Consider the following 57,671-nt stretch of genomic DNA (forward strand, 5'->3'; position numbering starts at 1 on the left):
TCGACTTCTTCAGCCGTTGTGAGTTCCGTAAACCCAACAGTTGTTAGTTCTTCGCGCATCGGTGTAACAATCCCGCGCATGTACTCATCATAAGCGTTCATTTGTATATCTCCGCCTTTCATTTAGTTGCGTATTTTATGCCGTACTGTTTTTAATAGTAAAGGATAGAGTGAATTATTTCACGTGATTGAATTGGTGAATGACGGAATCGTCTATTTACCACTCCATCACAAAGCTACTACTTCCCTATATGAATCATCATTCATTTATGATAAAATTATCTAACTATTCCATAAGAGTGATGAGGAGTGTGAGTGATGGGAAAATTAGTGGATAAAATTGCTGTCGTAACGGGCGCAGCACAAGGAATCGGAGAGAAGATAGCGGAGCGTTTACTTCGCGATGGTGCTTCGGTGATAATCTTAGACGTAAACTTTGAACAGTTGAAAACAACAGCTTCTGCATTAGATGCTTCAGGTGAAAAGGTTTTCGCAATGAAGTGCGACGTGGCCGATCCGGAAGATGTGACGAAAACGTTCTCTACTATTTACGGGAAGTTCGGCAAGATTGATATATTGATTAACAACGCAGGTATAACGAGAGATTCATTCTTCCACAAAATGGCGCCCGAGCAGTGGCATTCGGTCATGGACGTCAATCTCAACAGTATGTTCTATACGTGCCAAGCAGTCATTCCACAAATGCGAAAGCAACAATACGGCAAGATTGTTAATGTCTCTTCTTCTTCCAGCTGGGGCAATATGGGTCAGGCAAATTACAGCGCGTCGAAAGCCGGTGTGCTTGGATTGACGAGAACATTAGCTAAAGAAAATGGCGGGAAGCAGATTACGGTGAATGCGGTTGCGCCAGGTCAGATTAATACGGATATGACGAAGGATTTGCCACAAGACGTGAAGAAAATGGCGACGATGTTAACGCCTGCTGGTCGTATGGGTGACCCCGCGGAAGTAGCTTCGGTTGTAGCGTTCTTGTCTTCAGATGACTCGAGTTTTGTGAATGGTGAGTGCATTAGTGTAAGCGGTGGATTTTTGATGGTGTAATGTACAAATATACCTGCGTGAGAACTGTTCAATCGTTCTTACACAGGTATATTTTTTTATGCTAAACGCTTGCCTAGGGGCTGGTATTTGATAGCTTTCTGAAGTCTTGGAATCAATATGATAGACAGAATTGTCACCCCGATATCCAGTGGTAAATATGCAACCATCCAAGACCATGCTAGTACATAACTGAAGCCTGCAGGCGCTTCTACCCAGTATACATAGGCAAAATACATATAATTTGTGCCGATTATGTAATTACCCGCTATCGCAAGAAAACCTGCCCCCGCGTAACTGATCCACGACGGTTTACGCTTGAAGAATTTGCCTACGATATACGCTACAAAGATGAAAGAAATAATGTAGCCGAACGTCGGGCTGAGGAAACTGCCGAGGCCTCCCTTAAATTGGGCAAATATCGGCGCGCCTGCCAACCCAATAAATAAATAAGCAAACATAGACCAGGCGCCCAATCGGCTGCCTAGTAATCCACCTGCCAATATAGCGAATAGTAATTGAAGTGTGACTGGCACCCCTCCGATCGTCAACAGTGGTGCAATGTTCGCTCCCACCCCCATCAATGCTGCAAATAATGCGCAAAACACAATTTCCTTTGGTTTCATTTTCTGATCCTCCTACTTTCTATTGTTGTCTCTACAAATATATGTTAACATAATTCAGAACTTAGTTAACACATATTTTTAAAAGGAGAATACAATGTGTCGATATTATTCATTACCGGAACAGATACCGATGTAGGAAAAACCGTAGCCACTGTGTTACTCAGTGACTTTTTATCTAAAAACGGTCGGCATTTCGTACCGTTTAAACCTATCCAAACGGGAGCAGTTATTCACAATGAACGCATTGCGGCACCAGATAGTATGACGTATGGACTAGCGTCTGACAGAGAACAACTAAATCCCGACTATTTATTCACTACACCTTGCTCGCCTCATTTAGCAGCTAGGTTGGAAAATGTACAAATTGATACAGACAAATTGACTCAATCCGTGAAGAAACTTTGCAGTAGTAATGACGGAATTGTAATAGAAGGAGCTGGAGGGCTATATGTTCCGCTCACTTCTGAAGGCTATTGCATGATCGACTGGATGGAGGAACTGCAGGCCCCTGTTGTAGTAGTGGCACGAGCAGGAGTTGGGACGATAAACCATACACTCCTTTCAATTGAAGCAATGAAAGCAAGAGGCATTCGCATCGCAGGGCTTTTATTCAATGATTTGGCGCAAGACTTCCCCAACATCATCAAAGATAATGTGGAAATGATCTATAAGCTGAGCGGTGTCCCAGTGATTGGGATCATTCCTTATCAGAAAGACATTCAAGAAACATTAAGTGATTCGGAAAAGATACAGACATGCTACGAAGAATGGGATTATTCAATTTTAGAGGAGGCGTTACCAAGTGGAAGCAAATCAGTTGCTCGAGAAAAGTAAGCAATATATGTGGCTGCCGTTTACACAAATGTCGGATTACGAAAAAGATCCGTTGATCATCGCAAGTGGCGAAGGTGTGACCGTTACGGATATACATGGCAAAACGTATTTGGACGGCTATTCTTCTTTGTGGCTAAATGTACACGGCCACCGAAAAAAAGAGCTAGACGACGCGATTCAAACACAACTACAGTCCATTGCGCATTCGACGTTACTCGGTGCTGCAAATATACCTTCGATTCTGCTAGCGGAGAAATTAGTGGAATTAGTACCTGAAAAATTGACGCGTGTATTTTACTCCGACAGCGGCGCGACGGCTGTTGAAATAGCGGTGAAGATGGCGTATCAATATTGGCAGAATAAAGGCCTCGAGAAAAAAACGCGTTTTGTAACTGTCAGCAATGGATATCATGGCGATACGGTCGGTACGATGAGTGTTGGGTCTATTGAACTGTATCACAAAGTCTATACTTCCCTATTATTTGATGCGCTCGTCATCCCGTTCCCGTCAGTTTACCGCCATCCTTCAGTTGATGCGAATACCGTGCGAGATGAAAGCCTACGTCAACTGCGTTTGCTATTTGAAGAACGTCATGAAGAAATCGCAGGAATGGTGCTTGAGCCGATGATTCAAGGAGCCGGCGGAATGAATACGATGCCAGCAGGTTATTTAAAGGGCGTTGAAAAATTATGCAAAGAATTTAACGTATTACTAATTGTCGACGAAGTAGCCACCGGTTTCGGACGGACTGGGAAAATGTTCGCTGTCGAGCATGAAGACATAGAGCCTGATCTAATGACTGTAGCAAAAGGACTTACAGGAGGCTATTTGCCAGTCGCTGCTACATTCGCGACCGAAGAAATTTACAATGCGTTTTACGGAGAATATGAAGAAATGAAAACATTCTTCCACGGACACTCCTACACGGGGAACCAGCTGGGTTGTGCAGTGGCATTAGCGAACTTGGAGATTTTCGAAAAAGAGCAACTAGTGAAGCAAGCAGAGGAAAAAGCTGCGTTACTTAAAGAATTGCTAGTGGATATTCAGCAACTTCCGCATGTAGGAGATGTTAGACAATGTGGCTTGATGTGCGGAATTGAAATCGTCAAAGACAAGCATACTAAAGAATCTTTCTCAGTGGAAAGCCGTGTTGCTTACCGCGCTACGCTTATAATGAGAGAGCTCGGTTTACTGACTAGGCCGCTCGGCGACGTCATTGTCCTGATGCCACCTCTCGCTACTTCAAATGAACAGTTAGCGGAGATGGTGAAACTGATGAAAGCAGGAATACAGGCGGCGACGGAAGAATTAGTGGGCATGGGTAATATCCAGCAATAACTACAAGCTTTATAAAACAAGACTGCACTAGAAACAATGATTGTTTCTAGTGCAGTCTTGTTTGAATTTTCATTTGGTGTTCATCATGCTATTATCCAATCGGTAGTAATGGGCATCTTTGCATCCATAAACGGATCGTAGTGAACCATCACTGCGCATAGCGCTCCACCATTTCCCGTGTCACATTAAAACGCGGTTCTATTGTATCGCCGTCTACTTCCTCTACTCCAATTAATACGGAAATTACGCGTTCTCCATTGAATACCCCGCTTCCTGTAAAACAAGAACCAGCGGCATCCGTATATCCCGTCTTTAACCCATCCATTCCATTCATTTGCATACGCATACCAGGCAACAGAAGATTCGTATTCCACATCTTTACTCCTTGTGTAGACATGAAGTGTGTCATACTAGTAAATTCCAATACTTCGGGATGCGTTTGAATGAGTCGATCCGCAATAATTGCCAGGTCTTTAGCGGAAGCCAAATTGTTTTTCCCTTCGCCTCTACCTAAATAATCGCCATCCAAGCCATGTGGATTAAAGAAAACAGTTTTCTTTAGTTTAAACGCACGCGCTTGTTCATTCATCATGGCAACGAACTCCTCTTCCGTTCCACCCACCATTTCAGCCAAAGCAAGGGCCGCATCATTCGCTGAAATGATCGTCATCGCAGTAAATAATTCACGTACTGTGTAGCTTTCATTGGCCTGCATGCCTAGTTTCGCAGCACTCGCAAACTGTGCCATATTTAGAACGGTGGGACTTGGCTGGTAGATAGTTTCCCAGGAAATCGTGCCATTTTTGATCGTATTCAACACGATATATTGCGTCATTAATTTGGTCATGCTAGCAATCGGTAAGGACTTTTTGCTGTTTTTCTCATATAACACCTCACCTGTATCTGCATTCAAAAGAATCATAGCCTCAGAAGATGCACTCCAATTGTCATCTATCGGTTGCACATCGGTCCATTGAGTAACGACTGCATAGATCCCCAAACAGATGAGTAATACTAGTAGTAATTTCTTCATTTATACACCTGCCTATACTATTCATTATGAAGGAAAAGTCCCCTGAATGGTAGCGGGTGTTTCTGAAGATTATATGAAGGATAGAAAATATGCAAAAGTGGAAAATAATTTCACCCTTGGTGAGAAGATCTACTTGTAATTTTTATTTTACCAGTGGCTATTAAGTCTTGTGCTTTTTTGCAATGCTTGGAATACTGTTCATGACCTTCGGTGTAGTATCGGAAGAAAGAACAAACGGGACAACGACTACAAACCGTATCCAGCGTTTCATTTGGACATCCTCAATAGTTTTATATTTAGTACACCATTACCTGAACAGTTAACCTGTTTACAGATGACGGTATACCAGTATTATTATTCAACCTTATTCATCATTTTATATAGTTTCAACTATGTAACGTTTCATGGTCGCCATCATGGATATGCAGCATATTTTCTATTTTTTTTTAGTTCAATCGTGTCTCTTCCGACTATTTATTTTAATGTCAAAATGTCTCTAACCTCACAAAAAAGACGACAATCCATTCACATTCGAATGAATCATCGTCTTTTTGTTTTTGAGAAATCAAAGCGTATAGTGACATTGATTTTTCACATGCTAATCTGGGGAATAGAACCGATTACTTCGTATAACCGTTCATTTGAGATTGAGCCTGACGCACTAATCGCTTTGTAATTTCTCCGCCGACGGATCCGTTGGCACGCGATGTGGAGTCTGGTCCAAGGTTTACACCGAATTCGTTTGCGATCTCTTCCTTCATCTGGTTGATCGCCTGTTGTACACCTGGCACTAATAGTTGGTTTGAGTTACTGTTGTTTGGCATGTTGTCCACCTCCTTCTGACAATAGAATGAGCAGATTTTAAAAAAACATACTGTTAATTTTTAAAAATGATGTTTTTTTATTTCCTTCATATTATAGGCAATCGAACAAAAAAATAAACAACCTCTACCGTTCCACTTTGGCAGAGGTTGCAAACTTATGATTGTATTTTTTCTTCGATTAGTTTTCCCTTACACAATTGTTTAGTACGCTCTAACTCTTCGGTCATTTTTTTCTTCACGGCACTTGACCAGCCAAGTTGAACAGCTAGGAAATTAATGACAGGCTCTTGCCATTGATCGACCCAGTCGATGTCAAAGAGCAATGCGCCCGTTCGTCTCCAGAAAAAGTCTACAGGTGTACAAACGAATTCTTTTGAAATGGAATACCACGCTTGTGCGTAAATTTCAATCGGTAAATTGGCTCTTCGTGCATCAGCCTTTCCGTTTTGGATGACGCCGAATATCTCATCGACGTTTGATCCATAATGGGTGACGAGTGCATAAGCCGTTTGCTCAGATAATCCTAGGCTCATCCCTTCTTTCACTTTTCTCTTAACAAAAGCTTCAAACCCTTTTGAACCACCTACATGACCACCTGAAATAGGCAGCTTTTTTGTACGGCAAGACGGAACTTTTTTGCCATATGAAGTATTAAGATCTGCAGCGATACGATCGACAATCGTTTCCGCCATTTTGCGATACCCTGTTAACTTTCCGCCAGCAATCGTTAATAAACCGGAATCTGAAATCCAGATTTCATCTTTTCGGGATATCTCCGAAACGCTCTTTCCTTCTTCTTGTATAAGTGGTCTAAGGCCTGCCCACCCCGATTCAATTTGTTCTTCGCTAATCTCCAGTTTCGGAAAAACAAAATGAATAGCATTTAGCAAATATTCTTTATCCGCCTGTGTAATCTGCGGCTCCGTCAAACTTCCTCGATAATCTGTATCGGTTGTTCCTATGTATGTTTTGCCATTGCGCGGAATCGCCAACACCATGCGCCCGTCCGGTGTATCAAAATAAATAGTTTGTTCTAAAGGAAAGACCCGTTGATCAAAGACCAAATGAACACCTTTAGTTAAATGAAGTTGTTTTTGATCAGGCACTGCATCTTTGTGACGGACTTCATTAACCCATGGTCCAGTTGCATTGATGACTTTTTTAGCGAAAATCATTCGAGATTTTCCCGTTAATTGATCAATCGTTTCGACACCTGCTACTTTGCCGTCATGATAAACAAATTTTGTCACTTTTGTATAATTTAAAACCGAGGCTCCGTACTGAACAGCTTCTTTTATCACTTCAATCGTTAAACGTGCATCATCTGATCGATATTCTACGAATTTCCCTGCACCGAGGAGACCTGTTGGATTCAACTTTGGTTCATCACGAAGTGTCTGCTTTTTTGATAACATGCTTTTACGTTCTGATTTCTTTACTTTGGCTAATGTATCATAGACACGCAAACCAATTGAACTGCTAAATTTACCAAACGTCCCTCCTTTATAAATGGGCAACAACAACCATGTAGGTGTCGTCACATGTGGTCCGTTTTCATACACTACCGCACGTTCCTGTCCAGTTTGTGAAACGATTTTAAACTCGAGGTTCTTTAAATACCGTAATCCCCCATGAATCATTTTCGTCGAGCGACTAGATGTTCCTGCCGCAAAGTCCTGCATTTCCACCAACACTGTTTGTAATCCCCGGCTCGCTGCATCAAGCGCTATACCCGCTCCCGTCACGCCTCCTCCTATTATAAGTACATCGAATTCTTCTGTTCGTATATTTTCCAATATATCCTCTCGTCGAAAGCGAGGCTGTCGTTTTATCATATATAAACAAGCTCCTATCTTCACATCTTCAATAGCATAATACTACAACTAATCCGAATACTTTTAAAGTTAATTGACAAATTATTTGATTCATGTGATAATTTCTACATATTTAGTAGGATTTATAGTCAAATAACACAACTAGAGAACTCGGCATACAGGCTACATTACCAAATAATGAGATAGACATTTGTTTGTAACAGACCTGTCCGTTAATGGATCGGTCTTTTTTTATACTACAGGAGGTCGTATGGATGGACGTATTTGTCAATAAACAGAACTATACTACATATCGTTTTTTAGAAATCGAGGAGATCAAACAGTATGTGAGAAATCTAGGTTTCTTTCCTGAACCTGGAGACATAAAAGTTATTGAAGTAAGTGATGGCAAGATCAATCACGTATATAGACTACGAAATGAATATAGGTCCATCATTTTTAAGCAAGCAGTTCCATACGCACGAGTTGTTGGCGAATCGATGCCTCTACCACTTGACCGCGTACGTATTGAAGCGGAAGTGATGAAGGTATACGAAGAAATCCTTCCGAAAAGCGTGCCTTCCGTCTTACATTTGGACGAAGTGATGGCGATCGTTGTGATGGAAGACATGCTTCCTCTTGAAGTTGGCCGAACTGCATTAATCAATGGAAGTGAGTCCGCTCGCTTTGCGACAGACATCGGCAAGATGACTGCTGAGGTGCTGTTTAAAACATCTGATTTCTATATGCCCTCGCCCATTAAAAAGGAGCTACAAGCACGATTAGCAAACCCTGGAATGAGACAGTTAACTGAGCAATTGGTGTTTGATTGGCCTTACAGTGACCACGAGACCAATGAGTGTGAGACTGGTATGCGCAATGAAGTGAAATTCCTCAGTCAAGACCAGCGCTTATTACTCGAAGTAGCTCAACTGAAACATAAATTCATGACAAAAGCGGATGGCCTTATTCACGGCGATTTGCATAGCGGCGCAATTTTCACGGGAGATAACCGAACAGTGATTTTCGATACGGAGTTTGCACTTTTCGGTCCTTTTGGTTTTGACCTTGGACAATTCATCGCGAACCTATTTTTGAACGGGATTGCCTTCCCCAACTATAAAGAAAAGCGTTTTGAGCAAGCGAAAGAAACATGGTATGCATTTGCGGAAACATTTTCAAACCTATGGCAGACCAGTACACATGAACGCTATACAAAAGTCGATGGATTTTACACGATTATTATGGAAGAACTTTTTACTGATATCATTGGCTATGCAGGATGTGAATTAGTACGACGAGCAATCAGTATTGCACAAATTCCAGACATGAATACAGAACAAGATGAAGACTTGCGCATGGCGGCTAGAAAAGAAGTCTTGGCATTAGGTAAATATATGATTATGGAGCGAAAACATATTTATTCTCTAGAACAATTGAGTCATTGGTTTCAAGCAACTAGATAAATAGTAGAGGAGGCAATTCGATGGGCGTTACAGCAACCTATTTATTCCCCACTCATCCGAATCAGGAAAAAATTGCAGAACAACATGCGCTTGGGTTAACGATTGGTTCATGGACCGATATCCCCCATATTGAGCAGCAACAATTGAAACATCATAAAGGCGAATTGGTATCTGTTGTCAAAGGCGAGCAGAAAGACACTGTGACGATTTTTTATCCGTCTGCTAACTTTTCAGCAGACCTACCCGCAATCTTTACTACGGTCTACGGAAAATTATCCTTTTTCGAAGGGTATGAACTGATTGATTTGCAGTTTGATCATTCATTACTCGCACAATTCCCTGGCCCACGCTTTGGTGTTAAGGGTATTCGAGAAAAGCTCGGTGTCTACGATCGACCGCTATTGAAAGCGATCTTCAAAGGAGTGATGGGACGGGATTTATCCTTTTTCTCCACTCAACTCCAAGAATTATTAGCTGGTGGTATCGATTTGATCAAGGACGATGAAATTCTTTTCGAAAATGAATTAACACCTTTTTATCAACGCGTAACTACTGCTAAAGACATTCTCACGCATCATTACGAGAAAACAGGCGCACATGCTTTATATGCCGTCAATTTATCAGGGAGATCCCATGAATTGCATGAAAAAGCAGAACGCGCAACTGAACTAGGCGCAAGCGCTTTATTATTCAATGTGCATGCCTATGGTCTGGATACGCTACAATCACTACGGGAAAACGATAATATCGGATTACCGATTCTCGCCCACTCCGCATTATCCGGTGTGCTCGCAGGTCAAGCTGGCAGTGGATTTTCCTATCCTTTGCTTGTTGGAAAGTTGACGCGTCTAGTTGGTGGTGACCTCTCGCTCTTCCCGAGTCCATATGGCAATGTGGCGATTTCACGCGAAGATGCACTGGGAATTAATGAGGAGTTAATAAAAGATAATGGATTTGAGCGAACGTTTGCAGTGCCTTCTGCTGGAATTCATCCGGGAATGGTCCCACAGTTGCTTGAAGACTTCGGTGACAACTTGGTCATCAATGCAGGAGGCGGAATTTTTGGGCACCCAGATGGTCCAACACCTGGTGCACAGGCTTTCCGCGCAGCAATCGATGCAAGTGTTCATCAAATTCCGTTACCAGAAGCTGCAAAAACATCCAGCCCCTTGCGGCTCGCATTGGATCAATGGGGCACGATTGACGTTAAGTAAAGTGGAGGGTGAACGATGAGTAACGTAGTAATTTTCTGTGATTTTGATGGGACGATTACGAAAAAAGATAATATTATCAGCATTATGAAAGAATTCGCAGTGCCTGGCTGGAAAGAGATAACAGATGATATATTACAACAAAACATCTCGATCCAAGATGGGGTCAGGCAACTGTTTTCGTTCATTCCGAGTTCGCTACAAAAGGACATCATTTCTTTCGTCTTACGGGATGCGGAAATCAGAGAAGGATTCAGCGAGTTTGTACAGTTTACGAGGGAACAGAATATTCCACTCTATATTGTCAGTGGCGGAATCGATTTCTTCGTTCATCCTGTGCTCGAGCCTTTTGGACCTTTTGATCAAATTTATTGTAATGAAGCGACATTTGACGAAGAACGAACTAGGATTCATTATCCGCATGCTTGTGATGCGCACTGCACGAAGCAAGATTGTGGTTGCTGTAAACCGTCTATCATGCGTAAGCTATCAGATCAGCAACAGACACGCATTGTCATCGGTGATTCGGTAACAGACTTTGAAGCCGCAAAATTGGCTGATGTAGTCATTGCGAGGGACTTCCTAGCAGAAACTTGCGAGAAACTGGACATTCCGTATTCGCGCTTTGAAGTATTTACCGACTGTATCGACATCGTGAAAGCACAATTATAATTTCAAATAGATAGGAGCGACTACTACTATGGCAACGATTACGATTCAAGGGTCAAACGAAGTGATTGAAGGACAACAGGAAGTTGCCCAATTCCTCACCCAACAAGAAGTTATTTATGAACACTGGCCGATTGACCAATTACCTGCACATCTCCGGGAAAAGTTCAATCTGACGGATTCTGAAAAAGAAGAGATTCTCCACGCTTTCAAATCAAATATTGATGCAATTTCTGAACGACGTGGCTATAAAGCGGCAGATGTCATCTCGTTATCTAAAGACACACCGAATATCGAGGAAATGTTGAAGAACTTCGAGCGGGAGCATCATCATACCGATGACGAAGTTCGTTTTATCGTCAGTGGTCATGGTGTATTCGTTATTCAAGGAAAAGATCAGCGCTTTTTTGAAGTGCATCTAGATCCGGGTGATTTAATTTCTGTACCAGAAAACATTCGTCATTATTTCACATTGGCAGCGGATCGCCAAGTAGTAGCTCTTCGGATTTTCGTTACACCTGAGGGCTGGGTTGCAGTATATTGATTGATGAATAAGCGTTCTAAAAATGAAAGCACCTTCCTCCCATTACGAGGTTAAGGTGCTTTTCGTTATTGACACGTCTCTAGAAAGATCGGTTCCGTCTGACTTCCCTACTTAGCTTGATCAGACATAGCGCAATGAACGTAAATTTTTGTCAGGCTAGGCGATTTTCAATCGCATTTTCCACCTATTATTCTCTATGTAAAAGTTTTTATTTGATTCCTGCGTGTACTGCCTTCATTAAGGGTATGTATTGAATAGGGAAAAATATTGAGAGAGGTGAGTTTAATTGGCAAATTACCATGATTCATTTAGTAAAACGAAAGCAGAGTTACGACCTGAACAATTAAAGAAGATCGTAGACTACTCTTCACTTCCATTTGATTCAACTGAACATGTAGAAAAGCTCACAAATATCGTCGGACAACAACGTGCACGCTCCGTGATGAACTTTGGCCTACACGTAAATAAACCCGGATATAATCTATATGTCGCGGGAATAGAGGGAGTCGGGAAAACATCTTTTGTCAATACGGTCGTTCATGACTTTTCGGAGAAAGAAGCTACCCTATTTGACTGGTGTTATGTAAATAACTTTGAAGACGAATACAAACCAAAAGTACTAAAACTCCCCGTAGGATTGGGAAAACAACTTCAAAAGTCCATGGAAGACTTGTTGAAAGATTTACAAGTTGATATTCCCACAGCTTTTAACGAAGAAAACCGACTCAAGAACCGTTCATCGATCATTCGAAAATATAAAGACCAAGTTGATCAAGTGTATAAACGTACGAATGAAATAGCTGCTGAGAACGGCTTTCTACTGAAACAGTCTGATTCCACGGTAGCGACAATACCGATGGGTGAAGACGGAAATCCTATAAGCGAGGAAGCATATAAGAAATTAACTGAAGAACAACGGGCAGCTATTGAAAGTAACTCTGTCAAATTACAAGAAATTATATTGGAAGCGACAGAATCTATCCTCCGTTTTGAACAAGATTTGAAGAAATCATTGGCAGGCTTTGATCATCAAACAGCCATTACGACAATCGATTTTCATATTGATGAAGTAAAAAAGATCTACAAAGACTGTCCTGAAGTGATGCATTATATAAAAGCGGTTCGAAAAGATCTCAAGAATAATTTCCAAATTTTTTTATCCACTCCAACTACAAAAGAAGATAAACAACTAGGCAGACTGTTCAATGACGAAAATCAAGCATTAAAAAAATATACGATAAATGTACTCGTCGATCACAGTGAAACTACAGGCATGCCCGTTATTTCTGCAGATAACCCGACTTTTTATAACCTAATGGGCAAGGTGGAATATGAAAATCGAATGGGTGTCATGAGCACGGATTTTACTAAAATAAAACCTGGCTATTTGCATAATGCAAACGGAGGGTATCTTCTGATCCAAGCGAAAGATATTTTTTCGAAAAGCCAAGCGTGGGAAGGTTTAAAAAGGGCATTATTAATTCATAAATTACAAATTGAGAATATAGGTGAACATGCCAGCGTCATTGCTACCGCTTCAGTAAATCCAGATCCGATTCAACTTGACGTAAAAGTGATTATTATTGGGAACATGGACATTTATCAAGCACTTTATCATCACGATGAAGATTTTCGTAAACTGTTTAAAATTCGCGTAGACTTTGATGTGGAAATGAAATACAACCAAGAGAATATTGCAGGGTTGGTTAGTTTCATTCATACACATGGCAAAAAATATGGACTTCGACATTTTGACTCTTCAGCTGTCGCAAAAATTATTGAATACAGTTCGCGTGTCGCTGGCGATCAACACAAATTATCCACACGTTTTAATTTACAAGTAGAATTACTTTATGAAGCGGATGCATGGGCAGGCATCATGGGAGACGACCTAGTTACGGCCAAACATATCGAAAAAGCCATTCAGGAAAAGAGATATCGATCGAATTTATATGAAGAGAAAATTCAAGCGAGTATTGATGAAGGAAGTATACTGATTGATACGACAGGAGAGAAAATCGGACAAGTAAATGGCCTGGCCGTCTATGATTTAGGGCAATATCATTTCGGCAAACCATCACGCATTACGGCTACCACGTTTATGGGTAAGAAAGGTTTTGTCAATATTGAAAGAGAAAGCCAGATGAGCGGAAATACACATAACAAAGGCGTGTATATATTAGGAGGATATTTAGGGCAAAAGTTCGCCCAAAAGTATCCGTTGGTATTGACTGCGCATATCGCTTTTGAACAATCCTATGGTGGTGTGGATGGTGATAGCGCATCCAGCACAGAATTGTATGCTATTCTCTCAAGCCTGGCGGAAATTCCCATCCATCAAGGATTAGCTGTCACTGGCTCGGTCAATCAAAAAGGGGAAATCCAGCCAATTGGCGGCGTAAATGAGAAAATTGAAGGCTTTTATAATGTATGTAAAAACAAAGGACTAACAGGCAAACAAGGCGTACTCATCCCCCATCAAAATGTGAAAAACTTAATGTTGAATGATGAAGTCATTGAATCCGTTCGCGATGGACAGTTCCATATTTATAAAGTACGAACGATTGAAGAAGGAATAGAAATTTTAACGGGTATACCCGCAGGACATCCGAATGAACAAGGAGATTACGATAAAGAAACCGTCTATGGAAAAGCAGCAATGAAATTACGGATGTTTATGGAATTTGCGCGAGAACAAGAGAGATGAAAGAGCATCTGCGTTTGAAATGCACTTCAGAAGTATACTTCACGTGGTTTCTAGCGCAGGCCCTTTCTTCAGCAGTACGTCAATACATACATACTATTCAGTCAACCGTAATAAATCATTAAAATACACCTATGTATTTCCATCTAGCTTACATTCTCAAGTCATTTTTGTTACATTCTCTTCTACGATGTCGAAAAGCTGTACAATGGAAATACGATAGTTTTCTGAAGGAGCCGAATTATGAATAAAAAACGTTTATCTTGGGTAGATGTCACCAAAGGTTTTTTGATGATTCTCGTCGTAATGGGACATTATCCTGGGCAGTTGGATTTCCCACTCGTTAAATATATCTACTGGTTTCACATGCCAGCCTTCTTCATTTTAAGCGGTTTGTTTTTTAAGCCTGTCATCGAGAAAGGCTTCATGAAACAATCGATTCAAAAACGATTTATGCAGTTGATTGTTCCCTATTTGTTTTTCCTAGTAAGTATTACACTGATTCGTTATGGGATCGAGATTGGTTCAGGGAATTTCGATTGGTCATGGTACGTCCATGATATATGGACCATTATTGTTGGAGGACGTTTTGTACGTGGTGCCTATGGTGTTTTCTGGTTTGTTACGACTCTATTCTTTACATACTTGTTTTTCTTATGGATGACAAAATACTTTAGCCGTACAAAACAACTCATTATTTTAGCTGTTTTTTATAGTGTTGCCCACCTTGAAAGCTTGTTCGCGATGCGTGTCATTGGCGGTGCTCCATCTACTGCAGCGCAAACGATCCCAATGATTTGGAACATCGATGTTGCGCTTATGGCAGTCGTCTATTTTTCACTCGGCTATTATTTGAAGAATTTTTGGATGAACATTCCGAAAAAGTGGTTAGTTACGGGGTTGCTTATTAGTCTCACAGCTATATCTTTAGACCACTATCACGTCATTGACTATCACTTGAGCATGAAGTTTTTGCGCTATGACCATTTCTTTTTAGACTTGATCATCCCGCTTTCTTTCACACTGGTGTTAGTCGGTGCGTTCCAACTCATAGTAGCCAAGTTATCGTTAAATTGGCTACAAAAAATCGAAAAGCATTCCTTAACGATCATGTATTTACACATCTTCACGGATATTTTATTAAATGATTACTTTACGTATGGGATTGTCGGCTTCACGGCCTTCGGTTTGTTTATTCCCATCTTCGTTTCAATCATCATACAAAAATGTATGCCGCACGGAAAATTATTCCTCGGCGGGTTTTCACAGAAAAAGAACACGCAAATTGCTCAATAACAAAACTACCTGCGCACGAAACATTCATGAATCGTTTTCTATTCATGTTGGATTTGTAACGCAGGTACTTTTGACTCTATAATCACTGTTTACAAAGCTCTGAAAGAATCTGAAAAATCTGATACCACAATAAAAAACCAAGAAACTTTTCGGAAAAAGTCTTGGTTTTTTATTTACATCACTATTAAGAAGGTGAGTGAACTGGCTCATAAAATGCAGGAGGAACTGAGCCGAAGCATCTGCGGTGATACAACATCGGTTCTTTCGTTGTGTCGGCCTGCAAGTCCAAGACTTCACCAATTAAAATGGTATGATCACCCGCTTCAATAGTTTGGAATGTCTTACATTCAAATACTCCAAAAGCTCCTTCAATAATTGGTAGCCCATTTTCAGAAAGCGCCCATTGGCAATCAGCGAAACGATCTTCCACTTTGCTTGCAAATGTTTTGCATAGCTCTTGTTGCTCGCCCGCCAAAACGTGAACAGCAAATTTCCCACCTTTTGTGAACGCTTCCAATGAAGATACTTTATGATCGATTGACCATAGCACCATGAGTGGATCTAATGAAACAGAAGCGAATGAGTTAACTGTTAACCCTACAGGCGTTCCATCTTCTTTCGTTGTAGTCAGGATGGTAACCCCCGTCGGATAATTCCCCATAATTTGCTTAAAAAGATCTTGTTTTTCGATATTCCCCATAATATATCTCTCCTTTTTCAATATAGATTATTTACTAGTTCTTCTTATGTTAAACGGGGTTTCTTACCTGTCAAAGATACGAGACTATAAAGCACTGCCGTAACAAGAATGGTTGGATACACAGCCCCTACTGAATTATTGAGAAATTCTGAGTTACTGACTACTAAGAAGAAAACTACACCAAATGCCCAAACAGCCACGGCTTTTAGATTCACACCTTTGTAATACCAGTATTCTCCACCTGTTTTCTCGAATTCCCGAACATCATATGAGCGCTTCCTCACAATGAAATAGTCAGCTACCAATATTCCTAGCAATGCACTCAACACCATTCCGATATATTCCAAGAAGCCCATAAATGTATCCAAGAAACTAGCTAGGAATAGTGGTATTAGCATTAAAAATCCTGCTAAGACGGTTACCATCCAAATAGAGTGCAAAGGCTTGATCTTTTTCGTCACATTCGTGATGGAAATCCCTGCTGCCATCAAGTTTACAACATTGGTTGTCACACATGCTACTACGATGAGAATTAATGCAAATGATCCTAGACCTAGATTAGTTACAATAGAACTAGGGTCCGAATTTTCCGGATCATAAATTCCAGTACTCAGCGCTGCACCGATTGTGGCAATGATTCCGATAAACGCAAACCATAATAGGGAAAGATACGCGCCTACGAGCGGAGCGACAGTCGCTGTTTTTGCTGAGCGTGTATATCTTGTAAATTCAGCAATTCCTAACACCCATGCCAAACTAAACGCAGCCATAATATCTACAGCCTTTCCAACTGGTATAACCGAATCTGCTGGCGCACTCCAATTCATGATGGCTGACAGTGGATGCGTTTTCAATACGACAACAGTAATCCAAATACCTAACACAAGAACTAATGCCATACCGATTCTTTCAACAATTTTAATGGAATTTCTCCCTAGCGATACCGCCACAAAGTTCAACAAACTCATGAAAACGATACCCGCTATCATCGGTCCTACACTTCCCGGCTCACCGTACGCTGACCAACCAAATAAGTCTTTTAAAATAAAACTCATGGAGATCACAGCGATAAATGTGTTAACTACTGCCCATCCAAGAAATACAATGGTGTTTAGTACCGTCGGGAGAAGACTTCCTCTCACTCCGAAAGCGGGTCTGGTCAAAGCCATGGTAGATGTCCCTACCTTAAAACCCATATATCCAACGAGTGCTAATATAAGATAGGCGATAGGATTGGAAATTAACGTGACGCCAATCGCCCCTGCAAACGCCATTCCAGCTACTGTTCCTCCTACATACCAAGAGGCATTATTTGAGTTGGCCCCAACCCAAATCGCCACCATGTCAAAAAATCCAATATTTCTTTGACTCATAGGAACTTCTTCAGTCGCGTAATGTTCTACCGTAGTAGCATCTAGCTGGTTGTTTCGCTGTGTTAGAGCATCTGCCTCTACCGTTACGCCTACCTCGGCCTTTACTGTTTCGATAGACTTCATAATCTTCCCCCTTTTTTAACGATTTACCTGAATGGTAAAAGTTCTACACTTCCGGCTGAGCTTAAACGGCTCTATGAAATTCGGGCACCATAACGTGAGGCATAAATTGTTCATACCGTACAGTTAGCTGATAACTTGTTATACACTTCTCTTAAATTGTCCGGGGTAAATTGTAATTCATCGGGCATACTAGATTCCCAAGCGTGATAAGGTTCCCCCAATAATTTATTGCAAATTTGATCCGCATCAAAAATACTTATATCGTAAACCCAATTACCCATCATACAGACTGCTGCCATATGCGCTCCCACCGTCGTGGTACCGCAAATATCCTTCACTAGATTGACTTGATAATCACGATAGTAAGCATCCATTACAGTCGATAGGACACAGACATCTGTTAGAACTCCACCTACAATTAAGTTCTTTATATTTAAGCTTTTCAACATCAGGTCTAAACTGGATTCATGAAAACCACTGTATCGGTACTTATCCACAATGATATCGCCAGGTTGATTTTTTAACTCTTCGATGATATCAATCGAATCGGTATTCGTATTGTAGTAAAGCGGCTTCCCATTCTGATCAACAGGTTCTAAGTTTGCAAGTCCAATTCCATCGCCTCTATTGATATGGCGCGTATAAATGATGGGTATGTTTTTTTGCCTGCATACTTTGATTACATTGGCTGTTTTTTTAATGATTTCATCCATTCCTGCAACAGCGGACGTACCACCTTCATTTTGTAGGTCTATTAAGAGTAATGCTTGATTCTGACTATTCAATTAATTCACTCCTTTCGTTCATCATTTACCATGTACCATACAAGCGAATAGAAAAAATCTGACTTCTTTTATTTATAACGCAGAGCTAGCCCACTTTTACAATTCACTAAAAATGGGATTCCACTTTTTAAGTTCGAGTCGACGGACTTTTTCTTTTACATGGGGATCAGCCTCTGCCAATTGTTGAGCTTCTTCAAATGAGTCCGCTCTATAAATAATTAATCCCCCCGATTGATCGGCAAAAGGACCTCGGGCGAAGATTTTCCCCTGTTCATCGAGCCTATCCAAGTACTCGATATGTCGCGGTAGAACTTCTGCATTTTTTTCAGGCTGAATCATGTGTAAAAATGCCGTGTAGTAAGCCATAACCTTGCCTCCTAGTTACGATTCCAAACGACTAGTTTCATTTCTGTCATTTCCTCGATCGCATATTTCAATCCTTCTCTTCCATTTCCGCTTTCCTTAACGCCTCCATACGGCATGTTATCCACTCGGAAAGTTGGAATGTCGTTGATCATGACGCCTCCTACATACAATTCATCCGCTGCATATAGTGCCGTGTGGATGTCATTTGTAAAGATTCCTGCTTGAAGACCAAAACGCGAATCGTTCACTTGCTCGATCGCTTCCTCTACTGACTTCACTTGATCTATGACTAGGATGGGTGCGAATACTTCATTGCAGGAAACTTTCAGATGAGATCCAGCTTCCGTCAAAATAGTAGGATAAAGTATATTCCCTTGTACTTTTCCACCTGTAACTACGTTTGCCCCCTGGCTTTTGGCTTCGTCGATCCAACTCAATGTACGCTCTACGTCTTTTGAAGAAATTAATGCCGATACTTCCGTGTCTTCGCACAACGGATCACCCATTACGAGCTTTTCCGTTTCTTCTACGATTTTCGAAACGAATTCATCGTATAGCTCTTCGTGGATATAAACGCGTTGGAGTGAAATACAGACCTGCCCCTGGAAGGAGAATGCACCTGACACGCAGCGAGAAACGACTTGATCAAGATCCACGCCCTGGTCGATAATCACAGCTGCATTCGAACCTAGCTCAAGAGTTACCCTCTTTAATCCAGCTTTATTTTTGATTCCAATACCGACTGCTGGACTGCCTGTAAATGTAATCATTTTCACTCGATCATCCGTAACAATTTGATCGCCAATTTCTTGGCCATCGCCTGTGATAACGTTAAGCGCCCCTGCCGGTAATCCAGCTTCCATTAATAATTCCGCAATAAAATAAGAGGATAATGGCGTTTGTGCAGCTGGTTTTAACACAATCGTATTTCCGGTGGCAATTGCAGGACCGATTTTATGCGCTACTAAGTTCATCGGAAAATTGAAAGGGGTGATAGCGCCAATTACGCCAAGTGGTTCCCGTACAGTGTAGGCCAGACGATTCACTCCGCCCCGCGCCGCATCGAGCGGGAGAGTCTCTCCGTAAATGCGCTTGGCTTCTTCCGCTGCAAATTTATACGTCTCGATTGTACGAAGTACTTCACCTCTTGCTGTTGCAATGGGTTTTGCAGCTTCCATGGCAATGATTTCAGCTGCTTCTTCAGAACGCTCATGTAATAAGGAAACTAAATTTTCCAAAATCTCTGCTCGTTGATAAGCAGGCATTTTCGACATCACTCTACGCGTCTGTAGAGCGGTTTCGATTGCTTGATCTGTTTCATTTTTTGTGGCTTTAGCAATATGGGCAATCACTTCACCTGAATACGGGGAATGCAAATCCGTGTATTCTTTCGTTTCCACCCATTCACCATTAATTAGTAAGTGTTGCGTTTTTAAGCATGCAAGCGATTTATTCATCATCTAGTTTACCTGCTTTCTGCTAGTGGTGGCTATATTGGATTGATACTTCATGATTTGAATGATTTTGTGTTCTTCTTGTAAATATTCTTCGATTTTAAGGCTTAACCCGCCACTTCCGAATTTAACACGCTGCTCCTCGCCATTGCCAGTTCGCTTAATATATTCAAGAAAGACCAACACATTTTTACGTCTTTCCACTATATCTTCAAATCCTCGATCATAGAAAAACGTATCAATTGTATTGTAAACACCTTTATTCACCCCAAATCGATCACTGCAGAGACGCACGAATGCTATATCCGTCAAATGAATCGCTGTTTCAACATGCATAATGGTTGCTCCTCTCTATATATATTACTGGCCCGCTTCGGCTTATCGCATGATGAATGGATCGGGCATAGGCTCGCTGGATGTGTTGATCCAAACCGCTTTGCTTTGTGTATATTCATAAATCGCATCGAAACCACTTTCTCTTCCGTGACCGCTTAGTCCGGAACCTCCGATTGGCATAAGTGGAGAAATACTTCTGTATGTATTCACCCATATGATACCAGCATGAACGGCTTTTGCTACACGGTGGGCTCTTGCGACATCTCGGGTCCAAATTCCTGTGGCCAGGGCATATTCCGTATCATTGGCCAAAGCAATCGCTTCTTCCTCATCTTTAAATGGAATGATGCTGAGCACGGGACCGAAAATCTCTTCTTGAACAATCCGGGCATTATGATCAGTCAGTTCTATAATGGTCGGTTCAAAATACCAACCTGTTTTCGTGTTTTCTGGAGTCTTCCCCCCGATGACAACCTTGCCGCCTTCCGCTTTACCAATACCGACATATTCCTTTACTCGTTCTAGTTGTGCCTCCGTAGCAAGTGGACCCATTTCAGTCTCGTCAAGGAGTGGATCTCCTATTTTAATTCGTTTGACGCGCTCCACCAGTTTGTCAAGCACTTGATCGTAAATGTCTACGTGGAGCAATGCGCGGGAACCCGCTACACAACTTTGACCGGATGCTCCGAAAATTCCAGCAATGATACCCATTGCAGCGCTTTCAGGATCGGCATCTTCAAATACAATGTTCGGCGATTTTCCACCCAGTTCGAGGGATACTTGCGCAAAGTTTTCTGCTGTATTCCTGACGACATGACGTGCTGATTCGCTGCCCCCTGTAAAGGCTACTCTTCTTACGAGCGGATGGGCTGTCAACGTATTGCCGACTGGCATTCCAAAACCAGTGACAACATTGACCACGCCTTTTGGAAATCCTGCTTCTTCTACATATTTCATCAGTTCCAGAAGAGACGCCGAAGTCATTTCAGACGGCTTGATAACAATGGTATTCCCTGCCACTAAAGCTGGAGCCAATTTGATCGTCGTTAAGTATAACGGTGAATTCCACGGTGTAATCGCGGCCACTACGCCTAAAGGCTCCCTTGTCGTGAAGGCAAATATATCCTTTTTGTCTATCGGCATGGTTTGGCCGTGAATTTTATCTGCCAATCCCGCATAGTAATAGAAAAATTCAGGTAAATAAGTGAGTTGTCCACGCATTTCCCTAAGTAATTTCCCATTGTCCTTCGTTTCGAATTCCGCTAGTTCCTCGATATTTTGAGAAATCAACTCACCCAGTTTATGAACGAGTTTACCACGTTCTGTGTAGGTCATCTCAGCCCATTCTGAATGTTGAAAAGCTTCGTGTGCTGCTTGCACCGCTCGATTCACATCTTCTTCAGTGCCTTCCGCTACTTCACACCAAGCCTCACCCGTTGCGGGATTATAACTAGGGAAATATTTACCACTTTCCGATTCAATCCACTCACCGTCGACATACATTTTATATCTTTTTAATGACATCTTGGCACACTCCTTTCATTCAATTGACATGCTTTTGGATAAATGAATGAATCGCCTGATTTACGATCTCCGGCTTTTCGACGGGTAACATATGTCTCGTATCCGGAACAATCAACAACTCAGAATTCAATAGTTTTTCATGTATTTGTCGCGACATTTTCGGTGTTGAACCCACATCATATTCGCCTGTAATGATGAGCGAAGGAACTGTAATATCCTCCAGCTGTTGCCAAACTTCTTCATCCGCTGTTGCAAATAACGTATAGGCCGCCATGTACCCGTCAGCATTATTTGTTTCGAGACGATGTCTCACTTCATTGACAATCTTTGGGTTCGTTTCCTGAAATTCTTGATTGAACCAACGCTGAATAGCAGGCTCGATAGTTGTTTGTGGTCCTAGTTCCTTCACTTCTTCAACTCTCGCGGCAATCGCTTTTCTCTGCTCGGGTGTTCTGTTGGCGACCGAATTCATAATGGTCAAGGTTTTAATTTTATCCGAAAACTTTGCGGCAAATGACTGCGCAACCATTGCTCCCATGGAGAAACCAACTAGATGTACGTTTGTCAGTTTTAACTCGTTCACAAGTGTGGCTAATTGCACGATAAACTGAGATAGTGAATAGGGACCGGGTGGATGCGATGATCCCCCGTGTCCTAGCATGTCATACGTAATTACGCGATAATTAGCAGACAATTGATTCACTTGTTGCTGCCACATTGCATGATCTAGTCCGACACCGTGAATGAAAATTAGCGGTTCTCCCACTCCTGTTTCTTCATATAAAGTGGTTTCTTGATCATACGTAATGTTTGACATTAGACAAGACCCATCTCAACCATATCTTGATGACGGTCACCTGTTCTTGGGAATGGACGGCCAGCTGTCGACACACTGATTGCAACTACGATTTCATTTGCACGCGGAGCATCTGGAATCATCGCTTCGAATGTCAAGAAATGAGAACGCTTGGAGTCTTCATTTTTATGTACCATTGGAATCAGTACGGGAGTTCCTGCACCACCGCGCTTGTTCGTAAATGGCAAGATACTTTTGCCTCCTACTGCATCGCGGAATTTATTACCGAATTTCAATGTATGGATGAATGCTGATGCATGTTCCATTTCACCGTCAACTCCTACTACCGCAGCCTTACCGAACGCTTCCACATCGTCGGCTGAATCAATATGCTTAAATAATTCATCTACTAAAATCTCTCCAATTTCAGGAGCATACTCATTAATTTCCGGCATTAGATCTTCTACAAATCCTCTTTCAACCCATGGATTTTTCATAACCAACATCGTGGTGATCATTTTGATCGGTGCATCTAATTGTTTGCCACCTTCCATGCGTGTTTCCTCTATTGCGGTATATACTTTGCGAACTTCTAACATATTAAACTACCTCCAATTTTGTTTTTGTGAATTTTGGCATAACTTCTTCCGTAAATAACTTCAAACTTTTCATCACTTTTTCATGTGGTAATGTGCTGTGATTTGTCCATAGCAGTAGGTTTTGTAGATTCAGTTCTTCTTGGAGTTCCTGAATCTTTCCTGCAACATATTCTGGCGTTCCAACCAACATGTTTCTAGAAAACAGGAAATCAAAGTCCAGTTCTTGACCTTCTTTCAGCTCTTCACCTGGATCAAGTAAATTACTGAGACCTCTCCAGTGACAGATCCAGCGGTACGTGTTCAGTACAGCCTCTTCAAAATCCGCACGCGCTTCTTCCATCGTCTCCGCCACATAGACATCACGTACAAGTGCGATTCCTTCACCAAGTGGCACATCGATGCCTCTCGCTTCAGAAGCTTTTCCACGGTATAACTCAAACCGTTGCTTTAACTCTTTTACAGTTGGCATCCAGAAAATTCCGTTAATTCCTGTTTCAGCCGCAATTTCAATTGAACGAGGTGAGTCAATTGTTTGCCAAATATTTGGCATGCGGTTTTCATACGTATTCGGCATAAGCGATATTTTGCTGATTTCGCCTTTTTCCATATCCATGAATTCTGGAGTAGCTGGGCTCATCGGATGCTTCCACTTCAAGCCATCTGCAGGGAATTTAAAGAATTCACCTTTGTGAGAGAAGAAACGATTGGACCATGCTTTTTTCATAACTTCCAGTGTCTCTTCAAATAACGCTCGGTTTTGATCGTTATTTTTTGGATCTGCTAGAGGGTTTAAGTTAGCTGCTTCTCGACCGTACAAGCCGCGTGCCAACCCTACTTCAACTCGGCCTTTACTCAACTGATCAAGCATCGCAACATCTTCTGCTAAACGTAATGGATGCCAGAACGTCGCAACGTTTGCGGCTTGGCCAATTCGAATATTTTTTGTACGAGCTGCAATATCTGCACCCATCATTAGCGGGTTAGAGATTAACTCATTTCCCTCATGACCAAAATGGTGTTCCGTATACCAAATAGAATCGTAACCGTTTTCATCACAATAAATCGCTTGCTCACGCGCTTCGTCCAATACTTTGTAATACTCATCGTGACGTCCTGGGCCTGATAGGTTTGCAAATATTCCAAATTTCATAATATTTCTCCTCCTAGTTAATTGAGCTCGCACTCATTTTTTTGGCAATCCCCGTTTTCAATCCTTTAGCACTTGCTTCGACGTGACGTCTCATTGTATTCTCAGCTTCTTCACGTCTTCCTGTCAAAATCGCATCTAATATACCTTGGTGTTCCTTCAGCGATTTTTTTAAACGTTCAGGATTATTGATACTTATTTGTACGTAGCGTTGGTATGGTATTTGATTCAACATCAAGTTCAATAAATAGCTTAGTTTAGAATTGTCCGCACCTGCTAATACTGCTGCATGGAACTGTTCATTTGCTTCCGCGTATAATTTTGTATTGTTATTCTGAGCGGCTACTTCCATTAATGCAACGGCTACTTCAAGTTGTTTGATCGCTGCCGGGTTCTGGGTCTCTGCTAAGAGTCCCGCTGCAAAACCTTCTAACGCTTCTTTTACAGTGAAGAGCTCATCAAGTTCTTGTTCCGTTGGTTTTCTTACACAAGTACCTACACGTGGAATGATCTCTACAAGCCCTTCTCTTTCCAGTTGTTTCAGTGCTTCTCTTATAGGTGTTCTACTAACCTCGTAGTCTTGTGATAAAGCAGCCTCCGACAATTGTTTTCCAGGTTCATATTCCCCAGAAATGACTGCCTCCCGTATGGCATTCGTTACTTGTGCGGTAATACTGACGGTTTGTATTTTCTGTATTATCGTAATCACCTCTCTATGATTCATGTAGGTTGGTAGGTCATCCTCATATCAAAATATCAAACTACCATGTACCATACAAGCTATGAGATGAGTATATTATCTAAGTATTCAAATGTCAATGACTATTTGGACAATTTAATTTACTAGTCTGTTTTTCATTACATTTCTCTATCTGCCGCGACTTCTTTCACCAGAATCATTTCTTGCTCCTCTTCGATAATTCCCTGTTCAATCGCAAGCTCTCTAGCTACTTTCGGTGCATACCACACGACAGGAAGTAAAAGAATGGATACTGGAACTGCTGCTATTACAACAAATGACTGCAATGCGCCAATTCCTCCACCGCCGATTTTAATGAGAATTGTTGCAATAGTAGACATAATCACAGCCCAAAATACACGAACGACTTTTGGCGGATTCCCGTCTCCCGTCACGGCCATGGAGATGGAATAAGACATTGAATCTACGGTCGTCACCACGAATAACGTAGTTAGTATCAAGAAAACAGAAGGCATGATACTTCCTAACGGCATTTGTCCCGCGATCGCGATAATCGCGCTAGGCAATCCACCTTCAGTCAATGGTCCACTAACAGAACCTACATTTTTCAGCTCATAGAAAATGCCTGTTCCACCTAGAACCGTAAACCAAAAATTCGTAGTGATTGGTGCGATTACAGCAACCACGACAAATATTTCACGGATTTTTCTGCCGTTGGATATTCTCGCCACGAATAATGCTACCAGTGGGCCAAATCCTATAAACCAGCCAAAGAAAAAGAGTAACCAACCACCAAGCCATGCTTCATCACTGCGGAACGTACTAATATTTATAAATTCACTAATATACGTCCCGTAGGAGGACATAAATGAATTGATTATAAATAAACCAGGACCTAGCAATAACAAAAAGGCGGCAATCACTACAACCAAATTTACGTTCAACTTACTTAAAAATTGAATTCCTTTTTCGATACCTGTTAGCGTCGATACGAGTACCACACCTGTCAAAAGTACAATAATAGAAAGTTGCGTTAAAAACGTATCCGGTATCCCGAAAATTGCACTGACACCATAGCTGACTTGTAAACCAAGAAAGCCAATCGGACCAATCGTCCCCGCGGCAGCGCCTATAATACAAAATACATCAGCAGCTGTTCCCCACTTGCTCGTTAACACTCTTTCCTTCAATATTGGATAAAGAAGTGTTCTAGGTTTTAACGGCATGCCTTTATGTTTATGTGCGTAAATCAAAATAATTGCACTAATTGCGCCATATACGGACCATGCAGTAAAACCCCATGACATATAACTTTGGGCTAGTGCTGGACCTATCGCATCCTCCGTGCTAGCTGCAATCCCTTTGTGCATTGGAGGTACGTCTAGAAAATAGTACATAGGCTCCGCCGCTGCCCAAAAGACTCCTCCGGCTCCAAGACCTGTCGTCAGGATCACGGCTACCCATTTGAAATACGTCATTTCAGGTTTCTTTGCATCACCAAGACGAACTCTGCCGTACTTTGATACTGCTAACACTGCCCCAACAACAAAGGTAGCCATCATAAGAAATTGCCAATACGCACCGAAGTAACGAATGGAAAGATCAAAACCTTTATTTACAAAGCTACTGACCATGTCCACTTTAAAGAGTGAAAATAACACGAATACTACCAGAACGCCCCCACTAAATAAGAAAACAGGCCAATCAACCTTTTCGCGAATAAATCTCCAATAACTTTTTGTCATAATCCTCCTCCTAGTTCTCAATATTTCAACTCATACTTCATCACTGTGTCACAATTAAACTTCCTTTCATTAAATTTTGGTAGCGCTTTCTTTATGGATGATATGATTGTCCTTCGTGTTGCATGTACCATACAAGAGCTTATAGTATAGACTATATTTTAAATTCGGAATTGTCAATATATTTTTATACTTTTTGCGAACTGTCAAAAATTTCATTTTTTCAACAAAATATAGATCTTTTTCTAATTTTAATTAATTGAATGCGATAGTTTCATATATTTATTGTTAGATTTTTGATAGACGCTTCAACGTGTGACATATTATAGATACAAAAACAACGCGAATCCACTAATAGTTCGCGTTGTTTCTCATGTCATTCTATTTAATTGATGCAAAGCTATTTGTCAGGCAAGGGGTTTATTTGCACTTTACTCATTTCACTCTAAACCCCGAAACTTATTTATTTCAAGCGCTAGATGAATCGAAGAACAGACTGAAGAAGCGAGGTCCCCCGTTGAAGCAAACTGTTCTTCATAAGATACAACTACTAGAATTTAGTTAGCTACTTGGTCAATTGAATTTTTTATGACTTAAACCTTCTATTCCGTATCGTTGATTTGGTTTTTTTAGGGACCTGGTAGCCTGCAACCAACATGAATTGTTTCTTATTCATGTTGGTTTTGTAGCGCAGGTGTTTTTTGAATCCTACTCCAAGTTATTCGGCCTTTTGTATTTTCAAACCTTCAATCTTACACATGATTTCTTTGTAGTAATCGGAACGAATCGAAAAACCACTGTATTCTTCATGGGTCGTGCAGGAAAACCAAGCAAAGTTATTCTTCACGAAGGTTAAATCTTCAGGTAAATGCGGAGCCACCCAATCGTACAACGTTTTTGCGTAGTGTTTTACTAACTCACATGTTTTTTCATTTGACTCGATCACAAAAACAGTTGCAGATGGACCTGTTGTCATGGTATTGGCCCACTCTTTCGTTTTATACATTTCCAATGTGTACGGTTTGAATTGCTCCAATATGTCTTGATTATAGGTCAGTTCTTTCCGTGTGACGAAATAAAATGTTTCCGAATAATCGCATAGCGCGTGTATAAGCTTTCTATATACCTCGCCTGTAGGGTTCTCCGTTATATCCCAGTACTCCATCTCCCCACCTCTTTTCAAATCGTTTTTTCCATACATCCATTACCTTAATAAAATGTTCATGTTTAGAAGTATGTTAAAGGCAGCCACAAAGAAAAGTAGTATCGCTAATCGCTTCTTTTTTTCTTTCAGGAGATTTATTCCTAAGAGTAAAAGCATGACTCCCAAAAGAATCTGCATATAAGGCAATGTGATATTTTCACCAGTTAGTAAACTATAACTAGAAACGATAGCTACTATGATACCTACAATAGCAATTAATCTATTCATTAGGTTCAAAAAACCATCCTTTCCTAAAATTTATTACTCTTGACTGTCATTTTTTCATTCTCTAAGTTATTCGGATTTTCTTTATACTTTTCTTCATAAGAAAAAAACACCAAAATGATGGATATCTACTCTTCATTAGTAAATCAATCTAAAAAACACCCGTATAAGAATATTCATGAATGTCTACGCAAACATGTCTTATTCTCACACAGGTACGCAGTATGCATTACTTTATAAAGCTACTTCTTTCAGTGCTTGTAAATGTTCGGTATCGAAGTAATAGAATTCATTGCAGAAATGACAATTCGCTTCGGCATGTCCATCCGTTTCAATCATGTCTTGAATCTCTTCGCTTCCTAAGCTGATAATTGCATTAGTGATCCGATCCACAGAGCACTGACACTGAAATCGAACGGGCATACTTTCTAATACTGTAACATTTTCCGATCCTAAAACGTGCTCAAGTAGTTGTTCGGGTGTACTTCCTTCTGAGATCATGGACGACAGCGGTGCAATTACTTTCATTCGGTCTTTAATGATATTCAATACTTCTTCATCCGCGCCCGGCATAAGTTGAATAATAAAACCACCCGCAGCTTTTACAGTAGAATCAGAATTTACTAACACGTCTACCCCAACTGCAGATGCTGTTTGTTCCGATTTAGAAAGATACGATGTATAGTCTTCTCCAATTTCTCCGGAAATGAGAGGGATTTGTCCAACGAAAGGATGCATCAGCCCGACATCTTTTGAGACAGTTAATAAGCCATTCATTCCGACTGCTTTTCCTACCTCGTTTATTTCCATTTCCGTTTGAGGGTGTGAGACATACCCACGAACTTCACCTTTCGCGTTGGAATCCACCATAATGGTACCGAGTGGTCCGCCACCATTGATTTTAACCGATACTTTTTCCTCGCCTTTTAACATCGCGCCAAGAATTACACCGGCTGTCATTGAACGTCCGAGGGCGTCTGTAGCTGTTGGCTTAGCCGCATGCCGTCGTTGTGCTTCCGCTACTGTTGCAGTTGAATTCACGGCATAGGCACGTATTTGATTTTGATAAGCCACTGCTTTCACTAAATAATCATTCATTCTATACACCCTCTCTATAACCTTTAACGTTTAGTTGAGCTTTGTTTCTCTTAGATTTTCGGGTGTAACACCACTTCCAAGCGGAACGACGATTTGTCACCGAATTTTATGCACGCTGCGGTTTAACTTGCGATACTGTTAATCCATCACCAACCGGCAATAATACTGACATCAAACGAGGATGCCGTGCTGTATATTCATTGAATTCCCGCATACTTTCTGTATATTGTTTCTCTGGTATGGACGAGTCTGCTACTGAACCGCCTGCCAACACGTTATCAGCTACGATCAACGCATTCGGCTCAGCTAACTCTAAACAGCTGTCTAAATAGTTTCGGTAATTCTCTTTATCCGCATCAATGAAAAAGAAATCAAATGTTTTTCCTTCTGCTTTCAATGCTTCCAAGCTATCTAAAGCAGGTCCGGTTTTATACGTCACTTGGTCACCAAAGCCCGCCTTCGTTAAATTAGCATTTGCTAACTTTGCGAATGATTCCTCTAATTCGAGTGAAGTCAAATGCCCTTCCTTGCTAAATCCTCTTGCCAGGCATATACCGCTATATCCGCCAAGCGCACCAATTTCAAGAATGTTTTTTGCGCCAGTCAATGAAACGAGCATCGTCAAAGCTTTGCCCGACGCAGGAGAAACTGAGATCGAACGCATACCATTTTCTTGGATTGAGATTAGGACTTCCTCAAGAACTTGATCAGTTGATACAAAAGTTTGGTCTATATATTGGTTAATCATTTTCATTAAATAACTCCTCCTCTGTATAGTAAGTGGAATGCAACATTATTCATTTAACACACTTTCCGCAAGTACTTTGGATTTATCCCCGTAAACTTTTGTAATATGTACATCTCCCCATGCACAAAGCGCACTTAAAATAGCTTCTAAACTTTTCCCATATTCACTCAATTCATATTCAACTTTAGGCGGCACTTGATTGTAGACCATTCTATTTATCACACCGTCCGCCTCTAATTCACGCAATTGTTGAGTTAACATCTTTTGCGTAATGTTTGGCATTAATCTTTTTAATTCACTTGTCCGCTTTCTACCATGAGTCAAATGACATAGTATGACACACTTCCACTTACCACCTATTACTTCCAATGTTGCTTCCACACTAATATTATATTTCTTGCTCATTTCATTCGCCTCCGCTTTGGATAGGTACTAAAAGGTGCCTACATTACTTTAAAGTGCGTACTTCTCTTTTAGTTTTCTATACTTCATACTAACATTTGCAGGTGGATTTCACTACATCAACGGTTTTGATGCCATAAAATTTACATGCGACTTATTATTAGGAGGGACATAAGAAAATGTCAATAGATAAAAAACGCAGTACATTTGCATTGCTTGCATTAGCTATCAGTGCATTTGCGATAGGTACTACCGAATTTGTGAGTGTCGGATTATTACCACTCATTGCTCAAGATTTAGATATTTCAGTTTCACTGGCCGGATTGACTATTTCCTTATATGCTATAGGGGTGATGATCGGAGCGCCAATTCTTACCAGTCTAACGTCTAGATTGCCTCGAAAGACCGTTTTAATCTGGATCATGGTCATATTTATCATCGGCAACAGTATAGCTTTTGCCGCAACCAGTCTAAGCGTATTACTGTTTGCACGCATTATTTCCGCCTTTTCACATGGCGTGTTCATGTCGATCGGTGCAACAATCGCCGCAGATTTAGTGCCAGAAAATCGTAGAGCAAGTGCTATTTCCATCATGTTTACCGGATTAACAGTTGCGACGATAACCGGAGTTCCTTTTGGCACATTCATCGGTCAACATATGGGATGGCGTTCTGCTTTTGTCTTAATTGTAATTATAGGTGTAATAGGACTTGTTTCGAACAGTCTCCTAATTCCTTCAAACTTACGACAGAGCGCACCGACTACATTGAGTGATCAAATGAAACTTTTGACAAATGGCCGTTTACTACTAGTATTTACTATTACAGCACTCGGTTATGGCGGAACATTTGTTGTGTTCACCTATTTGTCTCCTTTACTGCAGGAAGTGACAGGTTTTAAGCAAAGTACAGTTGTCATGATCTTGCTCGTCTATGGAATCGCCATCGCAATGGGAAACATGTTGGGTGGAAAACTGGCCAATAAAAATCCCATTGATGCGTTATTTTATATGTTTATCGCTCAAGCCGTTATCTTATTCCTATTGACATTCACTGCACCATTTAAAGTGGCTGGATTAATCACCATTATATTGATGGGTATATTTGCTTTTATGAATGTTCCAGGACTACAAGTATATGTCGTAATCTTAGCGGAACGATTCATTCCACGTGCGATCGACGTAGCCTCTGCGATAAATATTGCCGCTTTTAATGCTGGAATTGCCATTGGTTCGTACCTTGGTGGGATGGTGACGGATTCGATCGGTATTATTCATACACCATGGATTGGGGCAAGCATGGTAATGTTTGCAGCGATCTTAACAGGCATTGCCCGTTTACTGGAACGGAAAGACCATGTAACCATACATGCACTGAAGGAGGTGATGTAACGAGTAGACTGCACGTTTAGTAATGACTATGGATGGAGGAAGAAATCATATGAAAAATTTGCAATCAACAACTACACTATCTAACGGGGTTGAAATGCCTTGGCTTGGTCTCGGAGTATTTAAAGTAAAAGAAGGTTCAGAACTCGTAAACGTTGTAAAAACTGCAATTGAGCACGGTTACCGTAGTATCGATACAGCAGCGATTTACGACAACGAGAGTAGCGTAGGTAAAGGTATACAAGCAGCACAAGTGGATCGGAAAGAATTATTTGTCACATCGAAAGTATGGAATAGCGACCTTGGTTATGAAAAAACACTTGCCGCTTTTGACGAGAGTATAACGAAACTTGGTCTAGATTACTTGGATCTATACCTCATTCACTGGCCTGTAGAAGGAAAATTTATAGAGGCATGGCGCGCACTGGAAACCTTGTACGAAGAAGGAAAAGCTAGAGCGATCGGCGTAAGTAATTTTCAGCCGCACCATTTAGAAGAATTAATGAAACATGCAAAAATCAAGCCGATGGTAAATCAAGTCGAATACCATCCCCGTTTAACACAAAAAGAAGTACAAGCATTCTGCCAAAAACACGATATCCAACTCGAAGCGTGGTCACCTCTCATGCAAGGTGAGTTACTGGACAATGAAGAATTACAAGAAATTGCGGATCACTACAAGAAAACCGTAGCGCAAGTAATTTTGCGTTGGGATTTGCAAAATGGTGTAGTGACCATACCCAAATCAACGAAAGCCCACCGCATTGCTGAAAATGCGGATGTATTCGACTTCGAACTCACTTCAGAAGATATGGAACGAATCGATAAGTTAAATCAAGATCATCGAGTCGGACCCGATCCTGACAACTTCGACTTCTCATAATCAAACAAAAATAAAGACTGTCCAACCAAACTCTGGTTCGGACAGTCTTTTCAAATGATCCAGTCTATTAAGGATAGCATGCACGCCATTTTACATCTATTACTGCAGAAAAACGACGAAATCTCCTTATTCCCTCATTCGATTCCCTAATACGGAGTCAAATAGTTGTCTCGCATATGAATGAGCAAAGTGGAATACTCCATCTGTTTTCACACTTTCATCCACCACTCGTCCATCCTTCATTACATATATTCGATCACATGCATACATGACCGCTTGCAGATCATGCGCAATGAATAAAATCGACATACCCATTTCCCGATTCTGTTCTAGAAGCAAATCAATGATTTCCCTTTGAATTAATCGATCCAAATTGGATATGATTTCGTCACAAATGAGCAAATCGGGTTTAACTAAAAGCGAGCGAAGCAAGTTGACACGTTGCCGTTCCCCGCCACTCAATTCTGAAGGGTACTTATGTAAATGCGCTTCCGATAATTTTACTCTTCCAAGCATTTGCCGAATATGTGCATCACGATCGCCTTTCATCGCGCGAAGAGGCTCGAGCAATATTTTACGCACTGTCCAGGAAGGATTTAGCGCGGCAGATGCATTTTGAAAAATTAATTGAGTCGCTTGATAAAAGGATTTTCGGCTTTTTTGTGTGACTGGTTTACCGTTGATTGTAATGAGACCACTGTCAGCTGATTCCAGTTGCATGACGACACGTGCGAGTGTACTTTTTCCACAACCACTCTCGCCTACTAAACCTACTACTTCTCCTTTATGTACAGTCAAATCTATGCCATTCAACGCTATTTTCGTCTGGTTTCCGTTGTTGTAACGTTTTGAAACATTTGATACGGCTAACATTTGCCAACCACTCCTAAAATCTACTCTCTAACAATCGCTTCGTATAGGCATGTTGGGGGTGCGAGAAAATCGTTTCCACTTTTCCCGTCTCCACAATGCGTCCTTGCTGCATAACGACCATTTCATGAGCGGCTTCAGCGACGATATCTAAGTCATGGGTAATGAGAAAAATCGTCGTCCCCTTTTCTTCATTCAGACGAATTAGCAATTGGATGAATTCTTTTTGAAGCACCATATCGAGTGCAGATGTAGGCTCGTCTGCAATGAGTAAAGCAGGTTCCACGTAAAATGCGCATGCAATCATACACCTTTGCAACATTCCGCCTGATAATTGAAAAGGATATTGCTCGACCACTTCCCAAGATAGTCCCAACTTGTCTAAAATCACATGCATTTTTTCATTGAATACCTCTAATGAATCTCCTACTCGTTCCCCTGAAAATGCATAGAGTTGACGCCCCATTTTCACAGACGGATTAAAACTGTTTGATGCGTCTTGGAATATCGTAAAAATATCCTGTTTCCTCACGTTTTCCATCTCCTGATCAGACGCATCCAATACGTTTCGACCTTCGTACATGATAGATCCGCTAACTTTCGCGTCGTCTGGCAACATGCCAAGTAATGCGGATACCGTCATGCTTTTTCCACTGCCACTTTCTCCAATCAGCGACGTGATGTTTCCACGCGGTATCGTGAAATCCAAATGATGTGTAATGTGCTTACCTTGTATATGAAGAGATAGGTCTCTTACTTCAATCATTAACCCGCCTCCGCTCCGGATTTTTCCATGCCTCTCCGATAAAGTTAATGGCGAGGATCGTCAAGAAAATCATAATACCTGGAAATAATCCAATCCACCAAGCACCAATTAAAATATCGTTTTGCGCGTAGTATAACATATTCCCCCAAGAAGCAATCGCTGGAGGTATACCAATGCCGAGAAAACTAAGTGACACTTCCATAAAAATCGCGGCAGCAAAATTAAATAGCGTCACGACAAAAATAGCGGGTATGCTGTTGCGTAGCAAATGACCCCATATTATATTCCAAACAGGCGTCCCCAACATGTTGGCCATTTTAACAAACTCTTCTTCTTTTAGACGAATGAATTCTGAACGCACGATCCTTGCGGTAACAAGCCATCCCGTCAATCCAATGAGCAGTGCCATGCTCCACATACCGCCTTGAATGATTACTTGAAACACTAAAATAATAATCAGTGCTGGGATAGTAATCAGTGCTTCCAATAATCGCATCATGACGGTATCGATTACACCGCCGAAATATCCACTAATCCCACCATACACAATTCCAATGAATAGCGACAAAATAACCGAACCACTTGCTACAACGAGTGTCACCTTTCCACCTTCAAGTAAACGCGAAAAAACGTCTCGGCCTAAATGGTCCGTTCCTAACCAATGATCACTACTCGGAGCACTATATATTTCATCCATGTTCATTTCATTCGGACTGTAGGGGGCAAGTATAGGCGAAAACACTGTCAACAATACAATCAATCCAAGAAGGCTATACCAAAACAAAAGTGCTTTCCGTAACTTCATTTACCGGATGCCTCCTTTACGTAGCTTCGGATCGATAGCATACATAATGAGATCGACAATAAATAGCGTAATGACGACCAGGACACCCGTCACCATAATGCTGCCCATTAGTAAAGGGAAATCCTTTGTTACGACTGCCTTTACTGTCAATTGCCCAATTCCAGACCACGCAAACAATGATTCCACAATAATAGAACCGCCAAAGAACGACGGAATAGTCATAGCGATGTAATTCAAGTATGGAATAGAGGCGTTACGCACGATTCCGTTTCGAATGGATCTCTCCAATACACCATTTGCCCGTGCCACCTTCACATAGTACTGACCGTTTTCTCTTTTAATACTTTCCTGTAGAAAACGTGCATAAATCCCTACATGCGTTACAATCATCACACTGGCGGGCATGATGAGATGACGGATTTTATCTACCATGCCGCCATTTCCACCTACATCGCCCGAACCAGAAGAAGGAAGAATCCCTAGACTCACAGCAAAGATATAGATGAACAAAATACCAAGCCAAAAGGGAGGTATGGCAGACGTCGCGATACTAATTGTGGAAAGTCCTCTATCCCATATCGAATTTGCTCTCATACCGGCTACTGTACCGAGCCAAAGAGAACCTATGACCATACAAAACATCGTCACGCTAAATAAAAGCACTGTATTCGGTAGTCGTTCCATAATAATTTCAAAAACAGGTCTGCCTTCTTTATAGGAAATCCCTAAATTCCCTTTAACGGTTTCTCCTAGCCATGCAACATATTGCTCTAAAACAGGACGGTCTAATGCATACGCACGGGTAATGCGTTCTATTTCGGCTGCAGTTAACGTCTGTGCATTTCCTCCATAGAAAGCTACGGCAGGATCTCCAGGTGATGCTTGCATAATGAAAAAAGAGAGGAAGCTAACGATGAAGAGGACTATGAGCCCCATCATCATTCGCTTCCCAATCCATTTACCGATCATTCCACTTCCACTCCTCAACGTTCCAGAGGAAACCAGATCCATGATGACCTAGCGTTCGTTCTTTCACACCGCTCACATTTTTATTAATACCATACACCGCATTCACGTAGGCTATAAAGTCAAATGCCGGATCTTTCGCAAGTTCTTCTTGGAACTGCATATAAATCGCTCTACGTTCTTCCGGATCCGTCGTGGTGCGCCCTTTCGCAAGGAGTTCATCCACTTTTCCATTCGAATAACTACCATAATTGTAACCGGAGCTATTTAGGCTCGATTCATTCGTATGGAACAATATGTGCGTATGATGGTCCGCGTCGTAGGGACTGCCCCACCCAACCATGAACGCATCTGCGTCTTCGATCGTAATCGCGCTCCAGTCGAGTGCAGCTACTTTTACATCCGCTCCAATGTCTTTAAAGCCTTCTGCAACGTAATTCGCCATATTGACACGAACGGTATCACTTGCAGGGGCAGTGATCGTAAATGCCAATTTTTCTCCGTCTTTCGTACGGATACCATCCTCATTTTCTTTCCAACCCGCTTCATCTAATAGCGCATTCGCTTTCTCCACGTCATAGGTGTACTTTTCAATTTGAGTGTTATTGAATTCATGGTTTTGCAACGGTGAATAGGCTACAGTGCCATGTCCTTTTAAAATCCCGTTTACTATTTGCTCTCGGTCGGTGGCATAACTAAATGCACGACGGACATGGACATCTTTCCAAAGATCCAAATTCATATTGAATAAAATACCGCGGTAATCCGCCGATTCTATATCGTAAATCGCTACATTCTCTTCTCTTTCCAAGTTTTCAACTTGTACAGGATCCAACAGTGCAACATCTACCTCGCCCGATTTTAACTGAAGGGCCCGAACATTACTATCAGGAATAAATTTAAAAATCACTTGTTCAATCGAAGGTTTCGTTCCAAAAAAGTCGCTGTACGCCTGTAATGTCAACGAATTGCCGCGATCCCAATTATCAAACATATACGGCCCAGCACCAATCGGATGGCTGTTAAAGTCAGCCGTTCTCATATCGATTCCTTCAAAAGCATGTTTCGGAAGAATCGGTACGATTAACTTGTCGAGTAACGGTGTAAATGGCTGTTTTAATGTAACTTCTACGGTATAATCATCCAGCGTTTTGATAGATGCCACTTTTTCAAAATCAGACTTCAAAAATGAAGCGTTTTGATCATCCATAATACTTTCTATCGTGAACACGACATCTTCTGCCGTGAGTTCTTTCCCGTCATGGAATGTAATACCTCTTTTTAACATAAATGTATACGTAAGTTGATCTTCTGATACATCGAACGAGTCCGCGATATCCGTAACTACTTTATTAGTTTCATCAAATCGCATGACTCCACGAAACAACAATGCATCTAAGTTCGTTTCTTCGAGAATCGGGTTTAGCCCTTCGAACTCCTCTTCGGAAGCATAAATGAGTCGATTTTCTTTAGTTGGAGTCGATTTCTCCACATTCTCTTTTTTATTACAACCTGCCACCATCACTACGAGTACCATAAATAGTACAAGCATTTTCTTATTCATTGTAATCATACATATCTCCTTTTTAAGTCAATAAATTTACCATATTTCATAATTATTTCATGTTTGTATACATTTGTCCCGTCTAACGATTACTATTTTTCATTATAGAGCGTTATAAATTCGGTAAAACTTTCATAGCCCCCAAAATCAACCAAGTGCTCAGTGCAAACGGCATCGTCAATGCAGGAAGTCCAAACGGTAATAACCAAATGCTGACACTTGCCATTAAGGGAACTGTCATACATCCCGCCACCACCCCTGTAATAGGTCCATAGCGATTCTCCTTCCTGTTGTGCTGCCCATTTCCCTGCTAGCCCAAATTACCGCAATGAATAATAAAAGACCAGGTATAGCTTCAGTGACAAAAAAGATTTGACCGATTCCATTGAACGTTGCTCGAAGTAGATTGATTTTGCCTTCTATATGCAATTCCCAATTAGCCAAACTTTGCGGAGACAATGAATCACTTAACTTGATACTATCGAGTTTATAGGATGAAAGCAGTACAAACCAAGCGAATAGAATAAATGGTAATGTTAAGATGGGAAAGTCGAAGTTGCCCAGGAAATACATAAGCGTCGCGGTGATTACCGCAGTGATCGCGGCTCCAACCAACGCCACAAACCAGGCGGTAGGTCCTGTCAAAAATGTTTGTAGCACTAATCCGGAAAGCACAGAATTATAGCTCATCAAACCTTTACTGAAGATATACATATATTGAAGCCCTTTCCTCTCCACATCTACTCAACGCCGAATATTAGCTACCCTTTTAAATGGCAGATGAAAAGTATACTGATACAAACTTATCTGACTGTTAACATTTCCACAAAAATCATACCATTATACTACTAGTTAGACGGTATCAGGAGTAGTTCTACTTCCACCTTTACTCTCATTAGCTTATAGTTGATTAATAGATGATTTTTTCTCAGTCATCTCTTATATTACTAATACATAAACGGAAAGGAATTACTACATGATTACACAATTTTTCTCCTACTACAAGCCACATCGGCGCTTGTTCTTGATCGATTTTTTCAGTGCGATTTTTGTAGCACTGCTTGAACTGGCTTTCCCTCTCGCTGTTCAGTGGTTTATCGACGCACTACTGCCATCAGGAGATTGGAACCGAATTATCACAGTTAGCTTTTTACTATTGCTCGTCTATTTGGTGAGTACGTTACTTCATTATATTGTTAGCTATTTAGGGCATAAGCTTGGGATTAATATTGAAACCGATATGCGCCGTGAATTGTTCGAACATGTGCAGAAACAATCTTTCCGATTTTTTGACAATACCAAAACAGGCCACATTATGACGCGCATTACGACTGATTTATTTGATATCGGTGAACTGGCTCACCATGGACCAGAAGATGCTTTCATCGCGGTCATGACGATTCTAGGCGCATTCGGAATTATGTATACGATCAACCCTGAGCTCGCTTTGATCGCCATCGTGATGGTTCCGCTCCTCGCAGTAGTTGTCTCTTACTCTAACAAGAAGATGAATGCGGCTTGGCATAAAATGTATCAAAATATCGCGGATGTCAATGGACGGGTTGAGGATTCTGTGTCTGGCTCACGCGTAGTGAAGTCATTTACGAATGAAGACTTTGAATTACGTCGTTTCCAGCAAGACAATGATCAGTTCCGCTTGGCTAAACTTAAAGCGTATAAAGTCATGGCTTGGGCTACGTCTTCGATGTATATGCTCACTCGCCTCGTCACACTCGTTATTTTGATTGTCGGTGCTTGGTTCACAGTGAATGATAAATTATCGTACGGTGAACTCGTCAGCTTTATTTTATTCAGCAATATTTTGATTAAACCTATTGATAAAATTAGTGCCTTGCTCGAGCTATATCCAAAAGGGATGGCAGGTTTTAGTCGTTTCCGTGCATTAATTAACCAAGATCCGGAAATTAAAGATAGAAAAAACGCGCTAGTCGTTGATCAGTTACATGGAGATATTACACTTCGTGATGTGACATTTGGCTACGACGTGGAGCGACCTGTGTTACGCAATATCGACTTAACGATTCACGCTGGACAAACCGTTGCGTTCGTCGGCCCTTCGGGTGCTGGGAAGACGACTATTTGTTCACTCATTCCTCGTTTTTACGAAGTCAATGAAGGTTCCATTTCAATAGATGGAATAGATATTCGGGACATGACGCAGAAATCATTACGTAGTCAAATTGGGATCGTCCAACAAGATGTCTTCTTATTTACAGGAACGATTCGAGATAATATCGCGTACGGTAAATTAGATGCAACAGACGAAGAAGTATTTAAAGCTGCAGAAAAAGCCCATCTAACCGACTTAATCGATAGTATGCCGAATGGCTATGACACGCAAATTGGTGAACGCGGATTAAAACTCTCAGGTGGACAAAAGCAGCGCCTCGCAATCGCTCGAATGTTCTTGAAAAATCCACCGATTCTTATTCTTGATGAAGCAACTTCCGCACTGGATACAGAAACGGAACGTATCATTCAACAATCACTTGAAGAACTAGCCGTTAATCGCACCACACTAATCATCGCGCATCGCCTCACAACGATTCGCAATGCTGATCAAATCATCGTGATGACAGAAGATGGTATCGAAGAGCAAGGAACGTATGAAAATCTATTACGTCAAAACGGTACATTTGCTCAATTACATGATGCTAACCAAATCTAAATACACAAAAAACCCCTGTGCCGAAATGTTTGCGGCACAGGGGGTTTGAATAGGAAGTTCGAGATAAAACACTTTCGAAATCACTCCAAACGCATAGTCGTGATGCACGTGTTATCCCCATCGAATGTAGTGATTTCAGATACGGTTTTTTTCGTATCCTGTTTGATCGTGACAGTGAATGTGTCATTACGCGGAAGCCATAGGTCAATAAATCCATTGGCTTCAGTTTTCTTAACTTCATCGAGAATCACATGACCTTCAGAATCTTCTATATGTACATCGAAATCTTCCTCGACGAGTTCACCTTGACAACCTGTTAGACTATGAATATCACAAGGATGTGTGGTGTTTACAAAAGGAGCGATCGATACAAAAAATTCGTCTTCTGGAAGATCGTATGTTGTAACGTTTTATCATCATCCGTGACAATCAGTTCAGACGATGTAATAGAAGCGGACGCAGCTACAGCATTTCTAACTGTGTAGTCGTTCACTAATTCTTTAATGTCTACTGATTCTTGTGGTGCTTGTCCTTCGTTATTGGCATTTTCCTTACTGCAGCCGACTAATAAGGCAGTAATCAGCAGCAACATAGCCATCATTTTACTTTTCATCGTATCACGAACTATTCCTTTTATTTTTGTGTCTGTTTAGAAGAACACATGTATTGAATGTTTTACCTTTTATGTAAAGTGTACAGTAAACTCACGAAATGACAATGAAAAGAGCTGCGCTAGGCAACTCTATCATTTGATAATTATTGTTCTGATAGTTCGTTTTCCACAACTCATTTGTGATTCAATATTCCCCATGGATTTATACCTTCTAGTACCATGTATAGCGCTAACTCTTTCATCCTCTTTTCGTCAAATTGCCACGGAGCAGGGATAGCGTAATCTCAAATAACATCATCTGTATAAACAGATCCATTAACATCAACGAAGGACTTTAATTCAACTTTCATTGCTTTAGAGCCGATTCAACACGTTCAATTTCCTTTCCTAACTTAATTCCCTGACCCCAAGTATTGTATGTCCTCTGCCCCTGCCAGTACCATTTAAAACGCCTCCTATAGATTCCAATACTTCTACTACCAATGACCTTCACGTCACTGTTTTCAATGGATAAGAATATGCCTTTGATATCGGTTAACGCTTCAAGCGCTTCAACTTCTCCATTACCATTTAACAGATAAGCATCGCAAAATTTAAAGACATGAAACCTCCTTCCTCTCTCTTCATCCAAATGGCAGGTGAACGACTTGTTAGTACCCCCTTTTCTCCATTAGAAACCAGACGCTCTAATTATTTACCAACCATTTGAACCACTCCTTTTCCTATTATTTTTAAAACAGAAAAAGCCGATTGCATCCCGAAGGATTCAATCGACCTTAAATATATATCCTCTCATTTAAGCGAAAATATCCTTAATGCAACTCAATCTGTTTGCCAGTAACTCATTAATATTCATATTTAAAGAAGTTCCTGCCCCTCCTTGAATCGCATCAACTAAGCCTTGGTCTGTTAACATCTCTGGTTCCATTTTTTTAGTGGCTTTAATACTCGCATAAGCAATCTTTTTAATCTAATAAACTAATTTCAGCATTTGCTTTCGTGGCTATTTTTTTCAAAGTTGCTAATGGATAAATTAATTGGGGATGTGACTTTTTCCCGGTAATTGTAAAGTTCTCCATAGCACGCGCTGTTAGTATACGGTAATATACATTCTAGGGAATGTTTTTTAACCTAAATAATTTCTTTCTACTCGATATCCCATTAAATAGTCTTCCCTTCTCTCCTAACCAAAATAATAGTCAGTCATTCCAGGACTTGTACCACTCGAAATAATACATGCTTGCATTTTCAATGTTTTTTAGTGTACCGTACTCTTCTCGACAATAATTTTTTATCTCCATTGCTCTTCATGTAAATTATAAACGTTTATTTGTCAGTGACATATGAACCGCATCATGTACAGCCATGCTTTGTAAAGATAGGTAGAGTTCCGATCCTTGGAAGTAGCTTGCAAAATCGATACAACTTGTCGGTCCAACTCAACCGGCTCTTGTCGTTGCGTGGTTTTCGTCAGCAAATACAGTTTGTACTTCGTGTAGGCTATCCTCATACTAATTTGAATAGAGTATTAACAGTATAAAAATGAACTGTACATTGATGAGACGAGTTTAGTTGGAACAGTTGTGCAATTAAATCTTAAACCAATTGCCGTTAACACCCTGGTCAAGTAGAATTTGTTCTTGGGATTAGTGACGATTGTTATGTACGAATTCAAGATATAGTCCATGAAACTCGAAAGAGAATGGAAATAATTTTAAGTGTTGATATGTTACAAATAAACCAAAATACCCTGAACAGAAAAAATATTGCGAAGAACTACGATGTCACAGAAGAAGATGATATGAATAACTTAATCGAAAATGTTTATATTGTTTTATATGCTAATACCTGTGGTACCTACCATAATAACTGCAACTTTATATTTTAAATCAAAATACGTTATCCATCTACCTTTTGAATATAATTACTAAAAATAGACATAGTGATTCTACCAAGAACCACTATGTCCACATGTTAAGGAATACGCGAAACTCATATAAAACTATATTACTTTTATTTAATAATTTCTTCTCGTTCTTTAGCTCTAGACTTTCTAAGCTCTTCTAACTCACTTCCAATAGGATAGGTGGGTAAATTAGGCTTTATTGCACCTAGCATTACTAACATAAGAGCCTCATCCTCCCCATCGTTTCTAATGCCCCTATATATACCAGGAGGACTACTAATACAATCCCGAGCATTTAATTTAATTTCATGTACTTCACCTTCACTATCTTCTTGAATTAATGCAGTGACATTACCCTTTAAGACAAAGAATACTTCTTCTACATCATCATGTAAATGTAATGGACCAATGCAACCAGCGGGTAATACCATTGTACTGAGAGTGAAATTTTCTCCAGTAATAATATTGGAATCATTGTTTGCTGTTGCACCACGACCTATATACCTCATTTGTGCTCTCCTGTATTTCGGGTTAATCTCCTCTTGAAATTTTAATACATTCCAATCCAAAGTCCTGTCTTCCAATTTAGCTACATACTTTTTTTTGAATTCTTCAATTGAAAACTTTTCATCCGCCATAGTTGAAACCTCCTCCAACTTAGTTTCACCTACAAAACTAAGTTTTGTTTTATAACTAAATATTAACATTGTTTTATTCTTTGTCAATAATTAATTCAGATTAGTCTAATTATAGTAAATTGTGTAAGTAGAAATTATATATAGAAATTAGAGTTACTACACAGATCAGACTTAATAGTGTCCTCAATACATAAAGATGTTTAAATTCTTAGCAAAACCATTTATTAATTAAATTTTACTATTTCCAGAAGGTTCACATTAGGGAAAAGCACACCATACAAACATCGTCTTCAATCTATAATTAGGGTTTCCCGTGAAGTTTCAAAAAATTAGTTTTACTATGAATTAAAATCTTGTAAATAAATCACCACTCTTAAGAATGGTGATTTATTGTAATTTTGTAAGTTAAGGAAGTATATTATTTCTATAAGAATAGTTGTAGCGATTAATATTTTCGCATACTACCATTACCTACTTAGTTTGACCGCCAAATTCAAAACCACTTCATTAAAGCCAAATCAGAAGACTAAATAATAGCCAAGAAATGATCAAATCACCTGCATTTCTGATTGATTTTGAATCTTTTTCTTAGCCTCCTGAACTTCTTTGTTTTCTGTTTTAAGCGTAAACAAGTAAGCGATGAACCCCAAAGCGGTGATAGCAATCAACATAATGAGCGACGGACCAAAGTCTCCTCCATTATTATCACGCATCCACCCCATCACATAACTGGAAAACCCACCGAATATGTTCGTGAAACCCATGAGCCCCGCTGCACGACCAGCAGTTTCTGGCGTTGAAAATTGTACGATAAATAAGTTACTTAAATGAAAGATTCCTCCCAATGTTCCCATTGCAAGTCCTAATGCCAAAGCGGATATGATGGCGACCGAGACTTGTGTGGAAACCGTCAACAAGATTGCACAGGAAGCAAACAAGATCGTTGCTATTAAACTAGGGCGCTTCGTTTTATCTGCTAAATAACCACAGATCAGAACGAAGCCAAGTGCAAACAACCAAGATAAGGATGTGATCCCAGTCATAGCATCTACATCAAAATTCCTGGCTTGCATCAAGTACGTTGGCAGCCAAATACTAATGCCGAAAAATAAGAAAGAAGTGATCACCATACCGAACCAAACAATCCAGTAACGGGAATCTTGAACGTAACTTTTCTTCTTTTCTTCAGTAACCGGAGTATCATCTTGTCTTATGTACGACAATTCTTCTTTGCTGACGCCCGGATGGCTTTCCGGTTCATTTCTAGTTAAGAAAATCAACATCGGCAATACAAGAAGTAAATTCAACCCAGCCAATATAAAGAACGTCGCATGCCAACTGAGCGTGGCAATGATCAATGAAATGAAAACTGCACCGATGGCAGGCCCTGCATAGTTACCCGAAATCCAAGAAGACTGCGCGCGGCCCAATTCGTTTTTGTTGAACCAAGTAGCGATGAATTTCCCACAGACCGGGATCATCATCCCTTCCCCGATTCCTAAGAGTATCCGTGTCACCATGAACATTTCATAATTGGTGGCAAGTCCGCCTAGCAGCATCGTCACTGTCCAAATCGAAACTCCAATGATTGCTGTTTTGCGGGCTCCGAACTTATCAATGAAGAATCCCCAGAAAAAGTTGGAGATTGCATACGCTATCATGAAGATAAAGGTTAAGAAGCCAATCTTCGCATTCGCGTTAGCTCCTGTCATTCCAAGATCACTTAGAAACTGTGGATCAGTCTGGACAATGGAAATTCCTAACTTGTCAATTTGTCCGAAAAACCATAGAAAGAAAATAGGTGTCGCAATATAAAACCAACGTTTATTATTTTTAATCTTCATTTTGGTTCCTCCCATACTATCTTATTAAGAAATTTCACAATTGGAGACCCTAAACTTGTATACGGTTCACTTTATTGAATTTAATTTTAGTTAATTATCTAAAATACCTACTTCTTACCAATAAACATATCGATTTCTTACATATAGTAGTAAGCGATCTAACCCATATCCAAAAAATGAGATGAAAATTACAACGGCCAACACTTTGCTTAGGGATAAGGTGGCCAATAAATAAACGAGAAAATAACCAATTCCATTATTTGAACTGATCATTCCTGTCAGTACAGCAATAACCACCCCTATTGGTAGCGCAATTCGGAAACCTGTGAAAATTGATGGCGTCGTTCCTGATAAAAAGACTTTCCCAAACAACTTACGGTCATTTGCCCCCATATTCTTTCCAGGCCAGATATACAAATGATTCACACTTTTAGCGCCGTAGTATGTACTCACTACTATGGGGAAAATGCACTCGAGAAAAATGGTGAATATTTTGGAACCTGAACCTAAACCGAACAGGAGTACAAATTTTTGGTATAGGGCCACCCTCGGAATAGGATAACCAACTGTAAAGATCAGTTGCATCAGGTCGGCGCTAAATCCGACGCCACCTTAATCAACCATAAGTTTTCCTCTGTTGCATAAACAACCCCCAGTTTAATTTCAACAGATCCATCCCCATTCTCCCTTACAGTCGAAACATTTCCGCTCTGCACTTCAGGGGAGCCACATGCCACCAAGAGTCCAACCATCAATAGAAAGAAAACCCCTGCAATCATTCTCATCCCTCCAAATTTCTTTTGTATTTCTTCCAAATAACTCCGCCCTTTGTAACCGTTTTCATTAAACCTGAATGAATTTTGACAAAACAGGGCTTTGCTTAGTTGTTTTACATGCGAAACACATTTTCCTTATTTCCATAAACAAATTTTACACTTTTCCGAATTTAATGTCAACAGGAGAATATTAAATAATAATATAGCTTTCTAATGATACTCTATGTGAAGAATCGTCTATTAGCAGACCAGTTTATGTAGTCATTTAAATTGTATGAGTTAGGATAATCCCTCATAAGAAAAAGACGGCATTTCGTTTGTTCCAGACCGAAATTTCGCCCTTTTTAAAATTGAGTCCACATGGACGTATGATGGCTCTAAGACTATCTGACTTTAAATTTAATGAGCTTTACGTTCAAGAAATTTAATCATCACTTTAAACTCTTCTTTGATATCCAAATAGGCATATCAGCTATGCCCATTCCAATACTCTCCTTGTTGAATAACGTCATAGCCCTTTTCTTGAAAATCAGATAACCTTTCCTGCAGATTGTCCAATTCCAAAGAAATATGGTGGACCCCTTCTCCGTGTTTCTCCAGATGATCCTTCCAAACATTTGGACTTTCTCCTGGTTGGATGAGCTCTACTTCAATCGTAGGCGTTTTAAAAGCAGTGAATACCACATCCGCTTCTGTCGCTTCTCCTTTATACGTTACTTGGGTCAAAGCCCGAGCCCAAAACTTGATTTTTGGGGGAATATCCAAATTCAGCAATTCCCCGAAGCTAGCAGCAGACACACCACTATCTTCCACTACAAATGCAATTTGCGTGAAAGTCCGTGCGCAAACAATGGCTCAGCAATAAGCTCCCCGACTTTTTTAAGCTGAGGTGTATCTCTTTCAAGAAGTTCAAATACGGTTTTCAGCGAAGCTTCTGTACCTAAATAGGCATAGCTCCCCCTGTTCACAGAAGTGAATTCACCTGATTGCAGCAATGGATAACCTCTTTTTCCAGAGGTTCGAGACAAAGAGCGATTTTGTCAACAACAAAGGCAAGGTGATGGTTTCCTTCTCCACTTTCATACAATTAATCTCTCATCGTACTTGGCTCATCGTTTACTTCCATCAATTCAAACTGGACCGACGGTGTATCGATGAGAAGAAGTTTGCTCTGCGTATCTGATGGTTTTCCTTTATAAAACACTTGCGACCGATCATGAGCTCCCGTCAAAAACCAATCAGGTTGTGAGATGCCAAGAAGCTTACTAAACGAGGAGATCGCTTGGTCTATATCGTTTACAACGAAAGCAATTTGTTCTATCGAGTTGGTTCCGAGCATCCCTTTAATCAAAATTTAAACCTACTTATAAAACAGCTTACTGGTGAGTACTGCTTTTTGGGCTAACCTAAATTTTTGAGACAATATAAAACACCTTCGAAGTGGTACACTTGAAAAAAGTACTTACAATGGAGGTGTTTTTGCTTGGGCAAAAACGTATATTCAAGTGAAGTCAAATGGGCAGTTGTCAAAGATAAATTAAGTGGTGAATTAATTACCAAGGAAATTATGGAGATGTATGGAGTCAAGAATAAATCCCAGATTGAAACCTGGATGAGAAGGTATCGTGCAAACGAAATCTATCGTTTTGATTCACCGATAGGTAAACAGTATACCTTTGGTCATGGACCAGAACTTTCGAGTTAAGCAGACAAGCTAGAACAACAGTTGTCCCATTTGAAAATGGAGAATGAGATTCTAAAAAAGTACATGGAGATCGAAAGGAGATCGAGAAAGAAATAGTTCTTTTGATTGTAGAAAACCTAAAAAAGAAGTATACGATTACAGCTATTTTATCCGGATTAGGAGTACCACGGGCTAACTATTATAGGTGGCGTCTAGAAGTAGCCAGTAAGTCACTTTCAGTGGAAGAGGAAGCCATTATGGAATTTTGTAAACACACGAAGTATCGAAATGGACAGAGAAAAATCAAAGCCCTTCTAAAGCAGGAATACAATATAGAATTGAATCGCAGTACTGTTCAACGCCTTATGCAAAAGCATAATTTACAGTGTCGTATCAAGCCTAAACGAAACTAGAAATCTCAAGGGGAAAGTATCATAATTGCCCCCGATCTCCTTAAATGTAATTTCATAGCTAGTGAACCTAACCAGAAATGGGTAACTGATATCACATATATCCAGTATGGTAGTACAACAAAATATCTTTCAACCATTATAGATTTATACAACAACGAAATTATGGCTTACAAATTATACGACCATCAACAGATACCACTCGTAATTGACACGTTACAGGAGGCATAGGCTGCTCGAAACTATCCCGAAGGAGTGATTGTACATTCGGATCAAGGAAGTGTGTACACGTCATACGCATACCAGGCTTGTATCAAGAGTAACGACCTAATCAGCAGCATGTCACGTCGGGGGAACTGTTGGGACAATGCGGTGATTGAATCATTTCATTCAAGTCTAAAGTCTGAGGAATTTCAATACGTTAAATTTAACTCACTACAAAATCAAGATGTAGTTGTACGATTAATCGCCTACTTGAATTATTTTAATAAAGAACGTATCCAAGAAAAATTAGGCTACCTGACACCGGTAAAGTATGGTGTCGTAGCAGCCTAATTAAGGTGTTTTATAGATGTCTCAAATCGCTATGTCAGTCTATTTAGCTTCTTTTCTATGACCGGTGCTTTATCGCGATCCTCAAAATGGGTGGTGTCAATCGACACGGTATCATCCCGGATAAATACTTCCGAGATGGTAGCCTTAATCTCTTCAAATTTGCAGAAGACTCCCATCTCCCTAGGAGACGAGTGTTTACGGATTTGTTTTCCTGTTCAGCAAATGTTACAAATTTTGCAGGTGTGATTGATTAAACGCCTAAGTACTTTTGTAACACTTCTTTATTTTGCAATAAGGCGTCTGGCGCTCCTTCCCACACTATAATTCCTTTATTCATAACAAGAACACGATCCGCAACATCACAAGCCAGTTTTAAGTTTTGTTCAACTACTAAAATAGACAGTCCTGTTTTTTTTAAATCATTAATAATATCGGTAATTTGATCGATAATAACTGGTGCCAGTCCTTCAGATGGTTCGTCCATCAGAACAAATACCGGATTCGTCACTAATGCACGCCCGATTGCTAACATTTGCTGTTGTCCACCAGATAATTCATTTCCCATATTTTGTTCATACTTTTTTAATACCGGAAATAATTCGTATACTTCATCAATCGTCCAATATTTGAGACCTTCTTTTTTATGTTTTGACGGACGACTAGGCATTATTAAATTTTCCTTTATTGTTAAAGATTGAAAAACCCGTTTCCCTTGTGGAACAAGTGCAAGATGTTCCTTTGAAATATGATGGGGTGAAAGCTTGCTAATTTCCTTTCCATTAAAATGGACATTCCCCTTCTTAGCAGGGGTTAGCCCAGCTATCGTATGAATAGTCGTTGTTTTCCCTGCACCGTTTCTTCCTAGCAAGGCAACACACTCACCCTCTTGAACATAAAGTTCAACACCTTGTAAAATGTGGCTATGCCCGTAAAACGTATGGATATCTTTCAGACTAAGCATGAGTACGAGCACCTCCCCCAAAATAAATCTCCTGAATCATTTTATCGCCACGAATCTCTTCTGGTTTACCGGACATGATCGTTTCGCCATGATGGAGCACTGTAATCTTATTAGCAGTACTAAAGACTACGTCCATATCATGTTCAATCATTATGATCGATACGGACCGCGGAATCTTTTTAATTAATTCGATTGTCGATGCTGTTTCCGATGGAGACATTCCCGAAGTGGGCTCATCTAGCAGAAGTATTTTTGGGTTAGAACAAAGCGATAAAATAATTTCCAACACACGCTGTTCCCCGTAGGATAACTCGTTCACTTTCTTATCTGTCCGATCTGCCATTCCCCATTCTTTTAAAAATGCATCAGTTTCTTCCAACACATCCTCATACAACATTAAAGGTTTAAACGCTTTCATCGAATATTTCTTTGTTGACAATAGAGCCAAATACACGTTATTTGTGACAGTTAGGTTAACAAAAAGGTTGTTTTTCTGAAAAGTCCTTCCGATTCCAAGGTCTACCCGTTTATATGAAGGCATCATATGAATAGCTCGGTCTTCTAGTATGACTTCTCCAGTGTCCAACGGAATTGTTCCATAAATACAATTGACGAACGTCGTTTTTCCCGCTCCATTCGGACCAATAATTACATGTCTATCACCAGCCGATAATTCTAGGGATGCGCCACGTAACACATGGTTTGCTTTAAATGATTTATTCAGTGCCTTTATTTTTAGCAAGCTCATTTAATGACACTCCCTTCGATTTGGCTACATTTAATTTGTAAGATGATACTTTTCCAATTAAAAGTTGAATGAGATGTAAGGCTCCCCCACGATTAAAAAGAACCAATGCAATGAAAATCAATCCCATTATCAGCGACCAGCGATCTGTCATTGTACTGACATAGTTCTGAAGAAAAATATAAATACCCGCCCCTAAAACCGGGCCAAATAAAGTACCCATTCCTCCGATATAAACCATAATTATAACCGTTGCAGCCATGTGAACTCCGAATAAATCTGGACTGGCAAATTGCGTTTTAAAAGCATACAAGCCACCGGCCAATCCAGCAAAGCCGCCTGCAACAATATAGGCAATCACTTTATAGTTACGGACGTTATACCCTAGTGCTATCATCCTGTTCTCATTTTCCATGACGCCTTGTAATCCTGTTCCTAATGGAGAATTTACGAATAGACGTAACAAAAGATAAGAAAGTATAAAGAATCCACCAATTAAATAGAACAAACTGAGTGGTGAAGTTAACTCTACAAACCCAAGATTTGGCTTAATTGAAGTTCCTAAGCCATCCGCACCGCCCCAATAGCCAGATTGGCTGAAAATCAAGTAAAGCATTTGGGTAAACGCAAAAGTTAACATTAAGAAAAATATTCCTTTACTTCGAATTGCAATCAAGCCAGTCACAAAAGCGAAGGCACATGCAATTAGTATAGCGACAAGCAATAGAACATAAATACTTGAAACCATCTGACTCAATACGACCACAGTATAAGCTCCAAGACCAAAAAATGCGCTATGGCCAAGTGAGTGTAATCCCCCAAAGCCCATAATAAGACCGAGACTCATTGCAAAGATCCCCATAATTAGTACCTCTGTTATCATGTACACCAGGAATGGTGACATCAGGAATGGCAGGACAAAGACTGCTGCAACTAACAAGAAGATAGTTAATATTGTACTTTTCATGCCTCCACCTCTCCAAATAGTCCGGATGGTTTTATGACCAACACAATGACCATAATTCCGAAAATAATGAGCATTGAAACGCTAGGAATATAAATTTTTCCGAAAGCATCTATAATGCCAATTAAAACCGCGCCGATGAAAGCTCCTTTCCAACTTCCAAGACCACCGATTAAGACAATAATAAGGGCATTGATCAGAATTTCAAATTCCATCAATGGATACATACCTAAAATTGGGCCTCCAAGCACACCACCAAGCGCTGCGAGTCCTGCTCCGAAAATAAATACAGCTGAAAAAATGACTTTGATATTAAATCCTAGCGCCCCGACCATCTCCATGTCATCTACTCCTGCACGCACTATCATGCCAACATGTGTCTTATTCTCAAAGAACCATAAGAGAGCTGCAAAAAAAACTCCCATCAAAATGACAAATAATCTATATGCCGGAAATTGACTTTCACCTACTTGTATCGTCGCACTCAATAAATCAGGTACAGGTATAGATAAGAAGTTTCCTCCCCAAATCCAGAGCGTTATATCACCGATTACAAAGATGAGTCCAACTGTTAGTAAAATTTGTGCAGTCTCATTTCCGTGTATTCGGGAAATTAATAAACGTTCAATAATTAGTCCAAGAACCATAACAATTACCGTTGCTAATATTAATGCCAACCAGAAATTGAACCCATTATGAACAAATGCATAGGCTATGTAAGAGCCTAATAAGTAAAACGAACCGTGAGCCAAATTGATTACTCTCATCAATCCAAATACAATGGATAACCCACTTGCCATCAAGAATAATAACATTCCATATGTCAAACCTGACAAAGTGTTAATGATAAAGAAGTCCATTCCTTCCCCCCCCATTCGACTTTAAAATCGAACTAGCCGAGCATCGATATTCTTCAGTCGTATTCATCCGTTAATACTCTTTGTAATTGGTAGCCTCTTTTGGCATTTGTATTTTTTCATATGTTTTTATTAGTTCAAATGAGATGGTATCATTTTCTTTCTTGCCTTCAATGACATACATGTTTTGTATCGGATTGTTCGTAAAAGGATCAATTTCAATCGGGCCTCGTGGACTGTCAATTGAAATCCCTTCTTCTAGGACTTTTACAATTTGATCAACTTCCACACTACCCGCCTTTTTGATTGCTTCTACAATCAATTGTGCCGAATCATAGCCATTCACCGCGTAATTATCCGGTTCTTTTCCATACTTTTCTCTAAACTTTTCAACGAATTCATTGTTCACTGCATTATCCAATTCAGGGAAATAGTTTGTAATCATTTGGCCACCCACTACAGCATCTGCTACAGCCTTAATTGTAGATGGTGCATTCAACATAGCTGAACCTTCTATGAGCTGGTACTTATCTCTCAAACCAAAGTCATTGTATTGCTGGACGAACCTTGGTCCATCAGCCCCCGGAATAAACATAAAAACCGAATCGGGTTTTATTTCATTGATTTGCGTCAAATAAGAAGAAAAATCACTTGTCCCAACTGGCGCCCAAATTATTTTCTCTATATTGCCTCCATGTTCTTCAAAGTTCGCGATGAAATCCGTCGCAATTTCGTGCCCCGCTACATAATCCGATGAAACAACGACTGTTGATTTACCGACTTCTTCAGCGGCAAATTTCCCCGCAGTGGAAGCATATTGCCAAGCTGAAAAACTTGTTCTCCATACGTAGTCACTTCTGTTGTCCCATGACAATGTATTGCCAGTACCAACTACATTAATCATTGGAACACTCTTTTCTGCATCTACTTTATCCCTTAACGCTGCCGCAATACTTCCGATTGTTCCACCGCCGATAATATCCACATTCTGCTTTAATGTTAACTGCTCGTACTTCCTCAAAGCTGCTTGGGGATCTCCTGCGTCATCCTCAAAGATCAGCTGGACTTTTTTTCCGTCAATTACCTCATTTTCTTCAAAATAAAGTTCAATGCCATCCTTAATGCCTTCACCCATGAACGCGAAGTTCCCAGTTAATGAGAGTATAAAGCCTAATTTCACCTCGTCACTATCTGACCCTTTTTCAGCTCCTTCTGTACTTCCTCCATTACACGCAACTAAAAAAATACTAATTAAAGAAACAATTCCAAACAAGAATATGTTTTTCTTATTCATCTGCTAAAGTCCCCCTTTTGTGGAAATCAATCACTCTACATTCATCGTTAGATCTTCTCGTTTCTTATATTCTTAAACTAACGTATTGAAATAACTAGAAACTCACACTTTATTCTTAATTTGTTTTTTTATGTCAGAGAAAAACTTAGCTGCCATATATTTAGCAATTCCACTGAGAACACGGCTTCCTACACCGGCAATTAAACCGCCTACTTCCGCATCACATTGCCATTTTAAAACGACGCCACTGGGAGATAAATCTTCAATTTTACAATCCATTTTAGCTTTCACATGACCTGGTCCACCGCTTCCTTCGGCTTCTAAAGTATAATGAACGGGTTCTTGCACGTTGTTGATGACGATATGTCCTATATATTTTCCTTTAACAGCTGCCACACCAAGATTCATGACCACTTCATAATCATCATCGCCTAGCAAATTCAATTCCTCACAACCAGGGATAACATTTTTCAAAATTTCGGGATCATGAAGTATCTCCCATAATTCCTGTTTTGACAAATCAAATTTTGCTTCTCCTGCTATTTGCATTTGTAATCTCCTCCTAATTTTCTATAACCTTTGCTTTGTAGTCAGAACGTTTGCGTATGGTTTGAAATCGCTTTCATTCCAAACAACTGAATGATGAATATAAAATGCGAATCAACCTTACGTTGTTTTATATACAAAACATTTTTTCTTTAATCTATAAATAGATATTACACTTTTCTGAATATATTGTCAACATGAAAATTTTCAACTTTCCTTCGAATCAACTATTTTCCGCTAGCCTATCGGTACTAAAATCCTAGGGACTTGTAGAAACGGAATGATATGCGTTATTGGATTGGTGTTTACGTCAAAAAGAGACGACTTACGTTCAAGTTCCTCTGAACTGTCGTCTCTTTAAAAACTGGTCGAATCATTCCCACTGTCATACCATTCACTATCCAGATGATTGAGTAAGCGCAAATAGTCGGAAGGTGTGTCTACATCGGGAATTGCTTCCCTATTCATTTCAGCATAATATACCGATTGTCTGAACTGTGCGATGACCGATTTTCCTCCTTCATCCCCGCTGATCCTAAATAAATAAGGAAACATCTCCTTTTGGAACAAAACTGGATGCCCTTTACACTCTTGATAGGTTGCTTGGACAATCGGATAATTTGGATGGCATAGGTGAGCTTTGATAATTGTATTGATTTCCTTAGTGGACATGAGTGGTTGGTCGCTTAATAGAAAGACGACCGACTTCGCTTCATCACGCACTGCCTGTAATCCTGCCTTGATGGAAGATGACATCCCTTCATTTACACAATCATTGAGAATCACTTTACTAACCCCTTCTACGTCCGCTTCCGCAGCCAAGTTCTCAATAAGTGGATTCACTACGACAATTAAACCATCTATCTGTGACTTCAGTGCTTGACCAATTATCCGTCTTACCAACGATTCTCCTTGATAAGGGAGCAGCATTTTTGGTTTCCCCATTCTTGAAGAGAATCCGGCTGCTAAGATGATAGCCCATACGCCATTGTTCACCATTAGATTAGAAGCTCCTTCTTTTCACACGAAATGAACTTCCCTTCAAGTGTCGTCAGCTTGTTTCCAGATCCTCCCCGATAAACAGCAATTAATTCGGAAATAATGCTAAGGGCAATCTCTTCGGGGGTTTCCGCCCCAATATCCAATCCAATCGGACTGTGAATTTTATAACTGTTCGAATGACTTGCCAAATATAAACCTTTCGCCAACTCATCTGTCCTTCTTCTTGGTCCTAAAAGCCCGATATATGCCGCCTCGGAATTTACGACATCTTTTAAAACGATTTGATCTTGTAAAAAGTGATGCGACATAATGACGACATATGTGTTGCCATCCAGCTCAAAGTTAGGAGTGCTCCCAGGTGGATAACGAACTACAGTATCCGCTTCAGGGAAATTTCCGCTGTTTGCAAAAGCCGGTCGATGATCCAACACTATCACATTCCATTTCATCTTTTTCGCCAATTGCACTAAGGGAACAGCATCTGGTCCTCCTCCGAATATCGCAAGAGTAGGTGCAGGATAGATAACATCATAAAATAATTGGAAAGTTCCTTTGCCAGCAATATGGATGACTGAAGCAGCTGAGGAACCTTTGTTCTCTAAGTAGTCATGAATTATTTCTTTGAATGGAACGGAATCAAAATCCAATGTATCCGGATCTATCAACCATTTTCTACCGACATAACTATTATCCTCTGCGTCCGTAACCGTAATGCCGTGCAATATTTTAGACTTCCCTCTTTCAAACCATTTCTGAATCCGTTCCGCTTGCACTACATCCTTTTCAGGTCTATATGGTTCAAGAAACACATCCATTTTCCCGTTGCATCCTACCCCAAGACCCCAGATTAAATCTCCTTCGTCTTGAAAATCATAATGAACAATTTTCGGTTTTCCCTTGTCTATTACTTCATTGGCGATCATTTGCAAATCACCTTCTACACAACCTCCACTTACAATTCCAGTCAACTTTCCATCTGCCGCAATGAAGCATTTGGCGCCCGTTTTTTGATAAGTGGATCCTTCGGTAGAAATGATTGTGCCAAGCACACCATCTAACCCCAACTTTTTACAGCGCATTATTTCCTCATAAATTTTTCCCATCCCATTCACCTCAGAAACTCGTATTTAAAAACTCTCTGCCTACACCATACATTTTCACACTCTCTCCGCTTCCTTAATCAATTCCCGGAGGTACCCCGGACTGACTGGGACTTTGGTGATTTCAATAGAAAGCGGTGTCAGCGCATCGACTACTGCATTTGCAATAGCGGCAGGCGGAGAAATGGCGCCACCTTCTCCAACGCCTTTAATACCCATCGGATTTCTTGTTGATGGGTATTCTTGGTGCACCATCTTTACTGTCGGAACTTCCATAGACGTAGGGATCAAATAATCCATATAAGAACCTGTCAACACTTGACCGTTTTTATCATGGACAACTTCTTCGTATAAAGCTGAGCCGATTCCTTGTGCAATCCCCCCTTGAACCTGGCCTTCAACAATCATTGGATTAATGACTGTACCACAATCATGGACAACACTATAATCTTGGATATCCACAAACCCGGTTTCCTTATCTACTTCCACTTGGGCTACATGGATTGAGGAAGCAAAGGTCACGGTCGGAGGCACAAAGTAATGAAGCACTTGCAATCCTGGTTCCATCCCTTCAGGCAATTTAGAACTTTTGCTTGGTCTTGCAGCATTTGCTATGTCAACAAACGTCAATTTCATTTCGGGATTATCATGCGCATAAATGGTACCATTTTCAATATTGAGCATTTCAACTTCGTTATCCAGTAACATGCCAGCGATTTCAAGTACTTTCCTTTGCAATTTTTGCGAAGCCTCATGAATTGCGGATCCCGCATTGACAGCACTTCTACTCGCGTATGTTCCTGCGCCTATCGGTAAAACACCCGTGTCCCCCACGACCACTGTCACTTGGTCTGGCGTTACGCCCAGATCATCTGCACAAATTTGTGAAAATACGGTTTCATGTCCTTGTCCTTGGGGAGAAGAGCCCAAATGTGCTGTCACATGTCCTGTAAGGTCAATTTTAACGAGCGCACTCTCAAACGGTCCAGATCCCGTACCTTCAATGAAAGAAGAAATCCCGATCCCGACATATTTACCCGCTTCCTTTAGTTGCTGTTGTTTCTTTCGGAATCCTTTGTAGTTTGTGGCTTCCAAAACTTTGTCC

61 protein-coding genes and 1 pseudogene (2 of these 62 running past the window's edge) are annotated in these 57,671 nt (G+C 40.5%); 16 read left to right on the forward strand and 46 right to left on the reverse strand.

The genetic code is table 11. The features are described from left to right. Positions 1-101, reverse strand: the 5' portion of a protein-coding gene (locus CSV60_RS05990; protein WP_099629975.1) for a BrxA/BrxB family bacilliredoxin. The gene continues 331 nt to the left of window position 1, outside the view; the window shows 101 of its 432 coding nt (coding positions 1-101); the start codon lies at positions 99-101; the stop codon falls past the left edge of the window. Between the two features lie 216 nt (positions 102-317). On the opposite strand from CSV60_RS05990, the gene fabG reads away from it, so the two are divergent. Continuing rightward, positions 318-1,061 carry a 3-oxoacyl-ACP reductase FabG gene (gene fabG, locus CSV60_RS05995; RefSeq protein ID WP_099636314.1) on the forward strand — a complete coding sequence of 248 codons (744 nt, stop codon included), beginning with the start codon at positions 318-320 and terminating at the stop codon, positions 1,059-1,061. A 56-nt stretch (positions 1,062-1,117) separates the two neighbouring features. Here the strand turns inward: fabG and CSV60_RS06000 are convergent, their stop codons facing one another. Continuing rightward, the gene (locus tag CSV60_RS06000) at positions 1,118-1,684 is read right to left on the reverse strand and encodes a biotin transporter BioY (RefSeq protein WP_099636315.1); all 567 of its coding nucleotides are present in this window, start codon (positions 1,682-1,684) and stop codon (positions 1,118-1,120) included. Between the two features lie 96 nt (positions 1,685-1,780). Between CSV60_RS06000 and bioD the strand changes: the two genes are divergently transcribed. Further along, positions 1,781-2,518, forward strand: coding sequence for a dethiobiotin synthase (bioD, locus tag CSV60_RS06005; protein ID WP_158233156.1), 738 nt, complete (start codon positions 1,781-1,783; stop codon positions 2,516-2,518). Between the two features lie 7 nt (positions 2,519-2,525). Next, entirely contained in the window at positions 2,526-3,857 is a 1,332-nt protein-coding gene (gene bioA / locus CSV60_RS06010; protein ID WP_233189557.1) for an adenosylmethionine--8-amino-7-oxononanoate transaminase, read from the forward strand. A 148-nt stretch (positions 3,858-4,005) separates the two neighbouring features. Here bioA and CSV60_RS06015 read toward each other — a convergent pair whose 3' ends face one another. From CSV60_RS06015 to CSV60_RS06025, 3 genes are all read right to left on the reverse strand, one after another. Beyond that, on the reverse strand, positions 4,006-4,890 hold the full coding sequence (locus CSV60_RS06015; protein WP_099629970.1) for a D-alanyl-D-alanine carboxypeptidase family protein: 885 nt from the start codon (positions 4,888-4,890) through the stop codon (positions 4,006-4,008). A gap of 620 nt (positions 4,891-5,510) precedes the next feature. Further along, positions 5,511-5,714, reverse strand: coding sequence for an alpha/beta-type small acid-soluble spore protein (locus CSV60_RS06020; protein WP_099629969.1), 204 nt, complete (start codon positions 5,712-5,714; stop codon positions 5,511-5,513). A gap of 155 nt (positions 5,715-5,869) precedes the next feature. Continuing rightward, the gene (locus CSV60_RS06025) at positions 5,870-7,549 is read right to left on the reverse strand and encodes a glycerol-3-phosphate dehydrogenase/oxidase (RefSeq protein ID WP_099636318.1); all 1,680 of its coding nucleotides are present in this window, start codon (positions 7,547-7,549) and stop codon (positions 5,870-5,872) included. Between the two features lie 254 nt (positions 7,550-7,803). Here CSV60_RS06025 and mtnK point away from each other — a divergent pair, with 254 nt between their 5' ends. The 6 genes from mtnK to CSV60_RS06055 all read left to right on the forward strand — a co-directional run bounded on the left by mtnK (position 7,804) and on the right by CSV60_RS06055 (position 15,418). After that, the gene (gene mtnK / locus CSV60_RS06030) at positions 7,804-8,994 is read left to right on the forward strand and encodes an S-methyl-5-thioribose kinase (RefSeq protein WP_158233157.1); all 1,191 of its coding nucleotides are present in this window, start codon (positions 7,804-7,806) and stop codon (positions 8,992-8,994) included. A gap of 20 nt (positions 8,995-9,014) precedes the next feature. Beyond that, entirely contained in the window at positions 9,015-10,208 is a 1,194-nt protein-coding gene (locus CSV60_RS06035) for a 2,3-diketo-5-methylthiopentyl-1-phosphate enolase (protein ID WP_099636320.1), read from the forward strand. 15 nt (positions 10,209-10,223) lie between these two features. After that, positions 10,224-10,877 carry a 2-hydroxy-3-keto-5-methylthiopentenyl-1-phosphate phosphatase gene (locus CSV60_RS06040; RefSeq protein ID WP_099636321.1) on the forward strand — a complete coding sequence of 218 codons (654 nt, stop codon included), beginning with the start codon at positions 10,224-10,226 and terminating at the stop codon, positions 10,875-10,877. Between the two features lie 28 nt (positions 10,878-10,905). Next, positions 10,906-11,418: a 1,2-dihydroxy-3-keto-5-methylthiopentene dioxygenase gene (locus CSV60_RS06045; RefSeq protein WP_099636322.1), complete on the forward strand. Its 513-nt coding sequence runs from the start codon at positions 10,906-10,908 to the stop codon at positions 11,416-11,418. Between the two features lie 286 nt (positions 11,419-11,704). Further along, positions 11,705-14,125: a Lon protease family protein gene (locus CSV60_RS06050; protein ID WP_099636323.1), complete on the forward strand. Its 2,421-nt coding sequence runs from the start codon at positions 11,705-11,707 to the stop codon at positions 14,123-14,125. Positions 14,126-14,365: 240 nt separating this feature from the next. Then, positions 14,366-15,418 (forward strand): acyltransferase family protein, encoded by a 1,053-nt coding sequence (locus tag CSV60_RS06055; RefSeq protein WP_099629962.1) that lies wholly within the window; start codon positions 14,366-14,368, stop codon positions 15,416-15,418. 184 nt (positions 15,419-15,602) lie between these two features. Here CSV60_RS06055 and CSV60_RS06060 read toward each other — a convergent pair whose 3' ends face one another. The 17 genes from CSV60_RS06060 to CSV60_RS06140 all read right to left on the reverse strand — a co-directional run bounded on the left by CSV60_RS06060 (position 15,603) and on the right by CSV60_RS06140 (position 30,743). Beyond that, positions 15,603-16,118, reverse strand: coding sequence for a flavin reductase family protein (locus CSV60_RS06060; protein WP_199175242.1), 516 nt, complete (start codon positions 16,116-16,118; stop codon positions 15,603-15,605). A 44-nt stretch (positions 16,119-16,162) separates the two neighbouring features. Then, entirely contained in the window at positions 16,163-17,614 is a 1,452-nt protein-coding gene (locus tag CSV60_RS06065) for a cytosine permease (protein WP_099636324.1), read from the reverse strand. A 110-nt stretch (positions 17,615-17,724) separates the two neighbouring features. Further along, the gene (locus tag CSV60_RS06070; protein WP_099636325.1) at positions 17,725-18,399 is read right to left on the reverse strand and encodes a cysteine hydrolase family protein; all 675 of its coding nucleotides are present in this window, start codon (positions 18,397-18,399) and stop codon (positions 17,725-17,727) included. A 96-nt stretch (positions 18,400-18,495) separates the two neighbouring features. Continuing rightward, a complete protein-coding gene (locus CSV60_RS06075; protein ID WP_099636326.1) occupies positions 18,496-18,765 on the reverse strand; it encodes a YciI family protein in 270 nt (89 codons plus the stop codon). A gap of 11 nt (positions 18,766-18,776) precedes the next feature. Further along, positions 18,777-20,225, reverse strand: coding sequence for an aldehyde dehydrogenase family protein (locus CSV60_RS06080; RefSeq protein ID WP_099636327.1), 1,449 nt, complete (start codon positions 20,223-20,225; stop codon positions 18,777-18,779). Then, on the reverse strand, positions 20,226-20,555 hold the full coding sequence (locus CSV60_RS06085) for a hypothetical protein (protein WP_199171289.1): 330 nt from the start codon (positions 20,553-20,555) through the stop codon (positions 20,226-20,228). A gap of 42 nt (positions 20,556-20,597) precedes the next feature. Continuing rightward, positions 20,598-22,079, reverse strand: a complete 1,482-nt coding sequence (locus tag CSV60_RS06090; protein WP_099636328.1) for an aldehyde dehydrogenase — start codon at positions 22,077-22,079, stop codon at positions 20,598-20,600. 19 nt (positions 22,080-22,098) lie between these two features. Continuing rightward, positions 22,099-22,896, reverse strand: a complete 798-nt coding sequence (locus CSV60_RS06095; RefSeq protein ID WP_099636329.1) for an alpha/beta fold hydrolase — start codon at positions 22,894-22,896, stop codon at positions 22,099-22,101. Then, complete coding sequence (locus CSV60_RS06100; RefSeq protein WP_099636330.1) at positions 22,896-23,474, reverse strand: amino acid synthesis family protein; 579 nt, start codon at positions 23,472-23,474, stop codon at positions 22,896-22,898. Before CSV60_RS06100 ends, CSV60_RS06095 begins: the two co-directional genes overlap by 1 nt. A 1-nt stretch (position 23,475) precedes the next feature. Beyond that, complete coding sequence (locus CSV60_RS06105) at positions 23,476-24,624, reverse strand: LLM class flavin-dependent oxidoreductase (protein WP_099636331.1); 1,149 nt, start codon at positions 24,622-24,624, stop codon at positions 23,476-23,478. A gap of 13 nt (positions 24,625-24,637) precedes the next feature. After that, the gene (locus CSV60_RS06110; protein WP_233189549.1) at positions 24,638-25,345 is read right to left on the reverse strand and encodes a GntR family transcriptional regulator; all 708 of its coding nucleotides are present in this window, start codon (positions 25,343-25,345) and stop codon (positions 24,638-24,640) included. Positions 25,346-25,479: 134 nt separating this feature from the next. Continuing rightward, positions 25,480-27,066, reverse strand: a complete 1,587-nt coding sequence (locus tag CSV60_RS06115) for a BCCT family transporter (RefSeq protein WP_099636332.1) — start codon at positions 27,064-27,066, stop codon at positions 25,480-25,482. Between the two features lie 715 nt (positions 27,067-27,781). Beyond that, positions 27,782-28,228, reverse strand: coding sequence for a hypothetical protein (locus CSV60_RS06120; RefSeq protein WP_099636333.1), 447 nt, complete (start codon positions 28,226-28,228; stop codon positions 27,782-27,784). Between the two features lie 39 nt (positions 28,229-28,267). Beyond that, positions 28,268-28,495, reverse strand: a complete 228-nt coding sequence (locus CSV60_RS06125; protein ID WP_143565321.1) for a DUF3953 domain-containing protein — start codon at positions 28,493-28,495, stop codon at positions 28,268-28,270. 231 nt (positions 28,496-28,726) lie between these two features. Further along, positions 28,727-29,590: an Hsp33 family molecular chaperone HslO gene (hslO, locus tag CSV60_RS06130; protein WP_099636335.1), complete on the reverse strand. Its 864-nt coding sequence runs from the start codon at positions 29,588-29,590 to the stop codon at positions 28,727-28,729. Between the two features lie 106 nt (positions 29,591-29,696). Further along, entirely contained in the window at positions 29,697-30,344 is a 648-nt protein-coding gene (locus CSV60_RS06135) for an O-methyltransferase (protein ID WP_099636336.1), read from the reverse strand. 39 nt (positions 30,345-30,383) lie between these two features. Continuing rightward, positions 30,384-30,743, reverse strand: coding sequence for a winged helix-turn-helix transcriptional regulator (locus tag CSV60_RS06140; protein WP_099636337.1), 360 nt, complete (start codon positions 30,741-30,743; stop codon positions 30,384-30,386). Between the two features lie 176 nt (positions 30,744-30,919). On the opposite strand from CSV60_RS06140, the gene CSV60_RS06145 reads away from it, so the two are divergent. Together CSV60_RS06145 and CSV60_RS06150 are read left to right on the forward strand one after the other, a co-directional pair. Continuing rightward, the gene (locus CSV60_RS06145) at positions 30,920-32,131 is read left to right on the forward strand and encodes an MFS transporter (RefSeq protein ID WP_099636338.1); all 1,212 of its coding nucleotides are present in this window, start codon (positions 30,920-30,922) and stop codon (positions 32,129-32,131) included. Positions 32,132-32,180: 49 nt separating this feature from the next. Continuing rightward, complete coding sequence (locus CSV60_RS06150; protein ID WP_099636400.1) at positions 32,181-33,011, forward strand: aldo/keto reductase; 831 nt, start codon at positions 32,181-32,183, stop codon at positions 33,009-33,011. A 126-nt stretch (positions 33,012-33,137) separates the two neighbouring features. Here CSV60_RS06150 and CSV60_RS06155 read toward each other — a convergent pair whose 3' ends face one another. The 7 genes from CSV60_RS06155 to CSV60_RS06180 form a co-directional block, all read right to left on the reverse strand. Further along, the gene (locus CSV60_RS06155) at positions 33,138-33,884 is read right to left on the reverse strand and encodes an ABC transporter ATP-binding protein (protein WP_099636339.1); all 747 of its coding nucleotides are present in this window, start codon (positions 33,882-33,884) and stop codon (positions 33,138-33,140) included. A gap of 13 nt (positions 33,885-33,897) precedes the next feature. Beyond that, a complete protein-coding gene (locus CSV60_RS06160; RefSeq protein ID WP_099636340.1) occupies positions 33,898-34,647 on the reverse strand; it encodes an ATP-binding cassette domain-containing protein in 750 nt (249 codons plus the stop codon). Beyond that, positions 34,640-35,452, reverse strand: a complete 813-nt coding sequence (locus CSV60_RS06165; RefSeq protein ID WP_099636341.1) for an ABC transporter permease — start codon at positions 35,450-35,452, stop codon at positions 34,640-34,642. Before CSV60_RS06165 ends, CSV60_RS06160 begins: the two co-directional genes overlap by 8 nt. After that, positions 35,453-36,421 carry an ABC transporter permease gene (locus tag CSV60_RS06170; RefSeq protein WP_099636342.1) on the reverse strand — a complete coding sequence of 323 codons (969 nt, stop codon included), beginning with the start codon at positions 36,419-36,421 and terminating at the stop codon, positions 35,453-35,455. Further along, a complete protein-coding gene (locus CSV60_RS06175) occupies positions 36,411-37,991 on the reverse strand; it encodes an ABC transporter substrate-binding protein (RefSeq protein WP_233189550.1) in 1,581 nt (526 codons plus the stop codon). Before CSV60_RS06175 ends, CSV60_RS06170 begins: the two co-directional genes overlap by 11 nt. Positions 37,992-38,094: 103 nt before the next feature. Continuing rightward, positions 38,095-38,223, reverse strand: a complete 129-nt coding sequence (locus CSV60_RS15755; protein WP_143565322.1) for an urea transporter — start codon at positions 38,221-38,223, stop codon at positions 38,095-38,097. After that, positions 38,220-38,696 (reverse strand): urea transporter, encoded by a 477-nt coding sequence (locus CSV60_RS06180; RefSeq protein WP_099636343.1) that lies wholly within the window; start codon positions 38,694-38,696, stop codon positions 38,220-38,222. Before CSV60_RS06180 ends, CSV60_RS15755 begins: the two co-directional genes overlap by 4 nt. Before the next feature lie 262 nt (positions 38,697-38,958). Here CSV60_RS06180 and CSV60_RS06185 point away from each other — a divergent pair, with 262 nt between their 5' ends. After that, the gene (locus tag CSV60_RS06185) at positions 38,959-40,671 is read left to right on the forward strand and encodes an ABC transporter ATP-binding protein (RefSeq protein WP_099636344.1); all 1,713 of its coding nucleotides are present in this window, start codon (positions 38,959-38,961) and stop codon (positions 40,669-40,671) included. 80 nt (positions 40,672-40,751) lie between these two features. Here the strand turns inward: CSV60_RS06185 and CSV60_RS06190 are convergent. The 8 genes and pseudogenes from CSV60_RS06190 to CSV60_RS06230 all read right to left on the reverse strand — a co-directional run bounded on the left by CSV60_RS06190 (position 40,752) and on the right by CSV60_RS06230 (position 47,799). Then, positions 40,752-41,284, reverse strand: a pseudogene (locus CSV60_RS06190) (CueP family metal-binding protein). 2,013 nt (positions 41,285-43,297) lie between these two features. Then, on the reverse strand, positions 43,298-43,828 hold the full coding sequence (locus CSV60_RS06200) for a cupin domain-containing protein (protein WP_099636346.1): 531 nt from the start codon (positions 43,826-43,828) through the stop codon (positions 43,298-43,300). Positions 43,829-44,376: 548 nt separating this feature from the next. Next, positions 44,377-45,672, reverse strand: coding sequence for an MFS transporter (locus CSV60_RS06205; RefSeq protein WP_099636347.1), 1,296 nt, complete (start codon positions 45,670-45,672; stop codon positions 44,377-44,379). A 114-nt stretch (positions 45,673-45,786) separates the two neighbouring features. Beyond that, a complete protein-coding gene (locus CSV60_RS16225) occupies positions 45,787-46,257 on the reverse strand; it encodes an ABC transporter permease (RefSeq protein WP_099636348.1) in 471 nt (156 codons plus the stop codon). Further along, positions 46,257-46,487, reverse strand: a complete 231-nt coding sequence (locus CSV60_RS06215; protein WP_143565323.1) for a hypothetical protein — start codon at positions 46,485-46,487, stop codon at positions 46,257-46,259. The genes CSV60_RS16225 and CSV60_RS06215 overlap by 1 nt, the downstream gene beginning before the upstream one ends. A 429-nt stretch (positions 46,488-46,916) precedes the next feature. Further along, on the reverse strand, positions 46,917-47,246 hold the full coding sequence (locus CSV60_RS06220; RefSeq protein ID WP_158233158.1) for a VOC family protein: 330 nt from the start codon (positions 47,244-47,246) through the stop codon (positions 46,917-46,919). 14 nt (positions 47,247-47,260) lie between these two features. After that, positions 47,261-47,443: a hypothetical protein gene (locus tag CSV60_RS06225; protein WP_099636351.1), complete on the reverse strand. Its 183-nt coding sequence runs from the start codon at positions 47,441-47,443 to the stop codon at positions 47,261-47,263. A 92-nt stretch (positions 47,444-47,535) separates the two neighbouring features. After that, positions 47,536-47,799, reverse strand: coding sequence for a VOC family protein (locus CSV60_RS06230; RefSeq protein WP_099636352.1), 264 nt, complete (start codon positions 47,797-47,799; stop codon positions 47,536-47,538). 132 nt (positions 47,800-47,931) lie between these two features. Between CSV60_RS06230 and CSV60_RS06235 the strand changes: the two genes are divergently transcribed. The 4 genes from CSV60_RS06235 to CSV60_RS16240 all read left to right on the forward strand — a co-directional run bounded on the left by CSV60_RS06235 (position 47,932) and on the right by CSV60_RS16240 (position 49,097). Further along, positions 47,932-48,153 carry a helix-turn-helix domain-containing protein gene (locus CSV60_RS06235; RefSeq protein ID WP_099636353.1) on the forward strand — a complete coding sequence of 74 codons (222 nt, stop codon included), beginning with the start codon at positions 47,932-47,934 and terminating at the stop codon, positions 48,151-48,153. 236 nt (positions 48,154-48,389) lie between these two features. After that, positions 48,390-48,545, forward strand: coding sequence for an IS3 family transposase (locus CSV60_RS16230; RefSeq protein ID WP_143565324.1), 156 nt, complete (start codon positions 48,390-48,392; stop codon positions 48,543-48,545). A gap of 54 nt (positions 48,546-48,599) precedes the next feature. Then, entirely contained in the window at positions 48,600-48,773 is a 174-nt protein-coding gene (locus CSV60_RS16235; protein WP_369823593.1) for a DDE-type integrase/transposase/recombinase, read from the forward strand. A gap of 108 nt (positions 48,774-48,881) precedes the next feature. After that, positions 48,882-49,097 (forward strand): integrase core domain-containing protein, encoded by a 216-nt coding sequence (locus CSV60_RS16240; protein WP_369823594.1) that lies wholly within the window; start codon positions 48,882-48,884, stop codon positions 49,095-49,097. Positions 49,098-49,347: 250 nt separating this feature from the next. Here the strand turns inward: CSV60_RS16240 and CSV60_RS06255 are convergent, their stop codons facing one another. The 9 genes from CSV60_RS06255 to CSV60_RS06295 all read right to left on the reverse strand — a co-directional run. Beyond that, positions 49,348-50,058 carry an ABC transporter ATP-binding protein gene (locus CSV60_RS06255; RefSeq protein ID WP_099636356.1) on the reverse strand — a complete coding sequence of 237 codons (711 nt, stop codon included), beginning with the start codon at positions 50,056-50,058 and terminating at the stop codon, positions 49,348-49,350. Then, positions 50,051-50,806 carry an ABC transporter ATP-binding protein gene (locus CSV60_RS06260; protein WP_099636357.1) on the reverse strand — a complete coding sequence of 252 codons (756 nt, stop codon included), beginning with the start codon at positions 50,804-50,806 and terminating at the stop codon, positions 50,051-50,053. The genes CSV60_RS06255 and CSV60_RS06260 overlap by 8 nt, the downstream gene beginning before the upstream one ends. Continuing rightward, positions 50,775-51,770: a branched-chain amino acid ABC transporter permease gene (locus tag CSV60_RS06265; RefSeq protein ID WP_099636358.1), complete on the reverse strand. Its 996-nt coding sequence runs from the start codon at positions 51,768-51,770 to the stop codon at positions 50,775-50,777. The genes CSV60_RS06260 and CSV60_RS06265 overlap by 32 nt, the downstream gene beginning before the upstream one ends. Further along, positions 51,767-52,627 carry a branched-chain amino acid ABC transporter permease gene (locus CSV60_RS06270; RefSeq protein WP_099636359.1) on the reverse strand — a complete coding sequence of 287 codons (861 nt, stop codon included), beginning with the start codon at positions 52,625-52,627 and terminating at the stop codon, positions 51,767-51,769. Before CSV60_RS06270 ends, CSV60_RS06265 begins: the two co-directional genes overlap by 4 nt. Positions 52,628-52,697: 70 nt before the next feature. Next, complete coding sequence (locus CSV60_RS06275; protein WP_099636360.1) at positions 52,698-53,918, reverse strand: ABC transporter substrate-binding protein; 1,221 nt, start codon at positions 53,916-53,918, stop codon at positions 52,698-52,700. A gap of 102 nt (positions 53,919-54,020) precedes the next feature. Then, entirely contained in the window at positions 54,021-54,467 is a 447-nt protein-coding gene (locus CSV60_RS06280; protein WP_099636361.1) for an SRPBCC family protein, read from the reverse strand. Positions 54,468-54,821: 354 nt separating this feature from the next. Continuing rightward, positions 54,822-55,463: a nucleotidyltransferase family protein gene (locus CSV60_RS06285; RefSeq protein WP_099636362.1), complete on the reverse strand. Its 642-nt coding sequence runs from the start codon at positions 55,461-55,463 to the stop codon at positions 54,822-54,824. Continuing rightward, a complete protein-coding gene (locus CSV60_RS06290; protein WP_099636363.1) occupies positions 55,463-56,569 on the reverse strand; it encodes an XdhC family protein in 1,107 nt (368 codons plus the stop codon). Before CSV60_RS06290 ends, CSV60_RS06285 begins: the two co-directional genes overlap by 1 nt. A gap of 54 nt (positions 56,570-56,623) precedes the next feature. After that, positions 56,624-57,671, reverse strand: partial view of a xanthine dehydrogenase family protein molybdopterin-binding subunit gene (locus CSV60_RS06295; protein WP_158233160.1) — the end only. 1,310 nt of this gene lie beyond the right edge of the window; only the last 1,048 of its 2,358 coding nucleotides appear in the window; the start codon falls outside the window, past its right edge — the gene reads right to left on this strand; its stop codon occupies positions 56,624-56,626.

Origin of the sequence: Sporosarcina sp. P7 (assembly GCF_002743425.1) — a bacterium.
Taxonomy (GTDB): domain Bacteria; phylum Bacillota; class Bacilli; order Bacillales_A; family Planococcaceae; genus Sporosarcina.

Coding starts and splice junctions, on each gene's coding strand:
- fabG (WP_099636314.1), top strand. CDS start 318: ATGGGAAAATTAGTGGATAAAATTGCTGTCGTAACGGGCGCAGCACAA.
- CSV60_RS06000 (WP_099636315.1), bottom strand. CDS start 1,684: ATGAAACCAAAGGAAATTGTGTTTTGCGCATTATTTGCAGCATTGATG.
- bioA (WP_233189557.1), top strand. CDS start 2,526: ATGTGGCTGCCGTTTACACAAATGTCGGATTACGAAAAAGATCCGTTG.
- CSV60_RS06015 (WP_099629970.1), bottom strand. CDS start 4,890: ATGAAGAAATTACTACTAGTATTACTCATCTGTTTGGGGATCTATGCA.
- CSV60_RS06020 (WP_099629969.1), bottom strand. CDS start 5,714: ATGCCAAACAACAGTAACTCAAACCAACTATTAGTGCCAGGTGTACAA.
- CSV60_RS06025 (WP_099636318.1), bottom strand. CDS start 7,549: ATGATAAAACGACAGCCTCGCTTTCGACGAGAGGATATATTGGAAAAT.
- mtnK (WP_158233157.1), top strand. CDS start 7,804: ATGGACGTATTTGTCAATAAACAGAACTATACTACATATCGTTTTTTA.
- CSV60_RS06035 (WP_099636320.1), top strand. CDS start 9,015: ATGGGCGTTACAGCAACCTATTTATTCCCCACTCATCCGAATCAGGAA.
- CSV60_RS06040 (WP_099636321.1), top strand. CDS start 10,224: ATGAGTAACGTAGTAATTTTCTGTGATTTTGATGGGACGATTACGAAA.
- CSV60_RS06045 (WP_099636322.1), top strand. CDS start 10,906: ATGGCAACGATTACGATTCAAGGGTCAAACGAAGTGATTGAAGGACAA.
- CSV60_RS06055 (WP_099629962.1), top strand. CDS start 14,366: ATGAATAAAAAACGTTTATCTTGGGTAGATGTCACCAAAGGTTTTTTG.
- CSV60_RS06060 (WP_199175242.1), bottom strand. CDS start 16,118: ATGGGGAATATCGAAAAACAAGATCTTTTTAAGCAAATTATGGGGAAT.
- CSV60_RS06065 (WP_099636324.1), bottom strand. CDS start 17,614: ATGAAGTCTATCGAAACAGTAAAGGCCGAGGTAGGCGTAACGGTAGAG.
- CSV60_RS06075 (WP_099636326.1), bottom strand. CDS start 18,765: ATGGCTTACTACACGGCATTTTTACACATGATTCAGCCTGAAAAAAAT.
- CSV60_RS06080 (WP_099636327.1), bottom strand. CDS start 20,225: ATGATGAATAAATCGCTTGCATGCTTAAAAACGCAACACTTACTAATT.
- CSV60_RS06085 (WP_199171289.1), bottom strand. CDS start 20,555: ATGCATGTTGAAACAGCGATTCATTTGACGGATATAGCATTCGTGCGT.
- CSV60_RS06090 (WP_099636328.1), bottom strand. CDS start 22,079: ATGTCATTAAAAAGATATAAAATGTATGTCGACGGTGAGTGGATTGAA.
- CSV60_RS06095 (WP_099636329.1), bottom strand. CDS start 22,896: ATGTCAAACATTACGTATGATCAAGAAACCACTTTATATGAAGAAACA.
- CSV60_RS06100 (WP_099636330.1), bottom strand. CDS start 23,474: ATGTTAGAAGTTCGCAAAGTATATACCGCAATAGAGGAAACACGCATG.
- CSV60_RS06105 (WP_099636331.1), bottom strand. CDS start 24,624: ATGAAATTTGGAATATTTGCAAACCTATCAGGCCCAGGACGTCACGAT.
- CSV60_RS06110 (WP_233189549.1), bottom strand. CDS start 25,345: ATGAATCATAGAGAGGTGATTACGATAATACAGAAAATACAAACCGTC.
- CSV60_RS06115 (WP_099636332.1), bottom strand. CDS start 27,066: ATGACAAAAAGTTATTGGAGATTTATTCGCGAAAAGGTTGATTGGCCT.
- CSV60_RS06120 (WP_099636333.1), bottom strand. CDS start 28,228: ATGGAGTACTGGGATATAACGGAGAACCCTACAGGCGAGGTATATAGA.
- CSV60_RS06125 (WP_143565321.1), bottom strand. CDS start 28,495: ATGAATAGATTAATTGCTATTGTAGGTATCATAGTAGCTATCGTTTCT.
- hslO (WP_099636335.1), bottom strand. CDS start 29,590: ATGAATGATTATTTAGTGAAAGCAGTGGCTTATCAAAATCAAATACGT.
- CSV60_RS06135 (WP_099636336.1), bottom strand. CDS start 30,344: ATGAAAATGATTAACCAATATATAGACCAAACTTTTGTATCAACTGAT.
- CSV60_RS06140 (WP_099636337.1), bottom strand. CDS start 30,743: ATGAGCAAGAAATATAATATTAGTGTGGAAGCAACATTGGAAGTAATA.
- CSV60_RS06145 (WP_099636338.1), top strand. CDS start 30,920: ATGTCAATAGATAAAAAACGCAGTACATTTGCATTGCTTGCATTAGCT.
- CSV60_RS06150 (WP_099636400.1), top strand. CDS start 32,181: ATGAAAAATTTGCAATCAACAACTACACTATCTAACGGGGTTGAAATG.
- CSV60_RS06155 (WP_099636339.1), bottom strand. CDS start 33,884: ATGTTAGCCGTATCAAATGTTTCAAAACGTTACAACAACGGAAACCAG.
- CSV60_RS06160 (WP_099636340.1), bottom strand. CDS start 34,647: ATGATTGAAGTAAGAGACCTATCTCTTCATATACAAGGTAAGCACATT.
- CSV60_RS06165 (WP_099636341.1), bottom strand. CDS start 35,452: ATGAAGTTACGGAAAGCACTTTTGTTTTGGTATAGCCTTCTTGGATTG.
- CSV60_RS06170 (WP_099636342.1), bottom strand. CDS start 36,421: ATGATCGGTAAATGGATTGGGAAGCGAATGATGATGGGGCTCATAGTC.
- CSV60_RS06175 (WP_233189550.1), bottom strand. CDS start 37,991: ATGATTACAATGAATAAGAAAATGCTTGTACTATTTATGGTACTCGTA.
- CSV60_RS15755 (WP_143565322.1), bottom strand. CDS start 38,223: ATGACAGTTCCCTTAATGGCAAGTGTCAGCATTTGGTTATTACCGTTT.
- CSV60_RS06180 (WP_099636343.1), bottom strand. CDS start 38,696: ATGTATATCTTCAGTAAAGGTTTGATGAGCTATAATTCTGTGCTTTCC.
- CSV60_RS06185 (WP_099636344.1), top strand. CDS start 38,959: ATGATTACACAATTTTTCTCCTACTACAAGCCACATCGGCGCTTGTTC.
- CSV60_RS06200 (WP_099636346.1), bottom strand. CDS start 43,828: ATGGCGGATGAAAAGTTTTCAATTGAAGAATTCAAAAAAAAGTATGTA.
- CSV60_RS06205 (WP_099636347.1), bottom strand. CDS start 45,672: ATGAAGATTAAAAATAATAAACGTTGGTTTTATATTGCGACACCTATT.
- CSV60_RS16225 (WP_099636348.1), bottom strand. CDS start 46,257: ATGCAACTGATCTTTACAGTTGGTTATCCTATTCCGAGGGTGGCCCTA.
- CSV60_RS16230 (WP_143565324.1), top strand. CDS start 48,390: ATGGAATTTTGTAAACACACGAAGTATCGAAATGGACAGAGAAAAATC.
- CSV60_RS16240 (WP_369823594.1), top strand. CDS start 48,882: ATGTCACGTCGGGGGAACTGTTGGGACAATGCGGTGATTGAATCATTT.
- CSV60_RS06255 (WP_099636356.1), bottom strand. CDS start 50,058: ATGCTTAGTCTGAAAGATATCCATACGTTTTACGGGCATAGCCACATT.
- CSV60_RS06260 (WP_099636357.1), bottom strand. CDS start 50,806: ATGAGCTTGCTAAAAATAAAGGCACTGAATAAATCATTTAAAGCAAAC.
- CSV60_RS06265 (WP_099636358.1), bottom strand. CDS start 51,770: ATGAAAAGTACAATATTAACTATCTTCTTGTTAGTTGCAGCAGTCTTT.
- CSV60_RS06270 (WP_099636359.1), bottom strand. CDS start 52,627: ATGGACTTCTTTATCATTAACACTTTGTCAGGTTTGACATATGGAATG.
- CSV60_RS06275 (WP_099636360.1), bottom strand. CDS start 53,918: ATGAATAAGAAAAACATATTCTTGTTTGGAATTGTTTCTTTAATTAGT.
- CSV60_RS06280 (WP_099636361.1), bottom strand. CDS start 54,467: ATGCAAATAGCAGGAGAAGCAAAATTTGATTTGTCAAAACAGGAATTA.
- CSV60_RS06285 (WP_099636362.1), bottom strand. CDS start 55,463: ATGGTGAACAATGGCGTATGGGCTATCATCTTAGCAGCCGGATTCTCT.
- CSV60_RS06290 (WP_099636363.1), bottom strand. CDS start 56,569: ATGGGAAAAATTTATGAGGAAATAATGCGCTGTAAAAAGTTGGGGTTA.